Annotated in this window: 40 protein-coding genes (1 of these 40 cut by a window edge); 21 read left to right on the top strand and 19 right to left on the bottom strand. The window is 65.0% G+C overall.

Translation table 11 applies throughout. The features are described from left to right. Nucleotides 1–188: 188 nt before the first annotated feature. Entirely contained in the window at nt 189–785 is a 597-nt protein-coding gene (locus BLU17_RS13765; RefSeq protein ID WP_091997288.1) for an acetate uptake transporter, read from the top strand. A 55-nt stretch (nt 786–840) separates the two neighbouring features. Next, entirely contained in the window at nt 841–2,106 is a 1,266-nt protein-coding gene (locus tag BLU17_RS13760) for a GGDEF domain-containing protein (RefSeq protein WP_218137010.1), read from the top strand. Nucleotides 2,107–2,239: 133 nt separating this feature from the next. On the opposite strand, the gene BLU17_RS13755 is transcribed toward BLU17_RS13760, so the two are convergent. Together BLU17_RS13755 and BLU17_RS13750 are read right to left on the bottom strand one after the other, a co-directional pair. Then, complete coding sequence (locus tag BLU17_RS13755) at nt 2,240–2,647, bottom strand: ArsR/SmtB family transcription factor (protein WP_091997284.1); 408 nt, start codon at nt 2,645–2,647, stop codon at nt 2,240–2,242. Then, on the bottom strand, nt 2,644–3,294 hold the full coding sequence (locus BLU17_RS13750) for a peroxiredoxin (protein ID WP_245746844.1): 651 nt from the start codon (nt 3,292–3,294) through the stop codon (nt 2,644–2,646). Before BLU17_RS13750 ends, BLU17_RS13755 begins: the two co-directional genes overlap by 4 nt. A 339-nt stretch (nt 3,295–3,633) precedes the next feature. Between BLU17_RS13750 and BLU17_RS13745 the strand changes: the two genes are divergently transcribed. Genes BLU17_RS13745 through BLU17_RS13730 form a run of 4 tightly spaced genes read left to right on the top strand, consistent with a single transcriptional unit; the run spans nt 3,634 to nt 7,431 of the window. After that, entirely contained in the window at nt 3,634–5,223 is a 1,590-nt protein-coding gene (locus BLU17_RS13745; protein WP_091997327.1) for a cytochrome ubiquinol oxidase subunit I, read from the top strand. Next, on the top strand, nt 5,223–6,359 hold the full coding sequence (gene cydB, locus BLU17_RS13740) for a cytochrome d ubiquinol oxidase subunit II (RefSeq protein ID WP_091997281.1): 1,137 nt from the start codon (nt 5,223–5,225) through the stop codon (nt 6,357–6,359). The genes BLU17_RS13745 and cydB overlap by 1 nt, the downstream gene beginning before the upstream one ends. A 17-nt stretch (nt 6,360–6,376) precedes the next feature. Continuing rightward, nucleotides 6,377–6,559 (top strand): hypothetical protein, encoded by a 183-nt coding sequence (locus BLU17_RS13735; RefSeq protein ID WP_091997279.1) that lies wholly within the window; start codon nt 6,377–6,379, stop codon nt 6,557–6,559. Between the two features lie 23 nt (nt 6,560–6,582). Beyond that, complete coding sequence (locus BLU17_RS13730; RefSeq protein ID WP_091997277.1) at nt 6,583–7,431, top strand: hypothetical protein; 849 nt, start codon at nt 6,583–6,585, stop codon at nt 7,429–7,431. Here the strand turns inward: BLU17_RS13730 and BLU17_RS13725 are convergent. Further along, a complete protein-coding gene (locus BLU17_RS13725) occupies nt 7,424–7,612 on the bottom strand; it encodes a hypothetical protein (protein WP_091997275.1) in 189 nt (62 codons plus the stop codon). The genes BLU17_RS13730 and BLU17_RS13725 overlap by 8 nt on opposite strands. Nucleotides 7,613–7,708: 96 nt before the next feature. Here BLU17_RS13725 and cydD point away from each other — a divergent pair, with 96 nt between their 5' ends. The 3 genes from cydD (at nt 7,709) to BLU17_RS13710 (ending at nt 13,567) form a co-directional block, all read left to right on the top strand. Beyond that, the gene (gene cydD / locus BLU17_RS13720) at nt 7,709–9,490 is read left to right on the top strand and encodes a thiol reductant ABC exporter subunit CydD (RefSeq protein ID WP_091997273.1); all 1,782 of its coding nucleotides are present in this window, start codon (nt 7,709–7,711) and stop codon (nt 9,488–9,490) included. Then, nucleotides 9,487–11,205 carry a thiol reductant ABC exporter subunit CydC gene (gene cydC / locus BLU17_RS13715; RefSeq protein ID WP_091997271.1) on the top strand — a complete coding sequence of 573 codons (1,719 nt, stop codon included), beginning with the start codon at nt 9,487–9,489 and terminating at the stop codon, nt 11,203–11,205. The genes cydD and cydC overlap by 4 nt, the downstream gene beginning before the upstream one ends. Before the next feature lie 397 nt (nt 11,206–11,602). Continuing rightward, nucleotides 11,603–13,567: a c-type cytochrome gene (locus BLU17_RS13710; protein ID WP_176929084.1), complete on the top strand. Its 1,965-nt coding sequence runs from the start codon at nt 11,603–11,605 to the stop codon at nt 13,565–13,567. 273 nt (nt 13,568–13,840) lie between these two features. Here the strand turns inward: BLU17_RS13710 and BLU17_RS13705 are convergent, their stop codons facing one another. After that, nucleotides 13,841–14,587 carry a glucose 1-dehydrogenase gene (locus tag BLU17_RS13705; RefSeq protein WP_091997325.1) on the bottom strand — a complete coding sequence of 249 codons (747 nt, stop codon included), beginning with the start codon at nt 14,585–14,587 and terminating at the stop codon, nt 13,841–13,843. 275 nt (nt 14,588–14,862) lie between these two features. On the opposite strand from BLU17_RS13705, the gene BLU17_RS13700 reads away from it, so the two are divergent. After that, on the top strand, nt 14,863–16,404 hold the full coding sequence (locus BLU17_RS13700; RefSeq protein WP_091997267.1) for a methyl-accepting chemotaxis protein: 1,542 nt from the start codon (nt 14,863–14,865) through the stop codon (nt 16,402–16,404). A gap of 33 nt (nt 16,405–16,437) precedes the next feature. On the opposite strand, the gene BLU17_RS13695 is transcribed toward BLU17_RS13700, so the two are convergent. Then, nucleotides 16,438–17,673, bottom strand: coding sequence for a tetratricopeptide repeat-containing protein (locus BLU17_RS13695; protein ID WP_143189247.1), 1,236 nt, complete (start codon nt 17,671–17,673; stop codon nt 16,438–16,440). A 60-nt stretch (nt 17,674–17,733) separates the two neighbouring features. Beyond that, nucleotides 17,734–18,153 carry a PGDYG domain-containing protein gene (locus tag BLU17_RS13690; protein ID WP_091997263.1) on the bottom strand — a complete coding sequence of 140 codons (420 nt, stop codon included), beginning with the start codon at nt 18,151–18,153 and terminating at the stop codon, nt 17,734–17,736. 139 nt (nt 18,154–18,292) lie between these two features. Here BLU17_RS13690 and BLU17_RS13685 point away from each other — a divergent pair, with 139 nt between their 5' ends. After that, the gene (locus BLU17_RS13685) at nt 18,293–19,438 is read left to right on the top strand and encodes a hypothetical protein (protein ID WP_143189246.1); all 1,146 of its coding nucleotides are present in this window, start codon (nt 18,293–18,295) and stop codon (nt 19,436–19,438) included. Between the two features lie 88 nt (nt 19,439–19,526). Continuing rightward, nucleotides 19,527–23,057 (top strand): tetratricopeptide repeat protein, encoded by a 3,531-nt coding sequence (locus BLU17_RS13680; protein WP_176929082.1) that lies wholly within the window; start codon nt 19,527–19,529, stop codon nt 23,055–23,057. Nucleotides 23,058–23,215: 158 nt separating this feature from the next. Here the strand turns inward: BLU17_RS13680 and BLU17_RS13675 are convergent, their stop codons facing one another. The 10 genes from BLU17_RS13675 to BLU17_RS13630 all read right to left on the bottom strand — a co-directional run bounded on the left by BLU17_RS13675 (nt 23,216) and on the right by BLU17_RS13630 (nt 35,615). Then, nucleotides 23,216–24,511: an O-acetylhomoserine aminocarboxypropyltransferase/cysteine synthase family protein gene (locus BLU17_RS13675; RefSeq protein WP_091997257.1), complete on the bottom strand. Its 1,296-nt coding sequence runs from the start codon at nt 24,509–24,511 to the stop codon at nt 23,216–23,218. A 493-nt stretch (nt 24,512–25,004) separates the two neighbouring features. Next, entirely contained in the window at nt 25,005–25,835 is an 831-nt protein-coding gene (locus BLU17_RS13670; protein WP_425434088.1) for an ABC transporter permease, read from the bottom strand. Continuing rightward, nucleotides 25,828–27,018, bottom strand: coding sequence for an ABC transporter substrate-binding protein (locus BLU17_RS13665; protein WP_091997255.1), 1,191 nt, complete (start codon nt 27,016–27,018; stop codon nt 25,828–25,830). Before BLU17_RS13665 ends, BLU17_RS13670 begins: the two co-directional genes overlap by 8 nt. 34 nt (nt 27,019–27,052) lie before the next feature. Next, a complete protein-coding gene (locus tag BLU17_RS13660) occupies nt 27,053–27,850 on the bottom strand; it encodes an ABC transporter ATP-binding protein (protein WP_091997253.1) in 798 nt (265 codons plus the stop codon). Continuing rightward, nucleotides 27,847–28,971, bottom strand: coding sequence for an acyl-CoA dehydrogenase family protein (locus BLU17_RS13655; protein WP_091997252.1), 1,125 nt, complete (start codon nt 28,969–28,971; stop codon nt 27,847–27,849). Before BLU17_RS13655 ends, BLU17_RS13660 begins: the two co-directional genes overlap by 4 nt. Next, nucleotides 28,968–29,534 carry a carboxymuconolactone decarboxylase family protein gene (locus BLU17_RS13650; RefSeq protein WP_091997251.1) on the bottom strand — a complete coding sequence of 189 codons (567 nt, stop codon included), beginning with the start codon at nt 29,532–29,534 and terminating at the stop codon, nt 28,968–28,970. The genes BLU17_RS13655 and BLU17_RS13650 overlap by 4 nt, the downstream gene beginning before the upstream one ends. A gap of 120 nt (nt 29,535–29,654) precedes the next feature. Continuing rightward, a complete protein-coding gene (locus BLU17_RS13645) occupies nt 29,655–30,623 on the bottom strand; it encodes an AraC family transcriptional regulator (RefSeq protein WP_091997250.1) in 969 nt (322 codons plus the stop codon). Between the two features lie 262 nt (nt 30,624–30,885). Then, nucleotides 30,886–33,471 (bottom strand): bifunctional aconitate hydratase 2/2-methylisocitrate dehydratase, encoded by a 2,586-nt coding sequence (acnB, locus tag BLU17_RS13640; protein ID WP_091997249.1) that lies wholly within the window; start codon nt 33,469–33,471, stop codon nt 30,886–30,888. A gap of 393 nt (nt 33,472–33,864) precedes the next feature. Further along, on the bottom strand, nt 33,865–34,626 hold the full coding sequence (locus BLU17_RS13635) for an ABC transporter permease (protein WP_091997248.1): 762 nt from the start codon (nt 34,624–34,626) through the stop codon (nt 33,865–33,867). Next, on the bottom strand, nt 34,623–35,615 hold the full coding sequence (locus BLU17_RS13630) for an ABC transporter ATP-binding protein (RefSeq protein WP_091997247.1): 993 nt from the start codon (nt 35,613–35,615) through the stop codon (nt 34,623–34,625). Before BLU17_RS13630 ends, BLU17_RS13635 begins: the two co-directional genes overlap by 4 nt. Nucleotides 35,616–36,056: 441 nt before the next feature. Here BLU17_RS13630 and BLU17_RS13625 point away from each other — a divergent pair, with 441 nt between their 5' ends. Next, on the top strand, nt 36,057–37,019 hold the full coding sequence (locus BLU17_RS13625) for a sulfonate ABC transporter substrate-binding protein (protein WP_091997246.1): 963 nt from the start codon (nt 36,057–36,059) through the stop codon (nt 37,017–37,019). 138 nt (nt 37,020–37,157) lie between these two features. On the opposite strand, the gene BLU17_RS13620 is transcribed toward BLU17_RS13625, so the two are convergent. After that, a complete protein-coding gene (locus BLU17_RS13620; protein WP_091997245.1) occupies nt 37,158–38,105 on the bottom strand; it encodes a LysR family transcriptional regulator in 948 nt (315 codons plus the stop codon). A gap of 123 nt (nt 38,106–38,228) precedes the next feature. On the opposite strand from BLU17_RS13620, the gene BLU17_RS13615 reads away from it, so the two are divergent. Together BLU17_RS13615 and BLU17_RS13610 are read left to right on the top strand one after the other, a co-directional pair. Further along, complete coding sequence (locus tag BLU17_RS13615; RefSeq protein ID WP_091997244.1) at nt 38,229–38,999, top strand: transporter substrate-binding domain-containing protein; 771 nt, start codon at nt 38,229–38,231, stop codon at nt 38,997–38,999. A gap of 39 nt (nt 39,000–39,038) precedes the next feature. After that, a complete protein-coding gene (locus BLU17_RS13610; RefSeq protein WP_091997243.1) occupies nt 39,039–40,157 on the top strand; it encodes a succinylglutamate desuccinylase/aspartoacylase family protein in 1,119 nt (372 codons plus the stop codon). A 28-nt stretch (nt 40,158–40,185) separates the two neighbouring features. Here BLU17_RS13610 and BLU17_RS13605 read toward each other — a convergent pair whose 3' ends face one another. Next, nucleotides 40,186–40,932, bottom strand: coding sequence for a GntR family transcriptional regulator (locus tag BLU17_RS13605; RefSeq protein ID WP_091997242.1), 747 nt, complete (start codon nt 40,930–40,932; stop codon nt 40,186–40,188). Beyond that, nucleotides 40,929–42,623, bottom strand: a complete 1,695-nt coding sequence (locus tag BLU17_RS13600) for a sigma-54-dependent Fis family transcriptional regulator (RefSeq protein WP_091997241.1) — start codon at nt 42,621–42,623, stop codon at nt 40,929–40,931. The genes BLU17_RS13605 and BLU17_RS13600 overlap by 4 nt, the downstream gene beginning before the upstream one ends. A 295-nt stretch (nt 42,624–42,918) precedes the next feature. Between BLU17_RS13600 and BLU17_RS13595 the strand changes: the two genes are divergently transcribed. The 6 genes in view from BLU17_RS13595 to BLU17_RS13570 are tightly spaced (at most 39 nt apart) and all read left to right on the top strand, a layout consistent with a single transcriptional unit that may run on beyond the window. Then, a complete protein-coding gene (locus tag BLU17_RS13595) occupies nt 42,919–43,146 on the top strand; it encodes a phenol hydroxylase subunit (RefSeq protein ID WP_091997240.1) in 228 nt (75 codons plus the stop codon). Next, nucleotides 43,143–44,141, top strand: coding sequence for an aromatic/alkene monooxygenase hydroxylase subunit beta (locus BLU17_RS13590; protein ID WP_091997239.1), 999 nt, complete (start codon nt 43,143–43,145; stop codon nt 44,139–44,141). The genes BLU17_RS13595 and BLU17_RS13590 overlap by 4 nt, the downstream gene beginning before the upstream one ends. Before the next feature lie 31 nt (nt 44,142–44,172). Continuing rightward, a complete protein-coding gene (locus tag BLU17_RS13585; protein ID WP_091997238.1) occupies nt 44,173–44,442 on the top strand; it encodes an MmoB/DmpM family protein in 270 nt (89 codons plus the stop codon). A gap of 39 nt (nt 44,443–44,481) precedes the next feature. Further along, a complete protein-coding gene (locus tag BLU17_RS13580; RefSeq protein WP_091997237.1) occupies nt 44,482–46,032 on the top strand; it encodes an aromatic/alkene/methane monooxygenase hydroxylase/oxygenase subunit alpha in 1,551 nt (516 codons plus the stop codon). Between the two features lie 16 nt (nt 46,033–46,048). After that, nucleotides 46,049–46,405: a phenol hydroxylase subunit P4 gene (locus tag BLU17_RS13575; protein WP_091997236.1), complete on the top strand. Its 357-nt coding sequence runs from the start codon at nt 46,049–46,051 to the stop codon at nt 46,403–46,405. A 13-nt stretch (nt 46,406–46,418) separates the two neighbouring features. Next, a protein-coding gene (locus BLU17_RS13570; protein WP_091997235.1) for an NADH:ubiquinone reductase (Na(+)-transporting) subunit F crosses the window boundary here: on the top strand, nt 46,419–46,804 show its 5' end (the start). Its footprint extends 679 nt past the window's final position; 386 of the gene's 1,065 nt are visible here — the first part of the coding sequence; the start codon lies at nt 46,419–46,421; its stop codon lies beyond the right edge, outside the window.

The following is a 46,804-nucleotide window of genomic DNA, read 5'->3' as shown; positions in this document are numbered from 1 at the left end:
CGTTCGGGCAAGATCATGCGGCGCCTGCTGCGCTCGCTTGCGAAGGGCGAGGCGATCACGCAGGACGTTTCGACGCTGGAAAACCCGGCGATTCTGGAGCAACTCGGGGAGTCGATCTAGAGAGCTCACCGGTTAGAAGCACTCATTCATATAACGTCGATTACGACGCCAATCACCAGGAGACAACTATGAGCATTGCTAACAATATCAAGTATCCGAATCCAGCCCCTCTCGGGCTGGCCGGCTTCGCACTGACCACATGGCTGCTTAGCATGATAAACGCCGGGTGGTTCGCTGGCGACGGCATGAACCTCGTGTTGGCCTGCGCGCTCGCGTTCGGCGGAACTGCCCAGATGATTGCCGGTGTGATGGAGGTGCCGCGCGGCAATACGTTCGGGGTTACCGCGTTCGTGAGCTACGGTGCATTCTGGTGGTCGTTTGCGCTCTTCGTTCTGTTCCTGCACGACAAGGTCCCGGCGTCCTTTGTCGGGTGGTATTTGTGCATCTGGGGCGTATTCAGCTTCTACATGTGGCTTGGCACGTTTCGTTCGCCCGTGGCGCTGCAGATGATCTTTTTCTCCTTGTGGGTGACGTTCGCCCTGCTGGCTGTGGGCGAATGGACGGGTTCCGCGGCCGTACATCACGCAGGCGGCTACATGGGGCTGCTCACTGCGGTGCTTGCTTTCTATCTGTCGGCGGCAGAGATCCTGATCGAGGCATACGGACGCCCGATCATTCCGGTCGGGCGGCCTCGCGTTGCTGTCGCCGCGGCGCCGGCGCACTGACCTGGCGCCATTCTTTTCACCCAATGCGACGCGTAACGCCACTGGCAATTGAGCCTTGAATGCCGGCGTGCGCCAGACGGGAGCAGGTTCGTCGGACGCGGCCGCTTGCGCAAGTCTTCGCAAGCGGCCGCGTTGTCGTCTTCGCGGCGCGCGCATGTCTGACGCGGTCGCATTGAAAGCGATCCGAATACGCATGATAAAACTCGCAGATCTGATTCCCGGGGCCCTGGACCAGGCCGAACTGCACTGGCTCGCGATGCCGAACCGGCATTGGGTGCTGCTCTCGCGGCGGCGTGCGGCGATGATCGTCAACCGGGTGCGTATGCTCGCGTTTCTGTTCGCGGTGCTGACCCCGCTCTGGAGTATCGTCGACCTGGTCGTCTTCCCGTTTCCCCTGTGGTTCTGGCTCGCAATGGCGCGTATCTTCGCGAGCGTGATGTTCGCCTCGCTGCTGTTGTACCGGCCGAACGGCGAACTGGCCGATGCGTATCAGGCGATGGCACTGCTCTTCGCGGTGCCCACGGTGTTCTTCATCACGTCTTATGTGCTGCTCGGCCACTATCATCTTTCTGCGATTTCCGCCGCCATAGCATCGGGGTATGCATTCTTGCCCTTTGTGCTGGTGGCGGGCTTTTCGATTTTTCCCCTCACGCTGCTGGAGAATATCGTTTTCGCGAGTCCGGTTCTCATGGCCGAAGGGGCCGCAGGGTGGATGCGCTGGAGCGGAATGGACTGGCCCTCGTTCGCGGGGGCGTTCTGGCTGCTCGTGCTGATCATGGGCGTATCCGCGCTTGCGGGCATCAGCCAGCTTGCGTTCATGGTCGCACTTGTGCGGCAGAGCATTTACGACCCGCTCACCGGCGTGCTATCGCGCGGTAGCGGTGAAGAAATGCTCGATCTGCAGCTTGCTCTCGCAAGCCGCAGCAACGCACCGTTGACGGTCGTGCTCATCGACATCGATCATTTCAAGCAGGTCAATGACCGTTTCGGTCACGATGCCGGTGATCGCGTTCTCAAGCAGTTCGCGCACGGCTTCAAAACAGCGCTTCGGCGTGGCGACATTCTGATCCGCTGGGGCGGCGAAGAGTTTTTGCTCCTCATGAGCAACGTCGGCGTGTTCGAAGCCACTCGCGCCCTGCAACGCGTGCGGGAAGGGGGCATGGGCAAGCGGCCGGATGGATCGCCGCTCACGGCGAGCATAGGCCTTGCGGAACGGATCTCGGACGGCTGCGACGAGTGGCGCTCGCTCGTCAAGGCCGCGGACACCCGCATGTACGCGGCCAAACAACGTGGACGCGACTGTGTGGTCGCCGCGGGGTGACCCCCGCTTGACGTTCCGTCGTCAGACATGGCGCGAAGCGGCATGCCCGGTGCGTGGCCTGCGGGGGCGCCGCGCTGAGGATCGTTCGCAACGTGCGCTGCGGTGGAAAAGCGCTAAACGGGAAACGTGAAAATCACTGTTCTACCCGGGCAAATCGCGCGCTGTCTCCAGCCTGGCGCGCGGGCGCGGCGACAGGCATAGTCGCGCCGGGCGCGTCATTCGCTGGCGGCGTTCTGACTCCGAACGCCACGAGCAGCAATTCCAGAAGCAGGCGGACATGCTCGCCGCCGAGCGAATACAGAACCGAGCGCGATTCCCTGCGTGTCTGAACCAGGCCGGCCTTGCGAAGCTCCGCGAGTTGCTGCGAAAGCGCGGGCTGCTTGATGTCCAGCTGGTCCTCGATCTGTCCCACCGACTGCTCGCCTTGCGCGATCTGGCAAAGCAACTGGAGCCGGTTGGCATTGCCAAGCAAGCGCATGAGTTCCGCAGCCTCGCCCGCGTGCCCCTGTAGCGCTTCGAAGTCCTCCGGCGTGGTTCTCATGACGATTGCCGTTCCCGGAAATACCACGGTGCCTCGTCTTTTCCGCTTTGCAGGGCGCGCTCAAGCGAGACCGGAGCCAGTTCCAGCATCGGCATGCCTGCCTGCCAGCCTTCGGGCGTGGAGGCGCCGGTGCTGTCCGCGGCCTGCAGGGCGCGGACAAGGCGCAGTTGCTCCTCGACCGAGCGCCCCACGTTCAACGGATACCACGTGACCGCCCGGACTATCCCTTGCGGATCGATTACGTAGCTTGCCCTGATTGCCGCCGCATCGGGCGCAAGCGGGTCGAGCATGCCATAGGCCGTGGCGATGGCCATCGACGGATCTTCGATGATGGGAAACGTTACCGCGACGCCGAAGTACTCGCGGATGTCACGCAGCCAGGCAATATGTGCATAGAGGCTGTCGATGGACAGCCCGAGAAGCTTGCAGCCGATCGCGTCGAATTTGTCCTGCGCTTTCACGAGGCTGACGAACTCGCTTGTGCAAACAGGCGTGAAGTCGGCCGGATGGGCGAAAAAGAGCAGCCAACTGCCGCGGTAGTCAGCGAGCGTGCGTTCGCCGCAGGTGGTTCGGGCGCGAAATTCCGGTGCGGGATCGCCGATTCGGATGGCGCGGGTGGCCGTGAGGGGATCGTTCATGGTGGGCATTGTCTTCGTCGCAAGTATATCGGGGCGCGGGAGGGCCGTGTAACGAGACTTATTATTTCTTAATCTATGAAAATAAAACGTTTGCGTCGAGAGGGCGAATCGGCGCGGGCGGGTGTGCCGCGCGAGCCGGTGCGGCAGTTGGCCACGCTTGATCCGCTACTAAAAGTTACTCGATTACATAAAATGTGAAACTATCAGGGGCGGGGAGATATGTCGCCTCCGGGGTTTCACCGATGCAGTGGATCGAAACGCCAATCGTTGAATGCCGGTGCGCGACGCAACCCGCCGCAGGGCCGGAATCCGAGGATTCGGCTCGTCTGTTTTTTTGCGGAGCATTTCATGATCAACGATACCGTGGTCGAGCTGTCGCGGCTTCAGTTTGCCGCCACCGCGCTCTATCACTTCCTCTTTGTCCCGTTGACGCTGGGACTGACCTTTCTTCTCGCGGTGATGGAGACCGTATACGTCATCACCGGCAAGAAAATCTACCGGGAGATCACGCAGTTCTGGAGCGGTCTGTTCCTGATCAACTTCGCGCTCGGCGTGGCGACCGGGCTCACGATGGAATTCGAGTTCGGCACGAACTGGTCTTTCTATTCGGGGTTCGTCGGCGACATCTTCGGCGCGCCGCTCGCGATCGAGGGGCTGATGGCCTTCTTCATGGAGTCCACCTTCATCGGCCTGATGGCGTTCGGCTGGGACCGCCTCTCGAAAGCGCAGCATCTGACCGTCACCTATCTCGTGGCGCTCGGCTCCAACTTCTCGGCGCTCTGGATTCTCGTGGCGAACGGCTTCATGCAGAACCCGCAGGGCGCCTCGTTCAATCCCGTCACGATGCGCATGGAACTGACGAGCCTCGGCGCGCTCATCTTCAGCGACGACGCGCAAACGAAGTTCGTTCACACCAGCATCGCGGGTTACGTGACGGCCGCCATCTTCGTGACCGGCATCAGCGCGTACTACCTGCTGCGCGGCCGGCACGTCGAGATCGCGAAGCGCTCGTTCCGCATGGCGAGCCTGTTCGGCGTGCTTTCGGTGGCGGGCGTGATCACGCTCGGCGACGCACTGGGTTTCGTGGGCGGCCATGCGCAGCCCTCGAAGCTGGCCGCCATGGAAGCGATGTGGCAGACCGAGAAGGCGCCCGCGCCGTTCAACATCGCGACCTGGCCGGTCCAGGGCGAGCAGCGCAACGCGTGGAGCATCCAGATTCCGTATGTGCTCACACCGCTCCTCACCCATACGTTCGACACGACCGTTCCGGGCATCGACCGCATCGAGGCCGACGCCGCCCGGCGCATCAAGAACGGCATTCCCGCCGTCGAGGCGCTCAAGGTGCTGAGTTCCGATCCGGCCAATGCCGCGGCGCTCGCGCAGTTCAACGCGCACCGCGACGACCTCGGCTACGGCTTCCTCGTGAAGCGCTACGCGGACGGCCAGGACGTTGCGAACGCAACCGACGAGAACATCACCCGCGCCTCCCACGACGCCATCCCGAACGTCTTCACGATTTTCTGGGTGTTCCGCGCGATGGTGGCCTGCGGCCTGCTGATGCTCGCGTACTTCGTGATCTCGGTGATCCTTTCGCTGCGCGGCGACCTCACGCGGCACCGCTGGTTCCTGAAGCTGGCCCCGTGGATGATCCCCATTCCCTTCATCGCCTGCGAAATGGGCTGGGTCACGGCGGAAGTCGGCCGGCAGCCCTGGACGGTGTTCGGCCTGCTGCCCACGTGGATGTCCGCGTCGAGCCATAGCGTGGGCTACATGATCTTCTCGCTGGCGGGCTTCGTCCTTCTTTATACGATTTTCGCCGCAGTCGAAATCTTCCTGATGGTCAGGGCGGTCCGCAAGGGACCGGAAAGCCACGATGCCGACGGGCACGCGGGCGGCGAACTGGCTGCACTGGGCATCACGACGGTCAAGGAGCATTAATGGAACTCTATCTTTTCTTCAAGGTGCTCTGGTGGCTGCTCCTCGGCGTGCTGCTGATGGGGCTGGCGATCATGGTGGGTATGGACATGGGCGTGGGCGCGCTGCTGCGCTACGTCGGCCGCACCGACACCGAACGGCGCATCGCGCTCAATACGATCGCGCCGCACTGGGACGGCAATCAGGTCTGGTTCATTCTCGGCGGCGGCGCGATCTTCGCGGCCTTTCCGCTGATCTACGCGACCGCGTTTTCGGGGCTCTACATCGTCATGCTGCTGCTGCTGTGGACGATGATCGTGCGGCCGCTGGGTTTCGAGTACCGCAGCAAGCTGCCGACGGCCGGGTGGCGCAACGCGTGGGACTGGGCGCTCGTCGTGAGCGGCGCCGTGCCGATGATCGTGTACGGCGCCGGCATGGGCAACATGCTGATGGGCGTGCCCTTTCACTTTGGCTGGGACTTGACCTCGTTCTATACGGGCAGCTTCCTTGCCCTGCTCAATCCGTTCGCCGTCATGTGCGGGGTGCTGTCGCTGTCGCTGTCGGCCTGGATGGGCGGCGCGATGCTGATGGGCCGCACCGAGCGCGGACCGCTCTGGACGAGGGCGCAGCGCGCCGCGACGGTCGGCGGCGTGGTCGCGCTCGTGCTGTTCACGATCGGCGGCATCTGGGTGAGCCATCTGCACGGCTACCGCATCGAACATGCGCCGCTGCCGGGCGTCGCGCAGACGCCGCTGCAACAGAGCGTCGTGGTCGCCGAAGGCGCGTGGCTGGACAACTTCCACAGCCATCCCGTGTTGTGGGCCGTGCCGGCGCTCGCCTATATCGGCCTGCTGCTCGGTCTGCCCGCCGTCCGCGCCGGCCGCTCCACGCTGGCCTGGTGGCTCGGCGCGCTGGCCTGGATCGGCGTGATCGGCACGGCGGGCGTGAGCCTGTTCCCGTTCCTCATGCCGTCGTCGAGCGACCCGTCGCAAAGCCTGACCGTCTGGAACTCGGTGTCGAGCCGTAACACGCTCATGTGGATGACCGGCTGGACGGCGGTGTTCATGCCCGCGATCATCGCGTACACGAGCTGGGCGTTCTACGTCATGCGCGGCAAGGTGAAGGCCGAGCATGTGGAATCGAACCCGCACGCCTATTGAGGATTGAGGAATCCGTCATGAAAACCTTGATGCATTTTCTGTTGTTCATGGCCGTTGCGGTACTGGCCATCGTGTTCGGCGTGGTGGTCGGCGACTATGGCGCGTGGTACTTCTCCTGGCTCATCGGGACGGCCACGATCGTGCTGTTCGCCGTGGCCGGCGGCGTGCTGTTCGATACGCAGGAGAAGGGGAAAACCTGACGTTGCCGCGCAAGGAGGCATCCATGAAGATTTCGCTTGGGGCACTCGCGGGGCGGTGGAACCGTTCCGAGACATTTGCGTTTTACGATGCCGTCGCGCTTTCGTCAGTCGATGTCGTCTACATCGGTGCCGCCCTTCACGGCCCTCTGGGCGGCCTGCAACAGAGGGACTGCCTTGCCGTCGCGCGCGAACTCGCGTCGGGCGGCAAGGAGGTCGTGCTCTCGGTGCGCGCAGGCGCGGAAGTTCGGGACACCGAAGATTCTCATGCCTGGATCGAGGATTGCGGACTCCCGGTCGAAGTCGGCGACGCGAGGACATTCCGGTTGCTGGCCGGGAAGGTGCCGTTGGTCCTCGGGGCGGCCATGCCGTGCGTGAGCGGTGTGGAGCTCAGGCGGATGGTCGAACTGGGGGCGCGGCGCTGGGTGTTGCCGGCCGTATGCAAGGGCGAGGTCGTGCAGGCACTGGCCTGCGCGGGCGATGCGCGCTGCGAGATCGAACTGCCGGTGCTCTCGCCGCGCCGGTTTGCACGCTGGCAGTGTCGCGTCGAGGTTTGCGGTTATGAAGGATGGCCGCTGCACGCGATGCCGGGTTGCGATCTCGACGCCTCGCCGGACGACACCGCGCCCGACTGGGCGTCCGATCTGGACGAACTCCAGCGGGCGGGCGTGAGTATCCTGCGCGTCACGCCCCGCGATGCGGGGGACGTCGGGCTGTCCCAGACGCTGTGCGAGTGGCTGCGAGGCGACATCGACGCGCAGGCCGCATACGCGGAATATGCCGCTTCTCCCGAACGCAGCCGCGCGCGCGTGAGCGGCGCGCTGCACCCTTGGCAGCGGTGCCTCTTTCAGCGAATCTACGCGGGTGTCAGGTGATCTCGTGTTGTTCCTGTTGCGTGTCGAAGAGTACGCCGCCGGCGGTCGCGAACAACACGATCAACGCCGTACCGATCAGCCACGAGAAGTACCAGAGGCCGTAGTTGCCGACGACGACGCCGAGTACGATGGCACAGACGGCGATCGTGAGGTATAGCGTGAACTGCAGAGCGGTTTTCATTGTGTCTCCCTGTCCCGTCCAGGATCGTGGCGCCGCGCATGGCGGCATCGGCAACCAAGGATTATAGGAGCCGTTGCGCTCACCAGGTATTCGTATATGTCCTCACCACAGGCACAATCCCGGAAAATCGTCGACCGCTGGCTCGCCGGACGCGCCGCGTCTGTTCGCGCCGGCCTCGGCTGCGTCGTCGCGCTCGGCATGGGGTCCGGTTTGCTCGTGATGGTGCAGGCCGCATTGCTTGCCTGGACCCTGAGCGCCGTGGTGATGGACGGAGCGGGGCTTTCCAGCGTGTGGCCCGCGCTCGCCGCCATGCTGCCGGTCTTCGCCCTGCGCTTCGTACTGATCCGGCTGGCGGAGCGCACGGCTTTCACCAGCGCCGCCTCCATGCGGCAGGCGCTGCGCGGGGAGTTGTTGCGCAAGTTGCAGGCGCTCGGCCCGCTTTGGCTGCGCAGCGAAGCGACCGGGGCCCTCGCCACCCATCTCGTCCAGGGTGTCGAGGCGCTCGAGGGCTACTATGCGCGATGGTTGCCGGGACGCGCGCTGACGGTTCTGTTGCCGTTCGCCATCCTCATCGTCGTCTTTCCGGTGGACTGGACTTCGGGGCTCGTTCTGCTGATTACCGCCCCGCTGATCCCCCTCTTCATGATCTTGCTCGGCAAGGCCGCGGCCGAGGCGAACCAGCGGCAATGGAAACTGCTCGCGCGGCTGGGCGCCCGGTTTCTCGACTCCCTGCAGGGCATCACGACGCTGAGGCTGTTCAATGCGGGCCGGCGCGAGGCGGCCGTCGTCGCACGGCTGTCCGAGGCGTATCGCAGCAGCACCATGAAGGTGCTGAGAGTCGCGTTCCTGTCGTCGGTCGTGCTGGAATTCCTCGCGACGCTCGGCATCGCGGTCGTCGCCGTCCTCGTGGGCTTTCACCTTTTCTACGGAAAAATCCCGCTGCTGCGCGGGCTGTTCGTGTTGTTGCTCGCGCCGGAGTTCTATATCCCGCTGCGCACGCTGGGAAGCCAGTATCACGAGCGACTCGACGCGATCGCCGCAGCGGAGCGCATCATGGAAATACTCGATCTCCCCGAGCCGGTCGAAACCGGTGCGCGGCTGCCGTTGCCGGCCGCGAGCGGCTACACCATCCGCTTCGACGACGTGGCGCATGTCTGGCCGACCGGACAAACCGCGCTCGATGGATTGCAGTTCGTCGCGCAAGCCGGATGCATCACGGCGCTGGTCGGGCCGAGCGGCGCGGGCAAGAGCACGGTCCTCAACCTGCTGCTGGGCTTCGCGCGGGCCACGGCCGGAACGATTTCCATCAACGGGCAGCCGCTCGACGCGACCGATCCCGACGACTGGCGCTCGCGCGTTGCATGGGTCCCGCAGCGCGCGCACGTTTTTGCCGGCACGGTGCTGGACAATCTGCTGATCGCCCGGCCCGATGCCGACTTCGCCGCCGTGCGCGCGGCCGCTGCCAGCGCGGGCGCGGACGGGTTCATTCAATCGCTGCCGCACGGGTACGACACGCCGCTCGGCGAGCGAGGCGCGGGGCTTTCGGGCGGACAGATCCAGCGGCTCGCGCTGGCCCGCGCATTCCTGAAGGACGCCCCTGTGCTGCTGCTCGACGAACCGACCGCGAGCCTGGACGCCGAGACCGAGGCGTCGATCCACGATTCGCTGCGCCGCCTCGCGCGCGGGCGGACCGTGCTGTTGATCGCGCACCGGCTCGCGACCGCGGCCCTGGCCGATACGATCGTCGTGATGGAACAGGGGCGGGCCGTGCAGTCGGGAACGCACGAGCAGCTTGCGGCCGCGCAGGGCCTTTATCGTCGGCTCGTCGAGGCTGAAGCCGAAGCCGGCGCAGAAGCCGATGCGGAGGTCCGCACATGAAAACGATCCCACGCACCGCCCAGCCGGCAACCGACGACCGCGCCGTTGCACGCGCCGATCTGCGGCGGCTCCTTGCACTGTTTCGCCCTTACTGGTCGTGGATGGCGGCCGGCGCGGCGTTGTCGCTGGCGACGGTGCTGGCCAACGTTGCGCTGATGGCCGTTGCGGGCTGGTTCATCGCTTCGATGGCGCTGGCGGGCGTCACGCATCTTGCGTTCGACTATTTCACGCCGGCCGCGTTGATCCGCGCCTGTGCGATCGTCCGGACGGGCGGGCGGTATCTCGAGCGTCTCGTCACGCACGAAGCGACCTTGCGGCTGCTCGCGCGGCTGCGCGTGTGGTTCTATGTCCGGATCGAACCGCTCGCGCCGGCCGGGCTCGGACGCCTGCGCGGCGCGGACCTTGCAATGCGCATCCAGTCCGACATCGACAGTCTCAGCAATCTCTATCTGCGCGCGCTCGTGCCCGTGGTCGCGGGCGGTATCGGAACGCTGGTCATTGTCGCGATGGTGTCCGCGTACAGTCTTCCGGTCGCGGCGGTCGCGCTGCTGTTTTTGCTGCTGGCGGGAGCCGTGCTGCCTTGCCTCGGTTTTGCCTCGACGCGCGAACCGGCCCGCGCCGGCATCGCCTTGCGCGCGGAACTGCACGAAACCGTCGTGGACAGTCTGCAAGGTCTGGGCGAGCTCCAGGTCTACGGCGCGGCGCCCGCATACGCCCGAAAGGTCGACCAGCTATCGGGGCAGTTGGTCGGCCAGCAGAGAAAGCTTAGCGATGCCAGGGGAATTTCCCAGGGCGCGCTCGTTGCCTGCGCATCGGTCGCGATGTGGTGCGCGTTGCTGCTCGCCGTTCCCCGGCTCGCGTCTCCTTCGCTGTCGCCCGCCGACGTGGCCATGCTGGCGTTTCTCGTGCTTGCGAGCTTCGAAGCGGTCATGCCGATCCCCACGGCGCTCCAGCTCGTCGGCGAGAGCCTCGCCGCAGCGCGTCGGATCTTCGATCTCGCTGACGCGTCGCCGCCGGTTCAGGACCCGCCCGCGCCTCTCCCGCTTACGGCGCAAAACGATCTGGTGGTGCGCCATCTGGGGTTCCGCTACGACGACACGCTCCCGTGGGTGCTGCGCGATCTTTCGTTCGATCTTCCGGCGGGCGGGCGACTTGCGATAGTCGGGGCAAGCGGCGCCGGCAAAAGCACGCTCGTGCAACTGCTGCTGCGCTTTCTGGAATATCCGACCGGAAGCATTGAACTGGGCGGTGTGGAACTGCGCGAGTGCGCGGCCGAAGCGGTGCGCGCCCGCATTGCCGTGGTTTCGCAGGATACGTATCTCTTCAACGACACGATCCGGGCCAATCTGCTGATCGCGCGCCCCGATGCAGATCAGGCGAGCCTCGAGGCGGCGTGCCGCGACGCGCAGCTGCACGAGTTCATCTGCGGTCTGCCGCAGGGATACGACACGCCGGTCGGCGAAGCGGGCGCGAGGCTGTCGGGAGGGCAGGCGCGGCGGCTTGCGATTGCTCGCGCGCTCCTGCGTGACGCGCCCATTCTGGTGCTCGACGAGCCGACGGAAGGTCTGGACACGGTGACCGGGCAGGCCTTGATGAGCGCCATCGTCAGGCTGATGGCGGGGCGCAGCGTCGTGCTCATTACGCACGAGCTCACGGACGTCAGCCGCGAGTTCGACAGGATTCTCGTGCTGGAGGGATCTCGGGAGACGCATTGACGCCGGAACCGGCGTTCCGCTTCGAACGGCAGATGCCGGGTACCTCAGCGCATGCCCGCGCGGGCTATCGAACAAAGTCGTCGTTTAGAACGATTCGATATATGAATATGAGAAAAAACGATAAGCGCCCGCTTAACTTGACGCCGGACAAAGCCGGCACTGACCAGGATGGGAGAATTATCGCCAGCGCGGGTCTTTTCTGGCGGTTCTCCGCCGGTCCTGCTGAGGCGCATGGCCGTCGTTGACCGCCGCAAACGCGTGTTCCTGCTCTCCCTAAAACAAGAACATCGGGTGTCCTGACAATATGAACCGTCGATTGACGCGCTGGTTTTCGCGCAAGCCTGGAAGGCCACGCGCCTGGGTCTTCGCGCTACTGGCGGCCCTTGGGCAATGCGCGATGGCCGCGCCCGCCCGGACCGCCGACGCCGATCTTGTCGCACATGGCGCCTATGTCGCCCGCGTGGGAGACTGCGTGGCCTGCCACACGGCCCCGGGCGGCAAACCGATGGCCGGCGGGCTTGCGCTGAATACGCCGTTTGGCGCCGTCTACTCGACCAACATCACGCCGGACGAGGCAACCGGCATCGGCCGGTATACCTTCGCAGCGTTCGAACGGGTCATGCGCAAAGGCGTTGCCGCCGACGGGCACAACCTCTATCCGGCCATGCCCTACCCGTCGTACGCGAAGATCACCGACGACGACATGCAGGCGCTGTTTGCGTACCTGAAGCACGGGGTCCAGCCGGTTCGGCAGGCCAACCGCGCGCCCGGCATCGGGTGGCCGTTCAACATGCGTTGGGGCCTTGCGCTGTGGAACGCGCTGTTCCTCGACGACGCGCCTTTCAGGTTCGATCCGGCTCATGACGCGCAGTGGAATCGGGGCGCCTATCTGACGCAGGGCCCCGGACACTGCGGCGCCTGTCACACGCCGCGCGGCATCGCGTTCGAGGAGAAGGCGTTGTCCGATGCGGGCAGCGATGGCCGCCTCTATCTGTCGGGCGCGACGGTGGAGTCGTGGCACGCGATCGACCTGCGCAACCTGTGGACGGTGGACGATCTCGTCGCGCTGCTCAAGACCGGGCAAAACCAGTACACGTCGGCGGCCGGCGGCATGACCGACGTCATTCACCACAGCACGCAGTACATGAGCGACGCCGACCTGAAGGCGATGGCCGTCTACCTGAAATCGCTGCCGGACGGAGCGGCCGGGCCGGCTGCGGAACCCGCACCGGCGGCGGCCGAACCCGCCGGACTTTTCACGTCGAAGGGCGGGCTCGGATACCTGCAGTTTTGCGCTTCCTGTCATCAGACCGACGGACGCGGCTTCGCGTCGGCGTTTCCGCCGCTGGGCGGCAACCCGGCCGTGCTGTCGGATAACCCCGAGTCGCTGATCCACGTTGTGTTGACCGGCTGGAAGTCCGCGCAGACGGCAACGTATCCGCGGGTCTACACGATGCCGGCTTTCGATCAGTTGTCGGACCAGGAGCTTGCCGACATTCTGACGTTCGTGCGTACCGGTTGGGGTGGCCGCAAGGACGCGATCACCGCGTCGCAGATCGGCAAGTTGCGCGGCAGGATCGTGTCCGCTCCGGCCGGCGCGCCGGACTACGCGACGCCGCGTTTTGCGTCGATGCTGGACCAGCCCAACGCCGTGCAGCTCGTGCGCGGCATGCGGCTGAACATGCAGACGAAGGCGCTGCTGCCGCGAAACGTCGGCGACTCGCTGAACTGCGCGAGTTGTCACCTGAACGGCGGGACGGTCGCGCTGGCGTCGCCGTATGTCGGTCTTTCCGCGCAATTCCCCAGCTACGCTTCCCGCGCGGGCAAGGTGATCTCGCTGGCAGACCGCATCAACGGCTGCTTTGTGCGCTCGATGAACGGCAAGGCGCTCCCGGTCGATTCGGCCGACATGAAGGCCATGGTGGCGTACTTCGACTGGATGAAGAACGGCTACCACATGAAGGACAAGATCCCGGGACGCGGCACCGGCAAGATCGACGACACGCTCCGGCCCAATCTCGCGCACGGCAGGCAGGTGTACGCCTCGCAATGCGCCTCGTGTCATGGCGCGAACGGGGAGGGCACGAAGCGCGCCGACGGTTCGTCTGTCTATCCGCCGCTGTGGGGCGACCAGTCGTTCAACATCGGGGCGGGGATGGCGAGACGCTATACGGCGGCGGCCTTCGTGAAGAACAACATGCCGATCGGTGCGCATAACCGGTTCCCGCTGGCCCAGGGCGGACTGAGCGATCAGGACGCGGTCGATGTCGCGGCTTACTTCACCACGCAGCCTCGCGCGGATTTTCCGCCGAAGATCCACGACTGGCCGAACGGCGGCAAACCGAAGGACTCGCGTTATTGAAACCGGCAAGCCGCGATGGAACCGTTCGCTTTCCGTCGCGGGTTTTACTGCCCAGGTAGTTAGCGTTCCTCAGTACGTTAGACGAGCAACGTATCGGTCCACGATCCGCGGATCGGATACGCGACGTTCGCCGTGCCCTCGGGCGCGTACCGCAGACGGACGATTGCGGGGCCCGCATTTGCGGGACTCGCATCATGGCGGGCTAAGGGGCGCGTCCGCTACGGTCGCCGGCCGTGCCCATCCTTCTCGAAGCGGGTTGATCGCCGACCCGACTTACCGCATGCCGCCACTGGCGACGATGTGTTCCCCCGTCAGCCATCCGGCATCGTCCGATGCGAGGAAAACCACGGCCGACGCAATGTCATCGGGCTGCCCCACGCGGCCGAGCGGCGTCTGGCTGATCGCAACGGTCTCCAAATCCGACCCGATGACTCCCGCGCTGTGCGTGCCCTCGGTCACCACCACGCCGGGATTGATCGCGTTCACGCGAATCTTTCGCGGTCCGAGTTCGCGTGCGAGCACGCCGGTGATCGCATCCACTGCACCTTTCGTGCCGCTATAGACGGCGGTCGCCGGCGGCGTAACGGTCGTGACGACCGAACTGACGTTGACGATGCTCGCGCCCTCGCCAAGATGCCTGACGGCCGCCTGCGTGGTGAGCAGTACGCCGAGCACGTTCGTGTCGAACTGCCTGCGGTACTGCGCCTCCGTGATCTCTTCGATCGGCGCGAACTCGTAGATGCCGGAGTTGTTGACCAGTATGTCGAGCCGACCGTACGTTTCGATTGCCGTGTCGACGATATCTTGCGCGCCGGAGGCCTTCGACACGTCGCCGCCCGCGCAAACCGCCTTCCCTCCGGCGGCGGTAATCGCGGACACGACCGCGTCCGCGCCCGCCTTGCTGCTCGCGTAGTTGACGACCACCGAAGCCCCTTCCGCCGCGAGCGCCTTCGCGATAGCCGCGCCGATGCCTTTCGACGCGCCCGTGACAACCGCCACCTTCCCTGCAAGCTTGCCCATCATGTTTCCCCTCAGCATAAGTCGCATCATCGATTGAACCCGGCGTCCTGGCTTGCACGAAGCAATCGGCCGGCACTGAGTGCGAATGTAGAGGTCCGCGCCGCCGCGATAAAGCGGCCTGGCGCGAATTGACTGGCAGGATCAGCCGAACAATCGCGGTTTCCGGCATAGACTCTTTCATGCCGTTGCATCTGCCATGCCCTTCAAATAATCCGCTTCGCGCCGTTATAACGGCTTCGCATGCGCCATTCGGCAGAATTTTCACGAAAACCCCAATGAAGCTTAGCCGTAAGATTCCCCTTGCTTTTGCTGTTTCCCTCACGCTCATGTCGGCGGGCGCGTTCTATGGCATTCATGCCCTCGACCGTGTCATCGAGACTTACCGGACCAGCGTGCAGGACGCCGCCGCGAACGAACGCATGGCGTCGGCGACGCTCGTCGAATTCAAGCTCCAGGTGCAGGAGTGGAAAGACACGCTGCTGCGCGGCAAGGATCCGCAAAAGCTCGAGCACTACTGGAGCGCATTCGAAAAGCGCGAGCGCACCGTCGATGAACTGGCCGCTACGCTCGAAGCGAAGCTGCCTGGGGGTGAGGCGCATACGCTCGTCGTGCAGTTCGCGGCGGCGCATGCCGCGATGGGCCAGGGCTATCGCAAGGGATTCGCCGCGTTCAAGGCGGCCGGCGCCGACCCTGTGGCGGGCGACGCCATGGTTGCGGGCGTAGACCGTGCGCCGGCCATGCTGCTGGACCGCGCCGCGCAGACGATCGCTGCCGACAATGCGCGTATCGCGGCCGGGGCCGCCGCCGACGCGAAACGCGCCACGGTTCTCAGCGCCCTGATCACGGCGCTCGTGTTCGTGCTCGGACTCGCGGGCGGCGTCGTATTCAGCCGCACGGTGACGAAACCGCTCGGCCGCGCGGTGGCATTCGCGCGGGATGTGGCGAACGGCGACCTTTCGACCGACCTCCATGCCCGCGGCGACGACGAGACGGCCGAATTGCTGTCCGCCCTCGCGCAGATGCAGGAAAGCCTCGGGCGCGTGGTGAGCGAAGTCCGCACCAACGCCGAAGGCGTCGCGACAGCGAGTGCGCAGATCGCGGCCGGTAACCTGAATCTGTCGCAGCGCACCGAGGAGCAGGCGGCGTCGCTCGAAGAGACGGCCGCGAGCATGGAGGAGTTGACGTCGACCGTGCGCATGAACGCAGGGAACGCGAAGCAGGCCTCCGGGCTTGCCGGCGCTGCGGCCCGGACGGCCGCGCAGGGCGGCGCGGTGATGCGCGAAGTCATCGGCACGATGCGTTCCATCGCCGACAGCTCGAACAAGGTCGGCGAAATCATCGGACTGATCGACGGCATCGCGTTTCAGACCAACATTCTCGCGCTCAACGCCGCGGTCGAAGCCGCGCGCGCGGGGGAGCAGGGCCGCGGCTTTGCCGTCGTCGCCGGCGAGGTCCGCACGCTCGCGCAGCGCAGCGCGTCCGCTGCACGCGAGATCAAGACGCTCATCGCGCAATCGACCAGGCACGTGGCGGCCGGGTCGTCGCAGGTCGCCGGCGCGGGACAGATCATCGACGAGATCGTCGAGTCGGTCCATCGTGTCACCGGGATCGTTGGCGAAATATCGACGGCCTCCAGCGAGCAGTCCACCGGCATCGAACAGGTGAACGTGGCCGTCACGCAGATGGACGAGGTTACCCAGCGAAACGCGGTGCTCGTGGAAGAAGCGTCGGCCGCGGCGCACGCGCTGGCGGAACAGGCGCACTCGCTACGTCAGTCCGTCGCGGCGTTCAGGCTGCGCGACACCGCGATGGGCTGAACGACGGACGCTCACGTGGCGCTGCCCGCCACGTCAGACTGTCCCGAAAGCGAGTTCCTCCAGTGTTTCCCGGTTCTTCATCCCCTTGAGCCGATCGAGATGCAGGCGCAAATGGCTGACGGTCCTCGACCATTGTCCGCCCCGTGAATCGAGTTGCTTCGCCTTGGTATAAAGCATGGAGGCATTCAGGCTGTCCCCGACCAGCAGCAGGGCTTCGGCGAGCGTAGCCGTCATCCAGTAGCTGACGTGCTGCTCGAGGGCGAGCGTCGGCGTGATTCCCCTTTGATCGAGCAGGTCGAGCGTTGCACGGGCCTTGCCGCGCGCGTCTGCGCTATTGCCGAGCCACAAGGTCGTCGCCGCGACGTTGATCATCAGGTAGTAACTGTCCGAGGCGCCAGGCAAAGTCAGGCCGTAGGTCTGACAGGCCAGCTGCAGGTCGCGGACATTCTTCGTGTGCATCCACTTGTTCTTGTAGGCACCGCCGAGTATGCCGACGGTTTCTGCATCGAGACGCCTCGGATTCCCGTTGCGCAAGGGCAGGAGCAGACGCACGGCCTGGTCGATGTGGCCGGTGCGGCTGAAGTACAGGGCGCGTACCTGGACGACCCGCCGGTTGCGCGGGTAGCGGTCGATGGCGGCCCGGGTGAACGCGTCGGCGTTGGGCGCCTGACAGTCGATCAGCCGTTCGCCCGCAAAGGCTGCCGTGGAGGCATCCGCCAGGAGTGGCGCAAGGGTGTTGTGTGCCGCGAGTGCCAGGATCGCGTCGCGGGTTCCGCACGCGAGCGAGCGCAGCACGGGGGTGCGGCCGGACCAGTCGTTCCAGCCCGGTACGTGTGCGTCACCGGCGCAGGGCGCGGCGGCCAGATACCATTCGATCCAGATCTGCAGCAGGGCGACGAGGGTGGCTTCCTCGTCCGCGCTGATCGGCCGCTCCAGATGGCGCGCTTCGTTTGCCAGTCTTCGAATGGCATGGCCGCACAGCAGGACCCCGTCGTCGATTCTGCCGGTGAGCGCCAGTGCATCGAGGTTCTCGATCACCGTTTCCGCCGGACGGAGGCGGAAAGCCTGCATGGCGTTGGCTGCCAGTCCTTCGAGCATGCGGCCGGCGTAAAACGCCACGGCGTCGGGCAGGCAGACCGTCTGCAGTTTGGCCAGCTTGGCGAGTTCGTCGAGCAGGGTTTCTGCCCCGACGCGAACCTGCCCGCACAGGCTCAGGACCGGTACATCGGGAAGGTGCCACGTTACCGGCAAGGAAGAAGGTGACGTCATTGTGAATACTGGCGTACGGGTTTGAGGCGGCGAGTTCTGCGGCGCGCGAACGCCGCGACGTCAGTCCAGGGCTACGTATGTTTTCGCGAAGATACTTTCCGCCACGATGGACTGATCCGCCGGTGCATATTGCACGAGCCAGTCCCCGGCCTTGCCTCGCAATACGCCACGTGCGCCCAGCGTGACTTCGAACTCGTCGGTCATCTGTTTGGCCCACACCACATTGGCCCTGCGGCGATAGTGTCCCGATTGCCCCTGGATGGTGGGCGGGACCGCGATATAGGCCGTATCGAAATGCTCGCGGCCGACCGGCCAGCGATCGCCGGCAGGCCCTGTCACCAAGGCATCGCCGGGCGCGTAGGCGATGTCGCCTTCGAGTGTCGCCAGCACGCCGCTGGCGGATGCGATCTCGACGAGAAGCGTGTCCTGCCGCTTCGAGTAGCGACGGGCATTGGCGTCGCACGAGAGATCAGGTTTCATGGTTCTTTTGAATGAGCCGGGCCGGTTTTGGGGAAAGATTTACGGCGTCCGTGGACAATGCTACGCTCGACCGGCTCGCCGGCAACGACCGGCGGTGGTATTGCGCCAATTATTATTTCACATATAAGACATCTCGCAGATGCGCCTGGTAGACCAAATTTGCAAAAACGTATGGATAACGTTTCGTCGCTGCTTCGGGGGGGAGCCGGCCATTCCGGACAGGGTTGCCGCGTCCGGCGCGCGCTACTTGCATGTCTTGCCCGCAGTGGCGCTGCCGGAGTCGATCGACAGGAGGATCAAGCATGCGCTCGCACGGCGGGAGGTCATTTCCGAACGCTATGCGATGCGTTATCGCAGCGGCTTCCTGATCAATTTCGGTCTCGGCGTCGTGGCCGTGGCTGCGGCTGCGGCTGCCCTTCCGCTGGTGCTCCCGGAAGAATTCGCGCATGCCTACGGTTGGGCGTGCACGGTTCTTGAAGCCGTCTGCATCCTGTGCATCCTTTTCGTCTATATGCTCGGCCGGGAGCATGCGGGCGCTCACCGGACGTCTGACGCCGGGCGAGGCGCCCGGGCGCACGCCTGCACGAAACGCCCTTTTCGCGCGTGGCTGGCCCGGCACGGCCTGGCGCTCGATCAGGCGTGGCGGCGGAAATGGGTGACGAACCGCGTTCTGACCGAGCAACTGCGCTATGCCGGGCTGCTGCTCGCGCTCCCTGGTGGTCCGGTCGATGTCCAGCCGCTCTCCGGAGCGTTCCTCGACAAGCGCTTCACGGACCCGTTCATCGACTGGTACCGGGGAATCGCCGGGGCCGTTCCGAAGACCCGGGTATCGGCGGAAGGCGTGACGCACTATTGCGCCTACAGTCTTGCGATCATCGACCAGCAACGTATCTATCACGCCATCAACGCGGCGCGATGCGAGCGCATCCATCATCGCCTGCATCGAATCGCGTTCCGATGCTTCCTCGCCACGATTGCGATCTGCCTCGCGCATTTCTTCTGGCATTCGCCCTGGTTGTCGTTCTTCGCCGTCATGCTGCCGACCGTGGCTGCGGCTTGTCACGGCATTGTGAGTGCCGGCGAATTTGCCACGCTTCACCAGCAGTCCGAAGAGATGTGCGAGGAACTGACCGTGCTGCGTGACCAGATAGCAGGGATCGGCGCCAATGGCGAGCCGGGCGCCGAGCAGTTGCACAACGCCATTCAGGCGTTTTATCGCCTGGTGACAGGGGAAGCCGCGGGGTGGCATGTTGCGCTGCGCACCAAGGATATTCACGCGGGCTAGCCGCTACGCGCGCGTTGCAAGCCGTTCAGTCCTGCAGATCCGTCGATCATGCAGGCAAATAAAAACACGAAGTCTTCGGGGAAAACGGATGTCCGGGGTCAATGGCACGCAGGGCCAAAATGCAAACTCGTTGTCATCGGCATGCCCGTATTGCGGCAGCGCCGACCTGGTCTTCAAAAGCAAGGTGGCGTTGTGGGAATGCCAGCAATGCGAGCAACGCTTTCCGGGATCGGCCGGAACGCCCGCCAATCGTTCGGATAGCCAGGCGACCCGTCCACAGTACATTTTCTTCAGCTACGCCCACGACGAGAACCGCGAGCTGGTCGAGATGTTCAAGGCCGATCTCGAGAAGCGCGGACACCGGATCTGGTTCGACGCGAAGGACATCGGCACCTGGGATAACTGGAAAGGAAGCATTACCCGCGGGATCGACTCCAGCAACATGATGGTGGCGTTCATGTCCCGACACGCCCTGCGCGATCCGGGCGTGTGCCGGAATGAAATTGCGCTGGGACTCAACCGTTTTGGCACGGTATATCCGGTCGTTCTCGAAGCCGCCCTGGAAAACGATATTCCGCTCACATTGCGGGAGCTTCAATGGCCGGATCTGCACGAGTGGCGCGATATCCGCGCCGGCAATGTGCCGGGCGTGGAATGGAACCGCTGGTACGAGTCGCATCTGATTGAACTGATCGGCAAGATCGAAGGCGAGGCGGGCGCTTATGCAAGCGAGATCGAAGCCCTTCGCGATGTTCTGCGGCCGACCGGCTTCGAGTCGCGCATTGCCGAACATCTGGAAGACTTCGTCGGCCGACAGTGGGTGTTCGATGCCTATCAACATTGGGTGGATCATCAACCGGCATCGCGGCTTTTCTGGATCAAGGCGGGCCCCGGGACCGGCAAAACGGCACTGGCGGCCAATCTGGCCACACGCAATCGAAATACCGTCGTGGCGAACTGGTTTTGCAGCACCAACGGCGCGGCGTTGCGCAGCCCCGAGCGGGCCGTGCGGAGTCTGGCGTATCAGCTCGCGCTGCGGCTGGAAGACTACAGGGTGCGTTTGCTGCGCGCGCTGGGCATCAGTGCGCATTCGGTGGCCGATCGACTGGACGACAGCCGCAAGGCGCTGGACAAGCTGAATCCCCATGAGTTGCTCGACCTGCTGGTCATCGAGCCGCTGGGCAAGGATCAACTGATCTGGCGCGAGCACAAGCTGGTCATCCTGATCGACGCGCTGGACGAAGCGACGGATGAGGCGGGCAACAATCCGCTGGCGGACTTTATTGCCCAGGATCTGGGTCGATTGCCCGACTGGGTTGGGCTGGTTGTGACGAGCCGCCCGGAATCCGCCGTCGTGTCGCGACTCCAGCGATACAGACCCTTCGAGCTTGATGCTCAGGATGAGCGAAACCGGGCGGATCTGCGGGAGTGGTATGCGCGGCATCTGGCCAACCGGCCGGAAATTCTGGCCATGCCGGCTGCGCAGCAGCAGCGGATGCAAACGCTGCTGATCGAGCGGAGTGAAGGCATGTTTCTGTACCTCGTCGAGGTCGAACGCGGATTGCACGACCAGGTGCTGGATCCGGGGCAGCTCCAGACAATCGATGCGGGCGTGCCTGGGCTGAACAGTCTCTATCAATTGAGCTTTCAGCGTCGATTCGGGCGCGCGCCCGAACATTACGAAGACGGGGTTCGGCCCCTGCTCCGGCTGCTTGTGGCTGCGGGCGATCCGTTGCCAGAGAGTCTGGCCATTGAGGTGTTGCAATGGAGCCAGGAGCAGTTCCACAAACAGCGCCGGGCGTTAGGAAGCTACGTGATCGACTCGCGGCTGGGCATCTCCGTGTTTCACAAGACCTTGATCGAATGGCTAACGGACTCGGAGAACAATGCTTTCTTCGTCGATGCGCGGGAAGGGCGTCAGGCGATCGCGGACGTTCTGTTTCGTGAGTTGACCGGGAAAGCCGCGTATCACGTAAGGTGGCATACGTGCGCAGCAAGCTGGTTGCCAAAGTGGTTGCCGACGCTGAGCCAGCGCGGCCAGATCAAGGCGAGTCACGATCTCGCCGTTTATCTCGATGCTTATGGCCGCTATGGCGATGCCGTGGGAGTCTTTCGGCGGATTGCAGAAAATGTTTCGTCATCGTCTGCCGAAATTGACCAAAACGCCGTGCCTTTGATTAATTTCGCCTGCACGCTCGTACGAAACGGTGATCTTGGGGAAGCGGAGAAGTTATTTCGCCGGCTATGGGCCGCCTATACCGACAAAGGCTCCATTCCCGAAGAAGTCCTGTTTGGTCTCGCCTATGTGGCAGACGCGCTAAATCGTCTTGAGGAAGCCGGGCAGCTATATCGCATGCTGCTGGAAATGAACCGGAATACATTGCGCGCGGCGGACCCGCACATGATCGAAAATCTCAACAATCTGGCGGGCGTTGAGGAAGCGTTGGGGCATGTCGAGGTCGCCGAAAAGCTGGCCCGCGAGGCGATAGAGCTGGTACAAGCATTGCCGGACGAACATTTTCTTGCTCCGGCACCGTACAACACACTAGCGAACATCCTGGCAAATCAGCGGCGCTATGCAGAAGCCGAACCTCTGTATAGAAAGGCGCTCGATCTGGCAAAGACCGGATTGCCGTCCGGTCATCCCATGATTGCATATAGCTTAAATAATCTTGGACACGTATTAAGCTATCAAGGCCAGAAGGCGGAGGCCGGGCAGCTATATCGTCAGGCGCTGGACGTCACTTCCGGGACGCTGCCGGCCGCACATCCCGACAGGATTGGAACCATGGCCAATCTGGCAAGTGCACTGGTGGCGCAAGATAAATACGATGAAGCGGAAAAGCTCTGCCGAAGCGCCATGGACCTTGCTGAAGGGGCGCAGATACCTGCGGGCACATTGGGTGTGGTTAAACACACTCTCGGCAACCTGTTCTATCAGCAGGGGCGATATGCCGAGGCGGAGCCGTTCTACCGTCAGGCGCTGGAACTGGAAAAAGAGGCGTGCTCGAACAATGACGAGCAAATGGTCGGTAGCCTGATTACCCTTGCCGATGTTTTGGACAAGCAAGCACGCTATTCCGAATCGGAGCCGCTCTATCGGCAGGCCTTGGCGTTGAGGGAAAAGCTGACCCCTGATGCGAAGGCCGAGATCGCTACCTTGCAGAATAGCCTTGCGACCACCCTGTTCAGGCTTGGGCGTCATGAAGCTGCCGAGCCGTTGTATCGGCTCGCGCTAAGGATGAGACGCGATGCGCTGCCCGCAAGCAGTCCCCTCCTGGCTTCGAGTTTGAACAACCTGGCGCAGATCCTTTTCAAACTCGGGTCTGTAGACGAGGCAGAAAGTTTGCATCGCGAGGCATTGGCGCTGCGACAGCAGTTTCTGCCGGAGGGCGACGCTGCGACCGCCGCCAGCATGCATAAACTCGCAACCGTGCTTGAGCACAAGGCGCAGTACGGCGACGCCGAGCGCCTCTATCGCGAGGCCTGGGAGCAAAGATCGGTTGCCCTGCCCACCGGACATCCCGGGATCGAAGAGAGCCGAAAGGGCTTGATCCGGGTACTCAACGAGCAAGGTCGCGCCAGTGAAGCGGACTGCCTTGCGGCATCCCGATCGTAAGAGAGGTGCGCAGGACCGCTTGTTCCATGCGTTCATCTGCGTGCCGCGTGCACGCAGAAATCCGATCCCGCTGTCCAGGTCGTGGAGCCGGTCGTATCGGCAGACAATTGCTTTCAGACGCTTTCAGACGATCTCACGCCGGCTCTTTCGTCTCCTCGTCAGACGCGCGCCAGCGCCTGGTCGAGATCCGCAAGCAGATCGTCGATATGTTCGATGCCGAGCGACAGACGCACGGTCTCCTCGCTCACGCCCGCCTTGCGTAATTCCTCGGCCGAAAGCTGACGATGCGTCGTCGACGCGGGGTGCGTGGCGAGCGATTTCGCGTCGCCGATGTTGACGAGACGCGTGAAGAGTTGCAGCGCATCCTGGAACGCCGCGCCACCCGCGCGGCCGCCCTTCACGCCGAAGGTGAGAATGCCGGGCCCGCGCCCGGAAAGATACCGCTTCGCCAGCGCGTGATCGGGATGCTCGGGCAGCCCCGCATAGTTCACCCACTCGACGCGCGCGTGCCCCTTGAGAAATTGTGCGACCTTGAGCGCGTTGTCGGTGATCCGTTCGAGCCGCAGCGCGAGCGTTTCGATGCCTTGAAGGATCTGAAACGCGTTGAACGGTGAAATCGCCGCGCCGGTATTGCGCAGCGGCACGACGCGTGCGCGGCCGATATAGGCGGCCGGTCCGAACGCTTCCGTGTAGACCACGCCGTGATAGCTCACGTCGGGTTCGTTCAGGCGCTTGTAGCGGACCTTGTGTTCCGCCCACGGAAACTTTCCTGAATCGACGATGGCGCCGCCGAGGCTGGTGCCGTGACCGCCCAGATACTTCGTGAGCGAATGCACGACGATGTCGGCGCCGTGCTCGAACGGACGCAGCAGATAAGGCGAAGGCACCGTGTTGTCGACGATGAGCGGAATTCCGTGCCGGTGTGCGATTTCCGCAAGTCGCGCGATGTCGGTGATATTGCCGAGCGGATTACCCACGGACTCGGCGAAGATCGCCTTGGTTTTCGCGTCGATGAGCGGCTCGAACGACTCCGGTTCGCGCGGATCGGCGAACCGCGTGGTGATGCCCGAAAGCGGCAGCGTGTGCGCGAACAGGTTGTAGGTGCCGCCATAGAGCGTGCTGGCGGAGACGATGTTGTCGCCGGCTTCGGCAATGGTCTGGATCGCATAGGTGACCGCCGCCTGACCGGAGGCGAGCGCGAGGGCGGCTATGCCGCCTTCGAGCGCGGCGACGCGCTGCTCGAGCACGTCCTGGGTCGGATTCATGATGCGCGTGTAAATGTTGCCCGGCACCTTGAGATCGAACAGGTCGGCGCCGTGCTGCGTGTCGTCGAAGGCATAGGCGACCGTCTGATAGATCGGCACCGCAACCGCGCGCGTCGTCGGGTCGGGCCGATAGCCGCCGTGTACGGCAAGTGTTTCGAGGCGCCAGTCGGGCTTCTTCGGTTCCGTCATTTCACCACTCCGTAAAAAGGATTGACTTCATGTGTTCGAGCACGGCGTGGGCAGCGCGCGCCTCGCCTGCGCATATCGTCGCAATCGGACCGCTCGCGCGGATCGTGCCGTCCGCCCGACTCCCTGGCGCGGGGCGATCCGAGGCTCGATGCATTCCGGCATCGCGCCGTCAATGAGATCGAGCGCTTGCGGCGTGCCCCTTGTGCATGCGATTGTAAGGCGCAACGGCGATGCGCTTTAGCATTGTTTCGCGTTTGTTTAGCCAGGCAACATGATTGGCGCTGTTCGGGGGCGCAAGTGAGCATCCACGGACGCCCGTCGTCGAGCATCGGGTGTTCGATGTGATCGAGCAGCTAGCCGCGCGGTGGTTTTATTTCGGAGTCCGTTTCGAAATGCATGGCGTGACACGTGACGCGTGACAGCCATCCCGCCGCCTGCCAGGATGGCCGCGATCCCGCCACGGACATCGCGCATCGCGACGCTAGCGTTCGCGTCATGCTTCGCGCTGCGCGCCGAAGCGGCGATAAAGCTGCCGCGCCGCATAGTCGAGCAGGAAGCCCAACGCGCCGATCACGAGCACGACTGCCATCAGCTCCGAATACGCGAGGCGGTCGCGCGTATCGAGAATCAGGTAGCCGAGCCCCGAGCTCACGCCGAGCATTTCGGCGGGCACGAGTACGATCCATAGCACGCCGATGGCGAGGCGCACGCCCGTGAGCACGTGCGCGGCGACGCCCGGCACGTAGATGTGCCAGAGCATTTCGGCGCGGGTCGCCGCGAGGCTTTCGCCGAGCTGGATCCAGCGTGCGTCGATGTGCTGCACGCCCGACGCCGTGCTCATGACGATGGGCCAGACCGCCGCGAACGCGAGCAGGAAGTAGACGGGCGGATCGCCCACGCCGAGCGACATCACGGCGATCGGCATCCACGAAAGCGGCGAGATCATGCGAAGGAACTGCAGCGCGGGCGAGAGCGCCGTTTCGAGCGTCTTGACGCGGCCGATCAAAAAGCCGAGCGGCACGCCGATCGCCATTGCGCAGGCGAGACCGACCCCAATGCGCCGCAGGCTCGCGCCGGCATGCGCGAACAGCCTGTCGTCGACGACCAGCGAAGGGAAGGTTTGCAGCGCCGCGAGCGGCCCGAATTGCGCGGCGAGCGCGTTGCGGCCCGCCAGCATCGCCACGCCGAGCCACCAGAGCGCGAGGATCGCCGCGAGCCCGAGCATGCCGAGCGACACGCGCGCGAGACGGCGGCGCGCGCGCCCGCCGTTGCCTTGCGTGGCGCCTTCGGGTGCGTTGCCGGAACGGACGGGCAGGCTAGACAACGATCGTCTCCGTGCGCGCGTATGTTGCGGGCAATCCGAAGGTTTTCATGCCGCCCACGGCCTCGATGCTCTTCTTCACGAAGCGGTCGTCGACGAGGTCGCGCGCCACGAACGCCGGATCGAGCGCGTTGATGAACTGCCCGTTGCCTTCGACCTGCGTCGCCTTGAGCCGCCGCACGAGCTCTTCCGTGTACGCGGGATACGGATACGGCTGGAAGTCGATGCGCTTCTCGTGCCAGTCGCCGTGAACGATGGCGCGGTCGGCGAGATAGCGCGCTTCGTCGGCGGGGGCGGGCGCCAGTACGCTTTGCAGGATGCCGGCGGCGTGAGGCGTGTAGTGATTCGCGCCGCTCCTGGAGAGCAGTTGCGCGGCTTCCTGCGGATGCGCGCGCGTCCACACCTGGGCCTGCACGATCGCATCGACGACTTTCTGCGACCACGCGGGCCGCTCGGCGAGATCGCGCTCGTGCATGAATACGACGCAGCATGCATGATCGCGCCATACGTCGCCCGTGAAGCGCAGGATCTTGCCGACCTTGAGCGCCTCGGCGGCGGCGTTGAACGGCTCCGCGACGATGAAACCCGCGATCTGTTTCGCGGCCAGCGCGGGCGGCATGTCGGCAGGCGCCATCACGACGAGGCGCACCTCGTTGGGCTTGAGCGCGCCGTCCTTCGTGAGCACGGGCACGAGCCCTTGCGCGCGCAGCATGTCTTGCAGCACGACGTTATGGATCGAATACCAGAACGGGACGGCGACGGTCTTGCCGCCGAGGTCCGCGAGCTTGCCGATCTCCGCCGCGACCGTGAGCGCCGAGCCGTTCACGTGATTCCACGCCACGACTTTCGCGGGCGCATGGCTGCCGTAGCGCGCCCAGATCGTCATCGGCGAGAGCAGGTGGACGACGTTGACCTGACCGGAGAGGAACGCCTCGACGAGCTGCGCCCAACTGCGCAGCAGCGTCGGTTTTTCGACCTGCAAGCCCGCTTGCGCGAAATAGCCGTTGTTGTGCGCGACAAGCAGAGGCGCGGCGTCGGTAATGGGCAGATAGCCGATGCGTAGCGGCGCGTCTGGTTCGCTCGCCGCGCGCGCATCGAGTGCGCCGAGCAGAGGCGCGGCGCCCGCGACGGTGAAAAGCGATGCGAGCTTGAGCCACTCGCGGCGGGTCATCGGAAGCTGGCACATGCGGTGGTCGTCCTCTTGCTGGTTGATGCGGAAGTCAGGGCAGCGGCGCGGCGGTGCGCGCCATCGATTCGTGCAACGCGCTCACGAGGCGCACGCGCAGCGCGCCGAGCGCTTCGACGTGCGTTTCGCGCGGCTCGGGCACGTCGATCGCGAGGTCGAGCGCGATGCCGCCGCGCCCGAGCACGCAGACGCGGTCGGACACGAGCAGCGCCTCGTCGATGTCGTGCGTGACGAGCAGCGTCGCGGCCTGCGTGGCGCGCACGACCTGCGCGAGCAGGCGTTGCATGTCGGCGCGCGTCACTTCGTCGAGCGCGCCGAACGGCTCGTCGAGCAGCAGCGTGCGCGGCTCGCGCGCGAGCGCCCGGGCGAGCGCGGCGCGCTGCGCCATGCCGCCCGAAAGCTGGCGCGGCGCGAGATGCGCGGCATGCGCGAGGCCCACGGCTTGCAGCGCCGCGCTCACGCGCGCCTGGCGCACGCCGCGCGCGAGCGCCGGCTGGCGGCGGAAGTTCAGGCCGAACGCCACGTTGCGCTCGACCGAAAGCCAGGGCAGCAGGCACGGGTCCTGGAACGCGAGCGCGACATCGGGGCGCGTGCCGTCGAGCCGCGTTCCGTCCACGCGTACCTCGCCTGCCACGGGGGCGATCAGCCCGGCGGCGATGCGCAGCAGCGTGGACTTGCCCGCGCCGCTCGCGCCGAGGATCGAAACGAGCTCGCCCGCGCGCACGTCGAGATCGACGCCGTCGAGCACGTTGCCCTGTTGCCAGCCCATGCGGATGCCGCGCAACGCGATGCGCGGCGTGCCGGCGGCGTGAGCGTGAACGCCGCCGCTCATGCGGCCTCGCCGCGCCGATGCTGCGCGAGCTGGTTTTTCAGTTGCACGAGCGTCGGCGTGACGATGGGCACGAACGCGGCTTCGCGGCTGCGGCGCGCGGTGTCGTTCGCGCCCCGCTGCGCGTCAGGCGAGCGCAAATAGCCGCGTCCGCCGGCCGCCTGCACGTCGAGGCGCGCGGCGCCCGCGACCACGTCTGCCAGACCGATGCGCACTTCGAATTGCGCGGCGGGCTGTGCGACGAACGCGCCGCTCGTCACGCCTTCGTAGAGGCGCGTGGTCAGCGCGTCGAGTTCGCGGCGCAACGCGGCGGCGTCGTCGGCGAGCGCGGCGCGCACGGCGGGGCTGCTCGTATCGACGGATTCGAGCGCGCGGCGTGCAAGCCCGATCGACATCCCGCATTGCAGGCCGAGGAACGCGGGACGGGCGCGCGCGAGGAAGGCGTGCGTGTCGGCGGCGATCTGCCAGCCCGCGTCGAGTTCGGTGTTCGCGAGGGTGAGCGCCGCCGTGTTGCTGCCGCGCAGGGCGATCAGGTCGAGGTCGTCGCCGCGGGTGACGCCCGGCGCGTCGTGCGGCACGGCGAAGATCGCGGGCGGCGCGCCGTCGTGACGATCGAACGCGGCCGCCACCAGAAAGCCTTCGCGGCGCAGGTTCGTGATCCATGGCAATGCGCCGTCGAGCGCGAAGCGCGTGGCGTCGGCATCGAGCGGCGCGGCGCGCATCTGCAACGGCTCGATCGCGCTGAGATATTTCATCGCGTTCGACAGACCGGTCGCGCCCGCGCGCTCGCCGGCGAGCAGCGGCGGGAGCCAGCGTGCGCGCAGGGCCGCGTTGTCGCTTTGCAGCAGGTATTCGACGAACGTGCGCTGCCCCCAGAACACGAATGCGCTCGCCAGCGAAAGGCGCGCGACGGCGGCGATTGCCTCGATGGCGTCGACGGTCGTGCCGCCTGCGCCGCCCAGCGCAGGCGCCACGCCCACGCGAAAGAGCCCCGCGCGGGCGAGTCGCGGCACGATCTCGCCTGCGTGATTGTCGTGCTGCGCGTTGGCGTCGATGGCTTCGGCGTGCGCGTCGAGCCACGCCGCGAGATCCGCGGGCAGGATGTGGACCGGCGCGGCCGTCATGCTGCGTGCGCGCCCGCTTCCCAGCGATAGGCGGCCAGTTGAGGATTCAGCTCGTTTTGCGCGAGATTGTTCGCGAAGTTGCAGAGCGTCGCGAGGCTCACGCCGAGCACGACTTCGAGCGCGTTGGCGTCGCTGAAACCGGCAGCGCGGAACGCGGCGAGCGCGGCGTCAGGCACCGCGCCGCGCGTGGCGATCACCTCGCGCGCGAATGCGGCGACGGCGTCGAGACGCGCGTCGCCGCCCGGACGGCCCTCGCGCAACGCCTGGACGACGGCTTCGGGCAACTGCGCCTTCTTGAGCGCGACGGCCGTGTGACCCGCAACGCAAAAGCCGCAGCCATGAATCGCGGCGGCGGTGATCTGCACGGCTTCGCGCTCGGCGAGCGTGAGGCCGCTGCGGCCGTTGATCTCGCCGACGCTCAGATACGTTTCGAGCGCGACGGGCGCATTGGCGAGCGAGGCGACGAGATTCGGCAGAAAGCCGTTCGCGGCCTGCGAGCGCTCCAGAAACGGGCGGCTCGCTTCAGGCGCGCTCTCGATGGTGTGCAGCGGCAGACGGCTCATGTCGGTTCCTCGCAGATTCGATGAAAAGTGCCTTGATTATGGTGTTGCGTGCGGCGGCGAACAATGCGCGCGCGTCTGCGATTCATGCGGATTTGTCTTGCGTGCGGGGCGCGCTTCGCGTCAATGCAGTGTACTGTGTCTGGCGGTATCGGCGTCGTTCGCGGTGCGCCGCCATGCGCCGGGCTGCATGCCCGTCACGCGCTTGAATGCCTGCGCAAACGCCGATTCGGATTGGTAGCCGACCTGCTCGGCCGCATCGGGCGTGCTCACGCCGGTGCTCAACATGGCCGCCGCGAGTTTCATGCGGACGAGCGTGACGAATTGCGCGGGCGGCTGGCCCGACAACCCGGAGAACAGTTTGCAGAAACGCGCGCGCGACATGTGGCTGAATTCGGCCATGTTCGCGGTGGTCCAGGGCTTGCCGGGCTCGGCGATGATGGCTGCGACGAGCGGGGCGAACGCGGGCCGGCGCATCAGCGACCAGAAGCAGGGCGCGAGTTCGTCGTTGCCGTCGAGCGCGCGCAGGGCATAGACGAACAGCAGGCCCGTGAGACGCGCGATGAGCGGCGAAGGCGTGTGCGGATCGAGCAGCGCCTCGGCCCGGATCAGCTCGAAGATCTGGCGCGCGCCATGCAGCGCGGACTGATCGTGACGCGCGATCACGTGATCGGGCAGCAGACCCAGCATGAGATCGTCGAGGCCCGATTTGAACTCGAAGAAGCCGCAGGCAAGACCGAGGCTGCCGGGCGCCTCGCGGCCATCGGCGTCGAGCGGCGTCATCGTGCCCGTGCGCGCCGTTTCGCGGCCGCGTTCTGGCGCGAGCGGATCGGGCGAGAGACAGTGGGGCGAGTCGGCGAGCAGGAATACGGCGTCGCCCGCGCGGAGCGGCACGCTGCGAGCGGGGCCTTGCGCTCGCGCCGGCAGATGGAGCCAGCACTGGCCGTGCAGCACGACATGGAAGCTCGCGCGCCGATGGCCGCTCGTCGAAGCCTGCCACGCGCCGCAATACTGGCCGACGTGAAAGAGCGTGCTCGTCAGCTCAAGACCTTCGAGCAGCCAGGCGGAGAAAGCATCGACATGAGAGGGCATGGGTTCCAGCTTGCGGATAGCGCGGACAGACCTGACGCAGGGTCTCTCAACATAATCCGTTCCGGCATCAATGCAACCAAGATATCGTCAGATGCTTATCTGCCTATCTGCCGCTTCGCGTATTCACTGCTCCGTGAGCCCCCAAAAAAAAAGCGCCGCAGGCATTCAGCCTGCGGCGCCATTCCGTGACACTGCGCGTGACACTGCGACTACGGCGAGACCCCCAACACGAGGAACATCGCGCCGTAGCCCGGCAGCACGCTTAAATCTTCACGGTGTCGGCGACTTCCTTGAAGTCTGCGATCTGGTCGAAGTTCATGTACTTGTAGATCTTGTCGCCGTTGGCGTTGATCACGCCGATGTCGGCCATGTACTCGTCCTTGGTCGGGATCTTGCCCAGACGCGAGCAGATCGCCGCCAGTTCCGCCGAGCCGAGGTACACGTTCGTGTTCTTGCCGAGGCGGTTCGGGAAGTTGCGGGTCGAGGTCGACATGACCGTCGCGCCTTCGTGGACCTGCGCCTGGTTGCCCATGCACAGCGAGCAGCCCGGCATTTCGGTCCGCGCGCCGGCCGTGCCGAAGACGCCGTAGTGGCCTTCCTCGGTCAGCTGCTTCTGGTCCATCTTGGTCGGCGGAGCCACCCACAGCTTGACCGGGATGTCGCGCTTGCCTTCCAGCAGCTTCGACGCGGCACGGAAGTGGCCGATGTTGGTCATGCACGAACCGATGAACACTTCGTCGATCTTCACGCCGGCCACTTCGGAGAGCGTCTTCACGTCGTCCGGGTCGTTCGGGCAGGCCAGGATCGGCTCGTGAACGTCGGCCAGGTCGATGTCGATGACGGCGGCGTACTCGGCGTCGGCATCCGGCGAGAGCAGTTGCGGGTTGGCCAGCCACTGTTCCATTGCCGTGATGCGGCGTTGCAGGCTGCGCGGGTCCTGGTAGCCTTCGGCGATCATCCACTTCAGCAGCGTGATGTTGCTGTGGAGATACTCGATGATCGGTTCCTTGTTCAGGCGGACCGTGCAACCGGCGGCCGAACGCTCGGCCGAGGCATCCGACAGTTCGAACGCTTGCTCGACCTTCAGGTCGGGCAGGCCTTCGATTTCGAGGATGCGGCCCGAGAACACGTTCTTCTTGCCTTGCTTGGCGACCGTCAGCAGGCCCTGCTTGATGGCGTACAGCGGAATCGCGTTGACGAGGTCACGCAGCGTCACGCCCGGCTGCATCTTGCCCTTGAAGCGGACCAGCACCGATTCCGGCATGTCGAGCGGCATCGTGCCGGTGGCGGCCGCGAAGGCGACCAGGCCCGAACCGGCCGGGAAGCTGATGCCGATCGGGAAGCGCGTGTGCGAGTCGCCGCCGGTGCCCACGGTGTCGGGCAGCAACATGCGGTTCAGCCACGAGTGGATCACGCCGTCGCCGGGGCGCAGCGCAATGCCGCCACGGGTGCTGATGAAGTTCGGCAGCGTGTGGTGCGTCTTCACGTCCACGGGCTTCGGATAGGCGGCCGTGTGGCAGAACGACTGCATGACGAGATCGGCCGAGAAGCCGAGGCACGCCAGATCCTTCAGTTCGTCGCGGGTCATCGGGCCCGTGGTGTCCTGCGAGCCGACCGAGGTCATCTTCGGTTCGCAGTACGTGCCCGGGCGGATGCCCTTGCCTTCCGGCAGGCCGCACGCGCGGCCGACCATCTTCTGGGCGAGCGAGTAGCCCTTGCCGTTGTCGGCGGGCTGATGCGGGTGGCGGAACAGCGTCGACGGGGCGAGGCCCAGCGCTTCGCGCGCCTTGGCCGTCAGCCCGCGGCCGATGATGAGGGGAATGCGGCCGCCGGCGCGGACTTCGTCGAACAGCACGTCGGACTTGACCTTGAAGTCGGCGATCACTTCGCCGTTCTTCAGCGCCTTGCCGTCATAGGGGCGCAGCTCGACCACGTCGCCCATTTCCATCTTCGACACGTCGAGTTCGATCGGCAGGGCGCCGGCGTCTTCCATCGTGTTGTAGAAGATCGGGGCGATCTTGCCGCCGAGGCACACGCCGCCGAAACGCTTGTTCGGGACGAACGGGATGTCTTCGCCCGTGAACCACAGCACCGAGTTGGTGGCCGACTTGCGCGAGGAGCCCGTGCCGACCACGTCGCCCACGTAGGCGACCAGGTGGCCCTTTTCCTTCAGCGATTCGATGAACTTCACCGGGCCGCGCTTGCCGTCTTCTTCCGGCGTGATGCCGGGACGGGCGTTCTTCAGCATCGCCAGCGCGTGCATCGGAATGTCGGGGCGCGTGGTGGCGTCCGGGGCCGGCGACAGGTCGTCGGTGTTGGTTTCGCCCGTCACCTTGAAGACGGTGATGGTCAGGCTTTGCGGCACTTCCGGACGGCTCGTGAACCATTCGGCGTCGGCCCAGCTTTGCAGCACGGCGCGGGCATTGGCGTTGCCCTTGTCGGCCAGTTCCTTGACGTCGTGGAACTGGTCGAACATCAGCAGGGTTTTCTTCAGCGCGTCGGCGGCCACGGTGCCCACTTCGGCGTCGGACAGCAGATCGATCAGCGGGGCGATGTTGTAGCCGCCCAGCATCGTGCCGAGCAGTTCGGTGGCGCGGGCGCGCGAGATCAGCGCGCAGGCGGTCTGGCCCTTGGCGACGGCGGCAAGGAAGCCGGCCTTCACGCGGGCGGCTTCGTCCACGCCGGCGGGCACGCGGTGGGTGATGAGGTCGAGCAGGGTTTGCTCTTCGCCGGCGGGCGGATTCTGCAGCAGTTCCACCAGTTCGGCGGTCTGTTGAGCCGTCAGCGGCAGGGGAGGAATACCGAGCGCGGCGCGCGCGGCCACGTGAGCACGAAAGTTTTCAAGCATGAGAGACCTGCTGGTATTGCGTTTCAGGGGAGGGCTTTTCAGGCACGCCGAGGCTGTTCCAGGCACTGCTTCGATCGCGATTCTAATTGCAATGCCCTGCAACGTCAAATGTCTTATGTCTTATATAAGAGTTGAGGGCGAGCGAGATTGTGGGAGGGCGATGATCGATCTCATGCCTCGCCAATGCGGCGCGCGCAATCGCGCGGTCTTGCGTTCGTGGCGCCTCTCCCATGCTTCGCTTCGACGATGCATTGCAGACCATATCGCGCACCGGATCCGGTTCGACGATGCGAGCGCCGCGTGTGGCCGCGGCGCCGGACTGACGCGTATCGGAGGGGCTGAAACGCCGCGTCGGCCGGCTTTGGCGGGCCAATCTTCGGCGTCGATCCCGACTTAGTTTTTCAGTCGGTAGCCCGTCTTGAAGATCCAGGCGGTGATCGCGAGGAACACCGCGAGAAAGGCGGCTGTCATGCCGAGACTCACCGCGACGTCGACGTCCGCGTGCCCGTAGAAGCTCCAGCGAAAACCGCTGATGAGATAGACGATCGGGTTGAACAGCGTGATGACCTTCCATGCCGGCGGCAGCATGTCGACGGAGTAGAAGGCGCCGCCGAGGAAGGTCAGCGGCGTGATGATGAGGAGCGGCACGAGTTGCAGTTTCTCGAAGTTGTCAGCCCAGATGCCGATGATGAAGCCGAGCAGGCTGAACGTTATCGCCGTGAGCAGCAGGAATGCCACCATCCACAGTGGGTGCAGGATCCGGATCGGCACGAAGAGCGCCGCCGTTGCGAGGATGATGACCCCGAGCAGCACCGATTTGGTCGCCGCCGCGCCGACGTAGCTGAGCACGATTTCGAAATAGGACACGGGCGCCGACAGCAGTTCGTAGATCGTGCCCGTGAAGCGGGGGAAATAGATGCCGAATGACGCATTCGAGATGCTCTGCGACAGCAGCGACAGCATGATCAGGCCTGGCACGATGAACGCGCCGTAGCTGACGCCGTTCACCTCCTGGATGCGCGAACCGATCGCGGAGCCGAATACGATGAAATAAAGCGAGGTCGAGAGCACCGGCGCGACGATGCTCTGCATCAGCGTGCGCCTCGTGCGCGCCATTTCGAACCGGTAGATGGCGCGAATTGCGTGAACGTTCATCTGGCGGTTACCTGTCCTTTGTCATTTTTTTCGGCCGACGTCGTGGCTGGCCGCGAAGCGGCCGCCGGATTTTTACTGACGAGACTCACGAAGATGTCTTCCAGCGAACTCTGGCTCGTCTTCAGGTCCGTGAAGCCGATGCCGGCCTCGGTCAGGTTCTTGAGCAGCGCGATAATGTCGTTGCGTTCGTTCTCGGTGTCGTAGGTGTAGGTGAGTTCGGTGCCGCCGTTGGCCAGTTCCAGGCGCCAGGTGGCAAGCCCTGCCGGAATTGCGCTCAGCGGGGCGTCGAGCTGCAACGTCAGCTGCTTGCGGCCGAGCTTGCGCATGAGCGCGTCCTTGCGCTCGACGAGCATGATTTCGCCCGCGTTGATGACGCCGATCCGGTCGGCCATCTCTTCCGCCTCGTCGATGTAATGGGTCGTCAGGATAATCGTCACGCCGTTTGCCTTGAGCCCGCGCACGAGCTTCCACATGTCGCGGCGCAGTTCGACGTCCACGCCCGCGGTCGGCTCGTCCAGAAACAGGACCTGCGGCTCGTGCGCAAGGGCCTTCGCTATCAGCACACGGCGCTTCATGCCGCCCGAGAGCGTGATGATCTTGTTGTTGCGCTTCTCCCACAGCGACAGGTCGCGCAGCACGCGCTCGATCCAGGCGGGGTTGGCCGGCTTGCCGAACAGGCCGCGGCTGAACGATACGGTGGCCCAGACCGTTTCGAACGCGTCCGTCGTCAGCTCTTGAGGCACGAGGCCGATCAGCGAGCGCGCCGCGCGGTAGTCGGTGACGATATCGTGACCGGCGACACGTACGCTGCCTTCGCTTGCATTGACGATGCCGCAGATGATGCTGATCAGCGTCGTTTTGCCGGCGCCATTCGGCCCCAGCAGCGCGAAAATCTCGCCGCGGTGAATGTCGAGGCTGACGTGCGTGAGCGCGCGGAATCCCGATGCGTAGACTTTCGAAAGATTTTCGATGGAGAGGATCGTTTGCATGTGCGTGACATTACCAGAAGCGGGTGCGGGACATCGTGCGGACAATCAGACAGTCACGATATCGGCGCGCCGACAACCGCGCGGCGGGTGTGGCAGCCGCATCCGGTTGCGGTTTCGATCTGGCGCCGCTGGTGACGGTAATTGCCGGCGTCGCTCTTTTCCGTCGCCTGCATGTCAATTGAAACAACGCCGCGCGACCGCTCGTTCGCGCAGGTTCACGCTGCACCGCAGCAGCTTTTCGCTTTTGCTTTCGATTTCATGTCAAACCCTGTTCGAGCGGTAAAGACAGGTAAATGATGCTGCGTCCGTCTCTGGACGGAAGTCGATTATCTGCGGCCGGAATTAGGAGTGCAGGATTAGATGGTTTCCACTCTGGAGCACCGCTTATACCATCGGCAGCGTTGCTGTCTTCCGCCGATTTTCACTTCGAACCCGCCGAGCATGAACGCACGTCGCAATTTCATCAGAATCACCGCCGGAGCCGTCGCGCTCGCCGCATTGCCTGCGCTTGGCGCGCTTCCCGCGCGCGCGGCCGACACATCGCGTACGCTGCGCGTCGGCAACCAGAAAGGCTATCTCAGTCTGCTCAAGGGGCGTGGCACGCTCGAAAAGCGGCTTGCTCCGCTCGGTGTGTCGGTCACGTGGACAGAGTTCGATGCGGGGCCGGTGCAACTCGAGGCCCTCAATGTGGGGGCGATCGACTTCGGCGATGTGGGCGAGGCGCCGCCCATCTTCGCGCAGGCCGCCGGTGCGCCTCTCGCCTATGTCGCGGCCACGGTGCCGCGCCCGCAATCGGAAGCGGTGCTCGTGCCTCGCGCATCGGCCATTCGCGGCGTGCCCGATCTCAAGGGCAAGACGATCGCGCTGAATCGCGGCAGCAACGTCCACTATTTCCTCGTGAAACTGCTGCAGGCGCACAATGTTCAGTACACCGATGTCAACGTCGCGTTCCTTTCGCCCGCCGAAGCGCGCGCGGCGTTCGAGCGCGGCGCCGTCGACGCGTGGGCGATCTGGGATCCGTTTCTCGCCGCCGCGCAAAAGACGCTCAACGCCCGCATTCTCGCCGACGCGCGCGGCGTGGTCGGGAACCGCGCCTACTATTTTTCGTCGCTCGATTACGCGAGGCAGAACCCCGATGTCATCAAGATTCTCATTGACGAATTGGGGCAGATCGATCAATGGGGGCAGGGCAACCGGGCGGCGCTCGCCGCCCGGCTCGCGCAGCTTTGGGGCTTGCCTGGCGACGTGGTAAGCGAGGCGATCGGTCGCGTGCAGTTCGGGACGGGTCCGATCACAAAGGCCATCCTCGCCGAACAGCAGCAGATCGCCAATACGTTTTTCGACCTCAAGCTGATTCCGAAGCGGGTGAACGTGCTCGACGCGGCGGCGCCGGGGATCGCTTAGTGATCCGTATTTTCGGTGTTTTCGCGCGCCGGTCTATCCGGTCTATGTCACGACCAATAACTTCGTCGAGCTGAAATCTGTGCTCGCCCGGCGTCACGCACGCGGCATGGCGCCCAGCGCCTGGAGCGCTGCGCTCCCTCAACGTGGCGCGCGCCCGGCCCGCGCTCCGGGAAGACGCGTCGTGCGCGCATAGGAGGCCAGCATCGTCGCCAGTTCCTGTGCCGCAGGCGTGAGCGGCACGGCCGCGCGCTGTAGCAGGCAGACACGCTGGGCCGCCGGACGCTCCGCTATCCTGATGCAGGCCAGGCGGTCGGCGAACGGTCCTCGCGTGGCGATCGCGGACGACTCCAGCGCGAGGCAATCCGTCTCGCTGACCCAATGCAGCGTTTCGAACAGTCCCTCCACAGTCGCGACGATGTGCGGCGGCGGCAAGCCGTGATCGGTGAAGAACGTCGTGAGCCGGCTGGAAGCATAGGGGTCCAGAATATTAGGCGAGCGCGTGGCGAGCCAGCCGCAATGCGCGAGCGTCCGAAGCGACCGCGCGCCTGCCTTCGGATGACCGCGGCGGCAGATGACCACCGGATTCGACGGATAGAGTTCCGTTACGGAAAGATCGGTGGTATCGGTCTGATCCGAAACGAGCGCAAGGGCGAAATCGAGCGTTCCCTCGCGAATCCACGAAATCATCATTCGCGAGGTTCCGGTGCGCAGACGCAGCGCGACGCGCGCAAAGCGCGCGCCGTATTCGCCGAGCACGGGCACGAGCGTGTCCATGAGCGGGTCGGTCGTCATGCCGAATGCGACTTCCCCCGCATAGTCGCCGCGCAGTTGCCGGGCCTCCTCGCTCGCGCGCTCGCACTCGCCGAGAATGGACGCCGCCCGCACCAGTAGCCGCTGTCCCAGCGCCGTGAGCGTGACGCCGCGATTGGTGCGCGTGAGCAGGGGGCCGCCCAGCGCCGCTTCGAGGTTCTGCAGTTGCTGCGTGACGCCGCTCTGCGCCATGCCGAGCGCGCGGGATGCAGCCCGCACGCTGCCATGTCCGGCAACGGCAACGAAAACCCGTAACTGGGAAAGCGTGAGGCTCATGGCGGCAATAAGTAGCGTTCGGTAAAAGTGATCATGATAGACGAATGCGGGCTTTTCCAGAACGCGCGGGCACCCTACTATCGGATCGGCTGGAGACCCCTCACTTTTCCCCGACCGCCTACCATGAAAACCATCCCGTCGATCCTTCTTTCCGCCGCGCTGGCCCTCGGCAGCAGCGCCTTCGCGCACGAGGGCGACACGGTGCGTCTCGGCATCGATCCGACTTATCCGCCCATGGACGCCAAGGCGCCCGACGGCTCGCTCAAGGGGTTCGACGTCGATCTCGGCAACGAAATCTGCCGCCGTATTCACGCGCATTGCCAATGGGTTGAGCTGGAGTTCTCGGGCATGATCCCGGCGCTGCAGGCACGCAAGATCGACGCGGTCATGTCGTCGATGGCGATCACGGCAAAACGCGAGCAACAGATTCTCTTTACGTCCAGGCTGTTTCAGTTCAAGTCGCGGCTCGTCGCGCGCAAGGGCGCTTCTTTCGGCGTCAGCGCTCAATCGCTTGCCGGCAAGTCGGTCGGGGTGCAGTCGGGCACGCAGTTCGAAACCTACGCGCTCGCGAACTGGGCGCCGGCGGGCGTGCACGTCGTCACCTACAAGAGCCAGGAGGAAGTGTTCGCCGACCTGATAAACGGTCGGCTCGACGCGGCGCTGCTGGGCTACGTCGAAGCCGACTACGGCTTCCTTCGCACGCCGCAGGGCAATGGCTTCGCGTTTGCCGGCGGTCCTGTCTCGATGGGAGACCGTGGTACGGGCATCGGCCTGCGCAAGGACGAAACCGCGTTGCAGGCGCAGATGAACGGCGCGATCGCGGCCATGCTCAAGGACGGCACGTATGCGCAGATCGCGCATCGATATTTCGACTTCGCTCCATACGGCAACTGAGTCCTGTCAGTCTCGCTCATTCCCACTCCGAACTTGCTCATGAACCGGCAATCGATTCCGCTTCTCAGTGCCACGCCCGGCACGCTTCGCGAACTGGCGAGCTTCCATTTCGGCCCTGCCGACGCTGCCCAGAAGATCTACATCCAGGCGTCGCTCCACGCCGACGAAACGCCGGCCATGCTGACCGCCGTCTTGTTGCGCGCGCAACTGGCCGAGCTCGAGGCACAAGACGCGCTTGCCGCGCATGTCGTGCTCGTGCCGCTCGCGAATCCGGTCGGACTGAACCAGCATGTGCTCGGCCAGTTCGTCGGCCGGTTCGATCTCGCGAGCGGCAGGAACTTCAACCGCCACTTCCATGCATTCCCGAAGCTGCTTGCGCGCGCGAAGGAGACGCTCGGCCCCGACGCCGGGCGCAATCGCGGACTGATCCGGCAATTGATGCGCGAAGAGCTGGATGCGCATCAGCCGCTCACGGAGTTCGATTCGCTGCAGTCGGCGCTGCTGAAGCTCTCGCACGACGCCGATCTCATCATCGACCTGCATTGCTCGCTCGAGGCGGTCATGCACGTGTACACGAGCGAGGCGGGCTGGCCCGACGTCGAGCCGCTCGCGCGCTATCTCGGCTCGCGCGCGCAACTGCTCGCCACCGACTCGGGCGCGCAGGCGTTCGACGAAGCGCATAGCCTGCTGTGGTGGCAACTGCGCCAGCAAATGCCGGCCGCGCAGCCGGTGCCGCCCGGACCGACGGCGGTGACGATCGAATGCCGCGGCCAGCGCGACGTCTCGTGGGAAAGCGCGCAGCACGACGCCAACGCGCTGATCGACTACCTGCGCTGGCGCGGCGCAATCATCGGCGCGGACGTCAAGCCGCTGCCGGACCTGCTGACGCCGGCTACGCCGCTTGCCGGCAGCGCCCAGTTCTACGCGCCGCGAAGCGGCATTCTCGTGCATCGCGCCAGGATCGGCGACTGGATACGCGAGCACGACCCGCTGTTCGATATCGTCGACCCGATGACCGGCGAGACCGTTACGGTGAAGAGCACGGTGGAAGGGGTTTTCTATATGCGAAGGGCGATCCGTTTCGTCACGTCCGGCGCGCCGCTCGGTCGCGTGACGGGCACGCGGCCGACGCGCAGCGGCGTGTTGCTGGGCGCTTGATCGACCTGCTTTGGTTTCGCGGCACGCGTTACGCGAAAGGCAGCATTTCCGCCGGCATTTTCCTCACGATCATGAGCGTCGTGCTGATGTGGTCTTCGAGTGCGAGCGCGGCGCGCGCGTCCGCGCGGCGCATCGCCGCCTCGAAGATGTCCACGTGTTCGCGATGCACGTCGCGATGCGAGTCTTCGAAACCGATGCACACGCGCCGGTAGCGCTCGCCGTGCTGGGACAGCACGCGCAGGATCAGATACGTCCACGGCGACGCGGCAGCCGAAATCAGCTCTTCGTGAAAGCGCCGGTTGTGAACTTCCCATGCGGGCCGGTTCTCGATCGACACGGGCTGCTCCCAGGCGGAAAGCGTCTCGAAGCTCTTGCGCACGCGCTGCTCCCATGCGGCGTCGCCGCGCCGCACCGATTCGCGCAGCGCATCGACTTCGATCAGGATGCGCAGGCGCGTGATGTTCTCCAGATCCGCAATCGACATCGGCATGACGCGAAAGCCGCGCTGCCCCTCGGCCACGACGAGCGCATCGCTGACGAGCCGCGTGAGCGCCTCGCGCAGCGTGCCCGCGCCGACGCCGTAGACGTCTTTCAGGTGCTCCACGCGCAGCTTCGCGCCGGGCGGATAGCGTCCTTCGATGATGTGCTGGCGCAACTGGTGATACGCCTGCTCGCCGAGCGTGCGCGCGTGCGGTTCGGGCGCGTCGTCGTCGAACGGTGCGTGCGCGTCGGCGAGAAGCGCCTCGGCGAGCGGATGGATGGGCGACAGGTTCACGTTTGATCCTCCTGGTCCTGTTTGCGGCTGAGGCGGTAGCTCAGTTGCGCGCGCGTGATGCCGAGCATTCGCGCCGCGGCCGCGAGATTGCCGTTCGCGCGGTTCACGGCTTCGTGCAGCAGCGAGCGTTCGAGTTCTTCGAGCCCGCCGCCGCAGCCCTGAATGCGGTCGAGCAGCGTATGGCAGTCGATGCCCGCGGCGCCGCTTTCCCGGATCTGCCCGAGGTGATCGACCGTCGCGCCCTCGGGCGGCCCCATGCCGGGAAAGAGATCTTTCGCGTCGACCTCGCGGTTGGGCCGCGACAGGATCACCGCGCGCTCGACGATGTTCTCCAGCTCGCGCACGTTGCCGGGCCACGCGTGGCGGCGCAACGCGTCGCAGGCATGGTCGGTGAGCGTCGGCACCGGCTTGCCGTGCAGCGACGCGAAGCGTTCGAGCATCGCATGCGCGAGCGGCTCGATGTCGTCGCGGCGCTCGCGCAGCGGCGGAATGACGACCGGATAGACGTTGATCCGGTAATAGAGGTCGGCGCGAAAGCGGCCTTCCTGCACGGCGCGCGCCAGATCCTGGTTGGTGGCCGCGACGAGGCGCACGTCGACCTTGCGGCTGTCCGTCGAGCCGAGCCGCTCCACTTCGCTTTCCTGGATCACGCGCAGCAGTTTCGCCTGCACTTCGAGCGGCAGTTCGCCGATTTCGTCGAGAAACAGCGTGCCGCCTTCTGCCCGCTCGAAGCGGCCGGGGCGCGCGGCCTGCGAGCCCGTGTAGGCGCCTTTTTCCGCGCCGAACAGTTCCGATTCGATCAGCGCGTGCGGGATCGCCGCGCAGTTGATCGCGACGAACGGCCCGTCCGCGCGCGTGCTAAGCGCGTGCAGCGCGCGTGCGAAGCGTTCCTTGCCGACGCCCGTTTCGCCGGTGAGCAGCACCGTGACTCGCGTCGGCGCCGCCGTTTGCAGCAGATCGTAGGCCGCGCGAAACGCCGGCGACTGGCCGATGAGCCGCGTCTTGTCGGTGTCGGGCGCGATTTCGAGGCGCAGCGATTCGACTTCGGTCTGCAGGTCGCGGATCGTGTTGAGCAGCGACTCGGCCTTGAACCACGACGACAGCTCGGCGGCGTCGGGCCACTCTTCGAGCGGCTTGCCGACGATGTGGCAATGCACGTCGTTCATGCCGACGCACGACGTCTCCTTGAACAGGATCGTGCGGCCCATGAACGCGCTCGTATAGCCCGACGCGTAGCCGATCAGCATCCAGCACACCGGCTGCGTCTGCGGTCCGAAATTGCGCTTGTGCACCTCGGCCTCCCACGAATGCTCCCAGCGATATTCGCCGTAGAAGCGGCCCGTGGACGGATCGGCCTCGAAGCGGATGGGCGTGACCTGCACGGCGCCCTGCAGCATGTGCAACTGCGGCCCGACCGCGAACATGTCGTAGAGCGGCGCGTTGCCGCGAATCTCACGCGCGAGCGTCGCATCACGTTCGCCGGCCGCGAAGCCGGCGCGCGTGAAAAGGCGCCGCGTCTGGGCTGGGCCGACGCTCTCCATCAGCTCGCGGCGCAGCGCGCCGAGCGCCGCCGCGTGGATCAGCACCATCCGTTGCCCGGCGAGCCAGATGCGGCCGTCGCTGGCTGAAAAATGGATCAGCCGGCGCAGGTCGGCGTCGGTGGGCAAGGGGGGTAGTGCGGGCCGTGTCATGTCTCCTCCGTCGAGATTTTCTATTTCCCCGTCATTCGAGTACCGATGCGGGCGATGTCGTGATGATTTCGTCAAATGCCACTGGATGCATTGATCAAATCATGAAAAGCCGCTCTAAATCAACCGTTTGAACTATCTCATATTGAGCTTTGACAGGTCTGGTTTACCAGTATTTTGCGCCTCGGACGGAAGCCCGATGTCGGTGCTTACCCTTAATTATCGAGATTTTTGCCGGGTATGTCGGATACATGGCATGGATGGTGCATTAAGACCGGGGCAATGGAGGAGACAAGCCATGCACAGACAGACGGCAAACGACCCGTTCGATCCAGGCCGCAGGTTCGTCAAGGTAACCGGCGTCAACGCCCGGGGATTCGTCGAGTTCGAATTCTCGGTCGGCCAGCCGGAACTCTGCGTCGAACTGATGTTGCCGCTCGCCGCGTTCGAGGAGTTCTGCGTCGCGCAGAACGTCTCGCGGCTCGGCGAACCGGGCGAAACCATGACCAGCAGGAGCAAGCAGTGACCATCGATCTCAAGACAGTGGACATCAAGCCGCTGCGACACACCTACGCGCACGTGGCGCAGCACATCGGCGCGGACAAAACGGCGTCGCGCTACCAGGAGGGGACGTTCGGCGCGCAACCCCAGGCGAACTTCCACTATCGCCCGACGTGGGACCCCGACCACGAGCTGTTCGATCCGACGCGTACCGCGATCGTCATGTCGAGCTGGTACGCGCTGAAGGACCCGCGCCAGTTCTATTACGCCTCGTGGACGACGACCCGCGCGCGCCAGCAGGACACGATGGAGGCCAACTTCGAGTTCGTCGAGTCGCGCGGCATGACCGACCTCATGCCCGAAACGCTCGCCGACCAGGCGCTCGCCGTGCTCGTGCCGCTGCGCCACGCCGCGTGGGGCGCGAACATGAACAACTCGCAGATCTGCGCGCTCGGCTACGGCACCGCGTTCACCGCGCCCGCGATGTTCCATGCGATGGACAACCTCGGCATTGCGCAGTATCTGACGCGTCTCGCGCTGACGATGGCCGGCCCGCACGTGCTGGACGCCGCGAAGACCGCTTGGCTCGAAGACCCGACGTGGCAGGCGTTGCGCCGCTACGTCGAGGACACGCTCGTTCTCGCCGATCCGGTGGAGCTCTTCGTCGCGCAGAACCTCGTGCTCGACGGCCTGCTGTATCCGCTCGTGTACGACCGCTTCGTCGACGAGCAGGTGGCGCTCAAAGGCGGCTCCGCCGTCGCCATGCTGACCGCCTTCATGCCCGAGTGGCACGACGAATCGGGCCGCTGGATCGACGCGGTCGTCAAGACCATGGCCGCCGAATCGGAAGACAACCGCGCGTGCCTCGCACGCTGGGCGCACCACTGGGAAGAGCAGGCCGCCGCGGCGCTGCTGCCCGTCGCCGAACTGGCGTTCCCCGCGCTCGGCCACGCGGCGCTCGACGAAGTGCGCGAGCAGCTTCGCGCGCGCTTCGCGAAGCTCGGCATCGCGCAACAGTAACGCCCGTCCAGATCTGATCGAAGGAACACGTATGTCCAACGTATTCATTGCATTCCAGTCCAATGAGGAGTCCAGACCAGTGGTCGAGGCGATCCTCGCGGACAACCCGAACGCGGTCGCCGTCGAGTCGCCGGGCATGGTCAAGATCGACGCACCGGGACACCTCACGATCCGCCGCCAGACGATCGAGGACCTGACGGGCGCGCGCTTCGACCTGCAGCAGCTTCACGTCAACCTCATCACGCTGTCGGGCCACATCGACGAAGACGACGACCAGTTCACGCTCAGCTGGAAACATTGACCGCGGCGCATCGAACGCCGAATCATGAAGGAGACACGCATGGACACGCCAGTGCTGAAGAAAAAGCTCGGCCTGAAAGAACGCTATGCCGCGATGACGCGCGGCCTCGGCTGGGAGACCACTTATCAGCCGATGGACAAGGTCTTTCCGTACGACCGCTACGAAGGCATCAAGATTCACGACTGGGATCAGTGGGTGGACCCGTTTCGCCTCACGATGGACGCCTACTGGAAATACCAGGGCGAGAAGGAGAAGAAGCTCTACGCGGTGATCGACGCGTTCACGCAGAACAACGCGTTCCTCGGCGTGACCGATGCGCGTTACGTCAACGCGCTGAAGCTCTTCATCCAGGGCGTGACGCCGCTCGAATACTACGCGCACCGCGGCTTCGCGCACGTCGGCCGGCACTTCACCGGCGAGGGCGCGCGCGTGGCCTGCCAGATGCAGTCGATCGACGAGCTGCGCCACTACCAGACCGAAACGCACGCGATCTCGACGTACAACAAGTTCTTCAACGGCATGCACCACACGAACCACTGGTTCGACCGCGTCTGGTATCTGTCCGTGCCGAAGTCGTTCTTCGAGGACGCCTCCACGGCCGGGCCGTTCGAGTTCCTGACCGCGGTGAGCTTCTCGTTCGAGTACGTGCTGACCAATCTGCTGTTCGTGCCGTTCATGTCGGGCGCGGCCTACAACGGCGACATGTCCACCGTCACGTTCGGCTTCTCCGCGCAGTCGGACGAGTCGCGCCACATGACGCTCGGCATCGAGTGCATCAAGTTCATGCTCGAACAGGACCCGGACAACGTGCCGATCGTGCAGAAGTGGATCGACAAGTGGTTCTGGCGCGGCTACCGGCTGCTCACGCTCGTCGCGATGATGATGGACTACATGCAGCCCAAGCGCGTGATGAGCTGGAAAGAGGCGTGGGAAATGTACGCCGAGCAGAACGGCGGCGCGCTCTTCAAGGACCTCGCGCGCTACGGCATCCGCGAGCCGAAGGGCTGGAAGGACGCGTGCGAAGGCAAGGACCACATCAGCCACCAGGCGTGGGCGACGTTCTACGGCTTCGGCGCGGCCGCGCCGTTCCACACGTGGATTCCGCGCGAGGACGAAATGACGTGGCTCGCCGCGCATTACCCCGACACGTTCGACCGCCACTATCGCCCGCGTTTCGAATACTGGCGCGAGCAGGCCGAGGCCGGCAACCGCTTCTATCTCAAGACGCTGCCGATGCTGTGCCAGACCTGCCAGATTCCGATGCTGTTCACCGAGCCCGGCGACGCGACGAAGATCTGCGCGCGCGAGTCGGATTACCTCGGCAACAAGTTCCATTTCTGCAGCGACCACTGCAAGGAGATTTTCGAGGACGAGCCGCAGAAGTACGCGCAGGCGTGGCTGCCCGTGCATCAGATCTACCAGGGCAACTGCTTCAAGCCCGGCGTCGATCCGACGGCCGAGGGCTTCGATCCGCTCGCGGCGGTGCTCGACTACTACGAGGTGAGCCCCGGCCGCGACAACATGGACTTCGAGGGCTCCGAAGACCAGCAGCACTTCGCGGCCTGGCGCGGCGAAGCGACGAACAACTGAGACAAGGGAGACCATCGTGACCGTCATCGCGCTCAAACCCTACGATTTCCCGCCCAAGGACGCCGTGGAGAAGTTTCCGGCGCCGCTCGTCTACGTCGGCTGGGAGGACCACCTGATGTTCCCGGCGCCGTTCTGCCTGCCGCTGCCGCCCGACATGCCGTTCGGCGCGCTCGCCGCGCAGGTGCTGCCCGGCATCTACGGCTATCACCCGGACTTCGCGAAGATCGACTGGAGCCGCGTGCAGTGGTTCAAGTCGGGCCGGCCGTGGACGCCCGATCCCGCGAAGAGCCTCGCGGAAAACGGCGTCGGCCACAAGGACCTGATCCGCTTCAGGACGCCGGGCCTCGAAGGCATCGGCGGATCGCGCAGCTGAAGGAAGGACGCACATGAGTCACCAACTGACCATCGAGCCGCTGGGCGCGACGATCGAGGTCGAGGAAGGGCAGACCATCCTCGACGCGGCGCTGCGCCAGGGCATCTACATTCCGCACGCGTGCTGTCACGGCCTGTGCGGGACCTGCAAGGTCGAGATCCTCGCAGGCGAGGCCGACCTCGGCGACGCGAACCCGTTCGCGCTGATGGACTTCGAGCGCGAGGAGGGCAAGGCGCTCGCCTGCTGCGCGACGCTGCAGGCGGACACTGTGATCGAGGCCGACGTGGACGAAGACCCCGACGCCGAGATCATCCCCGTGCGGGACTTCGAGGGCGAGGCCGTGCGTATCGTGCAGCTCACGCCGACCATCAAGGCGATTCGCCTGAAACTCGACCGTCC

It is taken from the genome of Paraburkholderia lycopersici, from assembly GCF_900096975.1.
Classification (GTDB): Bacteria; Pseudomonadota; Gammaproteobacteria; order Burkholderiales; family Burkholderiaceae; genus Paraburkholderia; species Paraburkholderia lycopersici.
The sequence above is the reverse complement of the archived record's forward strand: the minus strand, read 5'-3'. Positions and strand labels throughout refer to the sequence as shown.

Excerpts from the sequence above, each read along its gene's own strand:
- BLU17_RS13765 (WP_091997288.1), top strand. The coding sequence starts at position 189 with ATGAGCATTGCTAACAATATCAAGTATCCGAATCCAGCCCCTCTCGGG.
- BLU17_RS13755 (WP_091997284.1), bottom strand. The coding sequence starts at position 2,647 with ATGAGAACCACGCCGGAGGACTTCGAAGCGCTACAGGGGCACGCGGGC.
- BLU17_RS13750 (WP_245746844.1), bottom strand. The coding sequence starts at position 3,294 with ATGCCCACCATGAACGATCCCCTCACGGCCACCCGCGCCATCCGAATC.
- BLU17_RS13745 (WP_091997327.1), top strand. The coding sequence starts at position 3,634 with ATGATCAACGATACCGTGGTCGAGCTGTCGCGGCTTCAGTTTGCCGCC.
- cydB (WP_091997281.1), top strand. The coding sequence starts at position 5,223 with ATGGAACTCTATCTTTTCTTCAAGGTGCTCTGGTGGCTGCTCCTCGGC.
- BLU17_RS13735 (WP_091997279.1), top strand. The coding sequence starts at position 6,377 with ATGAAAACCTTGATGCATTTTCTGTTGTTCATGGCCGTTGCGGTACTG.
- BLU17_RS13730 (WP_091997277.1), top strand. The coding sequence starts at position 6,583 with ATGAAGATTTCGCTTGGGGCACTCGCGGGGCGGTGGAACCGTTCCGAG.
- BLU17_RS13725 (WP_091997275.1), bottom strand. The coding sequence starts at position 7,612 with ATGAAAACCGCTCTGCAGTTCACGCTATACCTCACGATCGCCGTCTGT.
- cydD (WP_091997273.1), top strand. The coding sequence starts at position 7,709 with ATGTCCTCACCACAGGCACAATCCCGGAAAATCGTCGACCGCTGGCTC.
- cydC (WP_091997271.1), top strand. The coding sequence starts at position 9,487 with ATGAAAACGATCCCACGCACCGCCCAGCCGGCAACCGACGACCGCGCC.
- BLU17_RS13710 (WP_176929084.1), top strand. The coding sequence starts at position 11,603 with ATGGCCGCGCCCGCCCGGACCGCCGACGCCGATCTTGTCGCACATGGC.
- BLU17_RS13705 (WP_091997325.1), bottom strand. The coding sequence starts at position 14,587 with ATGGGCAAGCTTGCAGGGAAGGTGGCGGTTGTCACGGGCGCGTCGAAA.
- BLU17_RS13700 (WP_091997267.1), top strand. The coding sequence starts at position 14,863 with ATGAAGCTTAGCCGTAAGATTCCCCTTGCTTTTGCTGTTTCCCTCACG.
- BLU17_RS13695 (WP_143189247.1), bottom strand. The coding sequence starts at position 17,673 with ATGACGTCACCTTCTTCCTTGCCGGTAACGTGGCACCTTCCCGATGTA.
- BLU17_RS13690 (WP_091997263.1), bottom strand. The coding sequence starts at position 18,153 with ATGAAACCTGATCTCTCGTGCGACGCCAATGCCCGTCGCTACTCGAAG.
- BLU17_RS13685 (WP_143189246.1), top strand. The coding sequence starts at position 18,293 with ATGCGCCTGGTAGACCAAATTTGCAAAAACGTATGGATAACGTTTCGT.
- BLU17_RS13680 (WP_176929082.1), top strand. The coding sequence starts at position 19,527 with ATGTCCGGGGTCAATGGCACGCAGGGCCAAAATGCAAACTCGTTGTCA.
- BLU17_RS13675 (WP_091997257.1), bottom strand. The coding sequence starts at position 24,511 with ATGACGGAACCGAAGAAGCCCGACTGGCGCCTCGAAACACTTGCCGTA.
- BLU17_RS13665 (WP_091997255.1), bottom strand. The coding sequence starts at position 27,018 with ATGTGCCAGCTTCCGATGACCCGCCGCGAGTGGCTCAAGCTCGCATCG.
- BLU17_RS13660 (WP_091997253.1), bottom strand. The coding sequence starts at position 27,850 with ATGAGCGGCGGCGTTCACGCTCACGCCGCCGGCACGCCGCGCATCGCG.
- BLU17_RS13655 (WP_091997252.1), bottom strand. The coding sequence starts at position 28,971 with ATGACGGCCGCGCCGGTCCACATCCTGCCCGCGGATCTCGCGGCGTGG.
- BLU17_RS13650 (WP_091997251.1), bottom strand. The coding sequence starts at position 29,534 with ATGAGCCGTCTGCCGCTGCACACCATCGAGAGCGCGCCTGAAGCGAGC.
- BLU17_RS13645 (WP_091997250.1), bottom strand. The coding sequence starts at position 30,623 with ATGCCCTCTCATGTCGATGCTTTCTCCGCCTGGCTGCTCGAAGGTCTT.
- acnB (WP_091997249.1), bottom strand. The coding sequence starts at position 33,471 with ATGCTTGAAAACTTTCGTGCTCACGTGGCCGCGCGCGCCGCGCTCGGT.
- BLU17_RS13635 (WP_091997248.1), bottom strand. The coding sequence starts at position 34,626 with ATGAACGTTCACGCAATTCGCGCCATCTACCGGTTCGAAATGGCGCGC.
- BLU17_RS13630 (WP_091997247.1), bottom strand. The coding sequence starts at position 35,615 with ATGCAAACGATCCTCTCCATCGAAAATCTTTCGAAAGTCTACGCATCG.
- BLU17_RS13625 (WP_091997246.1), top strand. The coding sequence starts at position 36,057 with ATGAACGCACGTCGCAATTTCATCAGAATCACCGCCGGAGCCGTCGCG.
- BLU17_RS13620 (WP_091997245.1), bottom strand. The coding sequence starts at position 38,105 with ATGAGCCTCACGCTTTCCCAGTTACGGGTTTTCGTTGCCGTTGCCGGA.
- BLU17_RS13615 (WP_091997244.1), top strand. The coding sequence starts at position 38,229 with ATGAAAACCATCCCGTCGATCCTTCTTTCCGCCGCGCTGGCCCTCGGC.
- BLU17_RS13610 (WP_091997243.1), top strand. The coding sequence starts at position 39,039 with ATGAACCGGCAATCGATTCCGCTTCTCAGTGCCACGCCCGGCACGCTT.
- BLU17_RS13600 (WP_091997241.1), bottom strand. The coding sequence starts at position 42,623 with ATGACACGGCCCGCACTACCCCCCTTGCCCACCGACGCCGACCTGCGC.
- BLU17_RS13595 (WP_091997240.1), top strand. The coding sequence starts at position 42,919 with ATGCACAGACAGACGGCAAACGACCCGTTCGATCCAGGCCGCAGGTTC.
- BLU17_RS13585 (WP_091997238.1), top strand. The coding sequence starts at position 44,173 with ATGTCCAACGTATTCATTGCATTCCAGTCCAATGAGGAGTCCAGACCA.
- BLU17_RS13580 (WP_091997237.1), top strand. The coding sequence starts at position 44,482 with ATGGACACGCCAGTGCTGAAGAAAAAGCTCGGCCTGAAAGAACGCTAT.